This is a genomic window from Pseudomonas marginalis, assembly GCF_008692035.1.
Classification (GTDB): Bacteria; Pseudomonadota; Gammaproteobacteria; order Pseudomonadales; family Pseudomonadaceae; genus Aquipseudomonas; species Aquipseudomonas marginalis.
Map to the genome: position 1 here is coordinate 3,833,124 of NZ_VTFG01000001.1, position 55,609 is coordinate 3,888,732.

The 55,609-nt window shown below is 60.9% G+C and carries 52 protein-coding genes and 1 pseudogene (2 of these 53 only partly in view); 22 read left to right on the forward strand and 31 right to left on the reverse strand.

Annotated elements, in window-relative coordinates; translation table 11 throughout:
• Together rbbA and FX984_RS18035 are read left to right on the forward strand one after the other, a co-directional pair.
• Positions 1-1,296 carry the end of a ribosome-associated ATPase/putative transporter RbbA gene (gene rbbA, locus FX984_RS18030; RefSeq protein WP_146476991.1) on the forward strand. 1,422 nt of this gene lie to the left of the window's left edge, so only the last 1,296 of its 2,718 coding nucleotides appear in the window; its start codon lies off the left edge, out of view; it ends in the stop codon at positions 1,294-1,296.
• Positions 1,296-2,414, forward strand: coding sequence for an ABC transporter permease (locus FX984_RS18035; RefSeq protein ID WP_027608370.1), 1,119 nt, complete (start codon positions 1,296-1,298; stop codon positions 2,412-2,414). Before rbbA ends, FX984_RS18035 begins: the two co-directional genes overlap by 1 nt.
• Before the next feature lie 17 nt (positions 2,415-2,431).
• Here FX984_RS18035 and FX984_RS18040 read toward each other — a convergent pair whose 3' ends face one another.
• Entirely contained in the window at positions 2,432-2,839 is a 408-nt protein-coding gene (locus FX984_RS18040) for a flagellar basal body-associated protein FliL (protein ID WP_027608369.1), read from the reverse strand.
• A gap of 150 nt (positions 2,840-2,989) precedes the next feature.
• On the opposite strand from FX984_RS18040, the gene FX984_RS18045 reads away from it, so the two are divergent.
• Entirely contained in the window at positions 2,990-3,967 is a 978-nt protein-coding gene (locus tag FX984_RS18045; protein ID WP_092355795.1) for an NADPH:quinone oxidoreductase family protein, read from the forward strand.
• A 247-nt stretch (positions 3,968-4,214) separates the two neighbouring features.
• A complete protein-coding gene (glpT, locus tag FX984_RS18050; protein ID WP_027608367.1) occupies positions 4,215-5,552 on the forward strand; it encodes a glycerol-3-phosphate transporter in 1,338 nt (445 codons plus the stop codon).
• On the opposite strand, the gene FX984_RS18055 is transcribed toward glpT, so the two are convergent.
• Entirely contained in the window at positions 5,549-6,202 is a 654-nt protein-coding gene (locus FX984_RS18055; protein ID WP_027608366.1) for a gamma-glutamylcyclotransferase, read from the reverse strand. The two genes, glpT and FX984_RS18055, sit on opposite strands and share 4 nt — an antisense overlap.
• A 27-nt stretch (positions 6,203-6,229) precedes the next feature.
• Positions 6,230-8,617 carry a TonB-dependent receptor plug domain-containing protein gene (locus tag FX984_RS18060; protein WP_146476989.1) on the reverse strand — a complete coding sequence of 796 codons (2,388 nt, stop codon included), beginning with the start codon at positions 8,615-8,617 and terminating at the stop codon, positions 6,230-6,232.
• Positions 8,618-8,947: 330 nt separating this feature from the next.
• Between FX984_RS18060 and FX984_RS18065 the strand changes: the two genes are divergently transcribed.
• Positions 8,948-9,430 (forward strand): hypothetical protein, encoded by a 483-nt coding sequence (locus FX984_RS18065; RefSeq protein WP_027608364.1) that lies wholly within the window; start codon positions 8,948-8,950, stop codon positions 9,428-9,430.
• Between the two features lie 34 nt (positions 9,431-9,464).
• Here the strand turns inward: FX984_RS18065 and FX984_RS18070 are convergent, their stop codons facing one another.
• From FX984_RS18070 to FX984_RS18090, 5 genes are all read right to left on the reverse strand, one after another.
• Positions 9,465-10,433: a CDP-6-deoxy-delta-3,4-glucoseen reductase gene (locus tag FX984_RS18070; RefSeq protein WP_146476987.1), complete on the reverse strand. Its 969-nt coding sequence runs from the start codon at positions 10,431-10,433 to the stop codon at positions 9,465-9,467.
• Positions 10,433-11,899 carry a 4-hydroxy-3-polyprenylbenzoate decarboxylase gene (gene ubiD / locus FX984_RS18075; protein ID WP_027608362.1) on the reverse strand — a complete coding sequence of 489 codons (1,467 nt, stop codon included), beginning with the start codon at positions 11,897-11,899 and terminating at the stop codon, positions 10,433-10,435. Before ubiD ends, FX984_RS18070 begins: the two co-directional genes overlap by 1 nt.
• 157 nt (positions 11,900-12,056) lie before the next feature.
• Positions 12,057-13,316 (reverse strand): transcription termination factor Rho, encoded by a 1,260-nt coding sequence (gene rho, locus FX984_RS18080; RefSeq protein ID WP_003176825.1) that lies wholly within the window; start codon positions 13,314-13,316, stop codon positions 12,057-12,059.
• 234 nt (positions 13,317-13,550) lie between these two features.
• Positions 13,551-13,880: a thioredoxin TrxA gene (gene trxA, locus FX984_RS18085; protein WP_015886460.1), complete on the reverse strand. Its 330-nt coding sequence runs from the start codon at positions 13,878-13,880 to the stop codon at positions 13,551-13,553.
• Between the two features lie 121 nt (positions 13,881-14,001).
• A complete protein-coding gene (locus FX984_RS18090; RefSeq protein ID WP_027608361.1) occupies positions 14,002-14,697 on the reverse strand; it encodes a FadR/GntR family transcriptional regulator in 696 nt (231 codons plus the stop codon).
• A gap of 255 nt (positions 14,698-14,952) precedes the next feature.
• On the opposite strand from FX984_RS18090, the gene FX984_RS18095 reads away from it, so the two are divergent.
• Genes FX984_RS18095 through FX984_RS18110 form a run of 4 tightly spaced genes read left to right on the forward strand, consistent with a single transcriptional unit; the run spans position 14,953 to position 17,792 of the window.
• Positions 14,953-15,738 (forward strand): transporter substrate-binding domain-containing protein, encoded by a 786-nt coding sequence (locus tag FX984_RS18095; protein ID WP_092355803.1) that lies wholly within the window; start codon positions 14,953-14,955, stop codon positions 15,736-15,738.
• Positions 15,739-15,752: 14 nt separating this feature from the next.
• Positions 15,753-16,421 carry an amino acid ABC transporter permease gene (locus tag FX984_RS18100; RefSeq protein WP_017736949.1) on the forward strand — a complete coding sequence of 223 codons (669 nt, stop codon included), beginning with the start codon at positions 15,753-15,755 and terminating at the stop codon, positions 16,419-16,421.
• Positions 16,418-17,068 (forward strand): amino acid ABC transporter permease, encoded by a 651-nt coding sequence (locus tag FX984_RS18105; RefSeq protein ID WP_027608359.1) that lies wholly within the window; start codon positions 16,418-16,420, stop codon positions 17,066-17,068. The genes FX984_RS18100 and FX984_RS18105 overlap by 4 nt, the downstream gene beginning before the upstream one ends.
• Entirely contained in the window at positions 17,055-17,792 is a 738-nt protein-coding gene (locus FX984_RS18110; protein ID WP_027608358.1) for an amino acid ABC transporter ATP-binding protein, read from the forward strand. The genes FX984_RS18105 and FX984_RS18110 overlap by 14 nt, the downstream gene beginning before the upstream one ends.
• On the opposite strand, the gene FX984_RS18115 is transcribed toward FX984_RS18110, so the two are convergent.
• The 5 genes from FX984_RS18115 to FX984_RS18135 form a co-directional block, all read right to left on the reverse strand.
• Positions 17,773-18,279 (reverse strand): DUF1120 domain-containing protein, encoded by a 507-nt coding sequence (locus tag FX984_RS18115; RefSeq protein ID WP_051429423.1) that lies wholly within the window; start codon positions 18,277-18,279, stop codon positions 17,773-17,775. The two genes, FX984_RS18110 and FX984_RS18115, sit on opposite strands and share 20 nt — an antisense overlap.
• A 58-nt stretch (positions 18,280-18,337) precedes the next feature.
• Entirely contained in the window at positions 18,338-20,716 is a 2,379-nt protein-coding gene (locus tag FX984_RS18120) for a fimbria/pilus outer membrane usher protein (protein WP_146476985.1), read from the reverse strand.
• 135 nt (positions 20,717-20,851) lie between these two features.
• Positions 20,852-21,565: a fimbria/pilus chaperone family protein gene (locus tag FX984_RS18125; protein ID WP_074847951.1), complete on the reverse strand. Its 714-nt coding sequence runs from the start codon at positions 21,563-21,565 to the stop codon at positions 20,852-20,854.
• Positions 21,566-21,657: 92 nt separating this feature from the next.
• On the reverse strand, positions 21,658-22,305 hold the full coding sequence (locus FX984_RS18130; protein ID WP_186511885.1) for a DUF1120 domain-containing protein: 648 nt from the start codon (positions 22,303-22,305) through the stop codon (positions 21,658-21,660).
• An 83-nt stretch (positions 22,306-22,388) separates the two neighbouring features.
• Positions 22,389-23,048, reverse strand: coding sequence for a DUF1120 domain-containing protein (locus FX984_RS18135; protein ID WP_146476980.1), 660 nt, complete (start codon positions 23,046-23,048; stop codon positions 22,389-22,391).
• A 495-nt stretch (positions 23,049-23,543) separates the two neighbouring features.
• Here FX984_RS18135 and ppx point away from each other — a divergent pair, with 495 nt between their 5' ends.
• Entirely contained in the window at positions 23,544-25,046 is a 1,503-nt protein-coding gene (ppx, locus tag FX984_RS18140) for an exopolyphosphatase (protein WP_027608352.1), read from the forward strand.
• Positions 25,047-25,184: 138 nt separating this feature from the next.
• Here ppx and ppk1 read toward each other — a convergent pair whose 3' ends face one another.
• Complete coding sequence (gene ppk1 / locus FX984_RS18145; RefSeq protein ID WP_027608351.1) at positions 25,185-27,410, reverse strand: polyphosphate kinase 1; 2,226 nt, start codon at positions 27,408-27,410, stop codon at positions 25,185-25,187.
• Between the two features lie 18 nt (positions 27,411-27,428).
• Positions 27,429-28,442: a porphobilinogen synthase gene (gene hemB / locus FX984_RS18150; protein WP_146476978.1), complete on the reverse strand. Its 1,014-nt coding sequence runs from the start codon at positions 28,440-28,442 to the stop codon at positions 27,429-27,431.
• Positions 28,443-28,650: 208 nt separating this feature from the next.
• Here hemB and FX984_RS18155 point away from each other — a divergent pair, with 208 nt between their 5' ends.
• Positions 28,651-29,289 carry a DedA family protein gene (locus FX984_RS18155; protein WP_092355821.1) on the forward strand — a complete coding sequence of 213 codons (639 nt, stop codon included), beginning with the start codon at positions 28,651-28,653 and terminating at the stop codon, positions 29,287-29,289.
• Here FX984_RS18155 and FX984_RS18160 read toward each other — a convergent pair.
• Entirely contained in the window at positions 29,270-30,505 is a 1,236-nt protein-coding gene (locus FX984_RS18160; protein WP_027608348.1) for a sterol desaturase family protein, read from the reverse strand. The two genes, FX984_RS18155 and FX984_RS18160, sit on opposite strands and share 20 nt — an antisense overlap.
• Positions 30,506-30,621: 116 nt before the next feature.
• On the opposite strand from FX984_RS18160, the gene elbB reads away from it, so the two are divergent.
• Positions 30,622-31,287 (forward strand): isoprenoid biosynthesis glyoxalase ElbB, encoded by a 666-nt coding sequence (gene elbB, locus FX984_RS18165; protein ID WP_065926666.1) that lies wholly within the window; start codon positions 30,622-30,624, stop codon positions 31,285-31,287.
• Between the two features lie 29 nt (positions 31,288-31,316).
• Here the strand turns inward: elbB and FX984_RS18170 are convergent, their stop codons facing one another.
• Positions 31,317-31,772, reverse strand: a complete 456-nt coding sequence (locus FX984_RS18170; protein WP_027608346.1) for a YaiI/YqxD family protein — start codon at positions 31,770-31,772, stop codon at positions 31,317-31,319.
• A gap of 1 nt (position 31,773) precedes the next feature.
• The gene (locus FX984_RS18175; RefSeq protein WP_146476976.1) at positions 31,774-33,669 is read right to left on the reverse strand and encodes a cytochrome c/FTR1 family iron permease; all 1,896 of its coding nucleotides are present in this window, start codon (positions 33,667-33,669) and stop codon (positions 31,774-31,776) included.
• 268 nt (positions 33,670-33,937) lie between these two features.
• Here FX984_RS18175 and FX984_RS18180 point away from each other — a divergent pair, with 268 nt between their 5' ends.
• Genes FX984_RS18180 through FX984_RS18195 form a run of 4 tightly spaced genes read left to right on the forward strand, consistent with a single transcriptional unit; the run spans position 33,938 to position 37,081 of the window.
• The gene (locus FX984_RS18180) at positions 33,938-35,332 is read left to right on the forward strand and encodes a COG3014 family protein (protein ID WP_146476974.1); all 1,395 of its coding nucleotides are present in this window, start codon (positions 33,938-33,940) and stop codon (positions 35,330-35,332) included.
• A gap of 10 nt (positions 35,333-35,342) precedes the next feature.
• The gene (locus tag FX984_RS18185; RefSeq protein ID WP_027608343.1) at positions 35,343-35,714 is read left to right on the forward strand and encodes a YcfL family putative periplasmic lipoprotein; all 372 of its coding nucleotides are present in this window, start codon (positions 35,343-35,345) and stop codon (positions 35,712-35,714) included.
• A gap of 35 nt (positions 35,715-35,749) precedes the next feature.
• The gene (lpoB, locus tag FX984_RS18190; RefSeq protein ID WP_027608342.1) at positions 35,750-36,337 is read left to right on the forward strand and encodes a penicillin-binding protein activator LpoB; all 588 of its coding nucleotides are present in this window, start codon (positions 35,750-35,752) and stop codon (positions 36,335-36,337) included.
• A 3-nt stretch (positions 36,338-36,340) separates the two neighbouring features.
• Positions 36,341-37,081, forward strand: a complete 741-nt coding sequence (locus FX984_RS18195; RefSeq protein WP_027608341.1) for a hypothetical protein — start codon at positions 36,341-36,343, stop codon at positions 37,079-37,081.
• A gap of 136 nt (positions 37,082-37,217) precedes the next feature.
• Here the strand turns inward: FX984_RS18195 and FX984_RS18200 are convergent, their stop codons facing one another.
• The 3 genes from FX984_RS18200 to FX984_RS18210 all read right to left on the reverse strand — a co-directional run bounded on the left by FX984_RS18200 (position 37,218) and on the right by FX984_RS18210 (position 40,424).
• A complete protein-coding gene (locus FX984_RS18200) occupies positions 37,218-37,850 on the reverse strand; it encodes a LysE family transporter (RefSeq protein WP_027608340.1) in 633 nt (210 codons plus the stop codon).
• Positions 37,851-37,941: 91 nt separating this feature from the next.
• On the reverse strand, positions 37,942-38,514 hold the full coding sequence (locus tag FX984_RS18205) for a mechanosensitive ion channel family protein (RefSeq protein ID WP_027608339.1): 573 nt from the start codon (positions 38,512-38,514) through the stop codon (positions 37,942-37,944).
• On the reverse strand, positions 38,514-40,424 hold the full coding sequence (locus FX984_RS18210) for an ATP-binding cassette domain-containing protein (RefSeq protein ID WP_092355833.1): 1,911 nt from the start codon (positions 40,422-40,424) through the stop codon (positions 38,514-38,516). The genes FX984_RS18205 and FX984_RS18210 overlap by 1 nt, the downstream gene beginning before the upstream one ends.
• Positions 40,425-40,474: 50 nt before the next feature.
• Here FX984_RS18210 and FX984_RS18215 point away from each other — a divergent pair, with 50 nt between their 5' ends.
• Positions 40,475-40,939, forward strand: coding sequence for a TIGR02444 family protein (locus FX984_RS18215; RefSeq protein ID WP_027608337.1), 465 nt, complete (start codon positions 40,475-40,477; stop codon positions 40,937-40,939).
• Here the strand turns inward: FX984_RS18215 and FX984_RS18220 are convergent.
• Positions 40,936-42,108: an AlgP family protein gene (locus tag FX984_RS18220; protein ID WP_146476972.1), complete on the reverse strand. Its 1,173-nt coding sequence runs from the start codon at positions 42,106-42,108 to the stop codon at positions 40,936-40,938. The two genes, FX984_RS18215 and FX984_RS18220, sit on opposite strands and share 4 nt — an antisense overlap.
• A gap of 192 nt (positions 42,109-42,300) precedes the next feature.
• On the opposite strand from FX984_RS18220, the gene FX984_RS18225 reads away from it, so the two are divergent.
• Positions 42,301-42,978 carry an FKBP-type peptidyl-prolyl cis-trans isomerase gene (locus FX984_RS18225; protein ID WP_027608336.1) on the forward strand — a complete coding sequence of 226 codons (678 nt, stop codon included), beginning with the start codon at positions 42,301-42,303 and terminating at the stop codon, positions 42,976-42,978.
• A 52-nt stretch (positions 42,979-43,030) separates the two neighbouring features.
• Here FX984_RS18225 and FX984_RS18230 read toward each other — a convergent pair whose 3' ends face one another.
• The 8 genes and pseudogenes from FX984_RS18230 to FX984_RS33220 form a co-directional block, all read right to left on the reverse strand.
• Positions 43,031-43,489, reverse strand: coding sequence for an Rsd/AlgQ family anti-sigma factor (locus FX984_RS18230; protein WP_027608335.1), 459 nt, complete (start codon positions 43,487-43,489; stop codon positions 43,031-43,033).
• A gap of 209 nt (positions 43,490-43,698) precedes the next feature.
• On the reverse strand, positions 43,699-44,220 hold the full coding sequence (locus tag FX984_RS18235) for a disulfide bond formation protein B (RefSeq protein WP_146476970.1): 522 nt from the start codon (positions 44,218-44,220) through the stop codon (positions 43,699-43,701).
• 236 nt (positions 44,221-44,456) lie between these two features.
• Complete coding sequence (locus FX984_RS18240) at positions 44,457-45,698, reverse strand: heme biosynthesis protein HemY (RefSeq protein WP_027608333.1); 1,242 nt, start codon at positions 45,696-45,698, stop codon at positions 44,457-44,459.
• Positions 45,699-45,703: 5 nt separating this feature from the next.
• On the reverse strand, positions 45,704-46,828 hold the full coding sequence (locus tag FX984_RS32770; protein ID WP_027608332.1) for a uroporphyrinogen-III C-methyltransferase: 1,125 nt from the start codon (positions 46,826-46,828) through the stop codon (positions 45,704-45,706).
• A gap of 18 nt (positions 46,829-46,846) precedes the next feature.
• Entirely contained in the window at positions 46,847-47,605 is a 759-nt protein-coding gene (locus FX984_RS32775) for a uroporphyrinogen-III synthase (protein ID WP_027608331.1), read from the reverse strand.
• Positions 47,602-48,543: a hydroxymethylbilane synthase gene (gene hemC, locus FX984_RS18250; protein WP_027608330.1), complete on the reverse strand. Its 942-nt coding sequence runs from the start codon at positions 48,541-48,543 to the stop codon at positions 47,602-47,604. Before hemC ends, FX984_RS32775 begins: the two co-directional genes overlap by 4 nt.
• Positions 48,544-48,680: 137 nt before the next feature.
• Positions 48,681-49,427 (reverse strand): LytR/AlgR family response regulator transcription factor, encoded by a 747-nt coding sequence (locus FX984_RS18255; RefSeq protein WP_027608329.1) that lies wholly within the window; start codon positions 49,425-49,427, stop codon positions 48,681-48,683.
• Positions 49,424-49,540 (reverse strand): annotated as a pseudogene (locus FX984_RS33220) (sensor histidine kinase); the annotation flags it as partial. The pseudogene FX984_RS33220 and the gene FX984_RS18255, both read right to left, overlap by 4 nt.
• Before the next feature lie 389 nt (positions 49,541-49,929).
• Here FX984_RS33220 and argH point away from each other — a divergent pair.
• Entirely contained in the window at positions 49,930-51,324 is a 1,395-nt protein-coding gene (argH, locus tag FX984_RS18260) for an argininosuccinate lyase (protein WP_065926679.1), read from the forward strand.
• A gap of 36 nt (positions 51,325-51,360) precedes the next feature.
• On the opposite strand, the gene FX984_RS18265 is transcribed toward argH, so the two are convergent.
• A complete protein-coding gene (locus tag FX984_RS18265) occupies positions 51,361-52,020 on the reverse strand; it encodes a glutathione S-transferase family protein (RefSeq protein ID WP_027608327.1) in 660 nt (219 codons plus the stop codon).
• Positions 52,021-52,145: 125 nt separating this feature from the next.
• On the opposite strand from FX984_RS18265, the gene FX984_RS18270 reads away from it, so the two are divergent.
• The 3 genes from FX984_RS18270 to FX984_RS18280 all read left to right on the forward strand — a co-directional run.
• Entirely contained in the window at positions 52,146-52,430 is a 285-nt protein-coding gene (locus tag FX984_RS18270; protein ID WP_027608326.1) for a hypothetical protein, read from the forward strand.
• Positions 52,431-52,525: 95 nt separating this feature from the next.
• Positions 52,526-52,780 carry a TIGR02647 family protein gene (locus FX984_RS18275; RefSeq protein ID WP_027608325.1) on the forward strand — a complete coding sequence of 85 codons (255 nt, stop codon included), beginning with the start codon at positions 52,526-52,528 and terminating at the stop codon, positions 52,778-52,780.
• 168 nt (positions 52,781-52,948) lie between these two features.
• Positions 52,949-55,609, forward strand: the 5' portion of a protein-coding gene (locus FX984_RS18280; RefSeq protein WP_108573445.1) for a class I adenylate cyclase. Its footprint extends 180 nt past the window's final position; 2,661 of the gene's 2,841 nt are visible here — the first part of the coding sequence; its start codon is at positions 52,949-52,951; its stop codon lies off the right edge, out of view.

A 55,609-nucleotide genomic window follows, 5' to 3' on the forward strand; every position in this document is an offset into this window, starting at 1 on the left:
GGTAAGGTACTCGCCTGCGATACACCGGACGCACTGCAACGGCAATTCAACGGCGACACCCTGGAAGCCGCGTTCGTCACCTGCCTTGAGCAAGCCCAGGGCGATGCCGAACCTGCCACGTCGGCCAAAACCGTCAGCGAAACCCATGCGCCGCCCATCAGCAAGCGTGGTTTCAGCCTGTCTCGCCTGCTGGCCGTGGCCAGCCGCGAAGGCAAGGAACTGCTGCGCGACAAAGTACGCATGGCCTTTGCCCTGCTCGGTGCGATGTTCATGATGGTGATCTTCGGCTACGGCATTTCCCTGGATGTGGAAAACCTCGCCTTCGCCGTCTACGACCAGGACCAGACGCCACAAAGCCGCGCCTATCTGGAAGCCTTCCGCAGCTCGCGCTACTTCGCCGAGCAGGCGCCGATCCAGGACGCCCCCGAATTGCACCGACGCCTGCAACGCTCGGAAATCAAACTGGCCCTGGAGATCCCGCCCGGCTTTGGTCGCGATCTCTATGCCGGGCGCCAACCCACCGTGGCCGCGTGGCTCGATGGCGGCATGCCGTTTCGTGCGGAAACCAGCCGCAACTATGTGGAGGCGGTGCACCAAGGCAACCTGCAGCAACTGGCCGAACTGAGCAGCCTGCCGCGCAGCACCCAGGCAGCCGCCAAACTGGAAACCCGTTTTCGCTATAACCAGGACGTGGTCAGCGTGAATGCCATCGGCCCCGGCGTGATGGCACTGATCCTGGCGTTTATCCCGGCGATGCTCACCGCCCTGGGCATCGTGCGCGAGAAAGAACTGGGTTCGATCACCAACTTCTACGCCACCCCCCTGACGCGCCTGGAATTCCTGCTCGGTAAACAGGCGCCTTACCTGGCCGTGAGCCTGGTCAACCTGGCGCTGCTGGTGGCGATGAATCGCTGGCTGTTCGGCGTGCCGTTCAAGGGCAGCGGCCTGACGCTGGCGTTTGGCGGGCTGCTGTATGTGCTGGCCACCACCAGCATGGGCCTGCTGATTTCCGCGTTCACCCGCACCCAGATCGCGGCGATCCTCGGCACCATGATCATCACCAGCCTGCCAACCATCCAGTTTTCCGGGCTGATCGTGCCGCGCTCGTCCCTGGAGGGCGCCGCCGCCTTGATGGGCGCACTATTTCCGGCCGGGCACTTTTTGGATATTGCCGTGGGCACCTTCACCAAGGCCCTGGATCTGCGCCAGTTGTGGCCGCAATGCCTGGCGCTGTTCGGCTTCTTTATCGGGTTCACCGGGTTGAGCCTGGTCATGCTCAAGAAGCAGGAGGCCTGATGCACAAGCTCGCACACATCTTCCGGCTGGGCATCAAGGAACTCACCAGCCTGCGTCACGACAGCGTCTTGCTGCTGTTTCTGTTCTACGCCTTCACCGTCGCCATCTACATGCCCGCCGCCGGCTCGGTGATCGGCGTGCACAACGCCAGCGTGGCGTTTGTCGATGAAGACCACAGCGCGCTCTCCCGGCAGATGGCCGAGGCGCTGCAACCGCCCGAATTCCAACCACCGGCACCGTTGGCCTATGACCAGCTGGACAAGGTGATGGACAGCGGCCAGTACACCTTCGTGATCAACGTACCGGCCAACTTTCAGGCCGACCTGTTGGCCGGTCGCCAGCCTGGCGTGCAGGTGAACGTCGACGCCACGGCGATGAGCCAGGCGTTCATGGGCGCGGGCTATATCGGGCGGATCTTCCAGCGCGAATTGCTCAGCTACAGCGGGCAAACCGACGCCACCCGCCAGGCGCCCGCGCTGCTCACGACCCGAGCACTGTTCAACACCAACCTGGAGGGCGGCTGGTTCCTGGCCGTGATCCAGATCGTCAACAACATCACCATCCTGGCCATCGTGCTCACCGGCACCGCATTGCTGCGTGAGCGCGAGCACGGCACCCTCGACCACCTGCTGGTACTGCCGCTGACCGCACTGGAAATCATGCTGGCGAAAATCTGGAGCAATATGCTGGTGGTGGTGCTGTGCACCTGGCTATCGCTGGAGGTGGTGGTCAAAGGGCTGCTCGGCGTGCCGCTGGCCGGGTCGCTGGGGTTGTTCCTGTTTGTGACTGCCCTGTATCTGTTTGCCAGTACGGCACTCGGGATCTTCCTCGCCACCCTCGCCCGCTCCACGCCGCAGTTCGGCTTGCTGGCGATCCCGGTGATTATCCCGATGCTGCTGTTGTCAGGCGGCAGCACGCCGCTGGACAGCATGCCCGAGTGGTTGCAGTGGGTGATGCAGGGCTCGCCGTCGACGCACTTTGTGAGCCTGAGCGCAGCGATTTTGTTTCGCGATGCGGGGGTGAGTGTGGTGTGGCCGGACTTGCTGGCGCTGGCGGGGATCGGGCTGTTGTTTTTTGCGGTGGCGTTGGCGCGGTTCAGGAAGAGCCTGGCTTCCTGAACCGCAAGCCAGGCTGATTACTGAATGATCAGGTTATTGAACAGCAGGTCTTCCACCATGGGCTTGCCCGTCTCGTCGTTCATCACTTGCTGGGTTTGCTTGAGGGCTTCCTGGCGCAGCTTCTCCTTGCCGTCGACCGTGCTCATGGCCTCATTGGTCTGCTGGGTGAACAGCGCGACCAACTGGTTACGGATCAATGCGTCGTTGGCCTTGACCGCTTTGGCGGCTTCTTCGCCGGTCACGCGCAGGGCGATGTCGGCCTTGAACACTTTGAGCTTGGCTGTGCCATCCAGGCCGTAGTTACCCACGAACGGCGGGCTCAGGCTGATATAGCTGACCTTCGGCGCCTCGCCTTCTTTGGCTTCTTCGGCCTGGGCTGCCATCGGCAAGGTCAGGGCCAGCATCAATAGGATCCACGCTTTCACAGTTCATTCCTCACATTCGGTTGCCGGGTAGCATAACGCTAGCAAGGCAGAGCACAAGCTTATGGCGACTTATCAGGGCCGAGCATGCTCGTTGACCCACAGGCCTACCCTCCTACACTTATCGGCCACGACACCAAAAGGAATAGCCCGATGAAAGCTGTGCTGTGCAAAGCCTTCGGCCCCGCCGAAACCCTGGTGCTGGAAGACGTCGCAAGCCCCACGATCAAGAAGAACGAAATCCTGCTGGACGTGCATGCCGCCGGGGTCAACTTCCCCGACACCCTGATCATCGAGGGTAAATACCAGTTCAAGCCGCCCTTCCCGTTCTCGCCGGGTGGCGAGGCATCGGGGGTAGTCAGCGAAGTCGGGGAAAAGGTCAGCCACCTGAAAGTCGGCGACCGGGTCATGGCACTGACCGGCTGGGGCAGCTTTGCCGAACAGGTCGCGGTGCCAGGCTACAACGTGCTGCCGATCCCGCCGACCATGGACTTCAACACCGCCGCCGCCTTCAGCATGACCTACGGCACCTCCATGCACGCGCTGAAACAACGCGCCAACCTGCAACCCGGCGAAACCCTGCTGGTGCTCGGTGCTTCCGGTGGCGTGGGCCTGGCCGCCGTGGAAATCGGCAAGGCCATGGGCGCGCGGGTGATCGCCGCCGCGAGCAGTGCCGACAAACTCGCCGTGGCCAAGGCCGCCGGCGCCGATGAACTGATCAACTACAGCGAAGCCAGCCTAAAGGACGAAATCAAGCGCCTGACCGACGGTAACGGCGCCGATGTGATCTACGACCCGGTGGGCGGCGACCTGTTTGACCAGGCCATTCGCGCGATTGCCTGGAACGGCCGCCTGCTGGTGGTGGGTTTTGCCAGCGGGCGCATCCCGGAGCTACCGGTGAACCTGGCGCTGCTCAAGGGTGCGGCGGTGGTCGGGGTGTTCTGGGGTTCGTTTGCCCAGCGCCAGCCCCAGGACAATGCGGCGAACTTCCAGCAACTGTTCACTTGGTACGGTGAGGGCAAGCTCAAGCCGTTGGTGTCGCAGGTGTATCCGCTGGAGCAGACTGCCCAGGCGATTAATGACCTGGGCCAACGCAAGGCGGTGGGCAAGGTGGTCGTTCGAACCCGCTGACCGACCTGAAATGCAATCAAATGTGGGAGGGGGCTTGCCCCCGATGGCAGTGGGTCAGCTACAGATAAGCTGACTGACCTACCGCTATCGGGGGCAAGCCCCCTCCCACATTTGATCTTCGCTGTTCGTAAGAGAACATGCTCCTACTCTCATTTCCTGTATTTGCAGATAAGAGGCAATGCTATTTTCGGTAACGAAACTGTAACATTCGCATCCGCAGTCAAAACAAGAAATTTGGAGCTCTTGAATGTTTGCTTTCTTTCGTCCTGCCGCACACCAGGCGCCTCTGCCTGAAGAAAATATCGACAGTACCTACCGACGGCTGCGCTGGCAGATCTTCGCCGGTATTTTCTTCGGTTATGCCGGGTATTACCTGCTGCGCAAGAACTTCTCCCTGGCCATGCCCTACCTGATCGACGAGGGTTACACCCGGGGGGAGCTGGGCCTGGCGATGTCGGCCATCGCGATCGCCTATGGCCTGTCCAAGTTCCTCATGGGCCTGGTATCCGACCGCTCCAACCCGCGTTACTTCCTGCCCTTCGGCCTGCTGGTATCGGCGGGGGTGATGTTCATTTTCGGTTTCGCGCCTTGGGCGACGTCCAGCGTGACCATGATGTTCATTTTGCTGTTCATCAACGGCTGGGCCCAGGGCATGGGCTGGCCGCCCAGTGGCCGGACCATGGTGCACTGGTGGTCACAGAAAGAACGCGGCGGCGTGGTGTCGGTGTGGAACGTGGCGCACAACGTCGGCGGCGGTCTGATCGGCCCGCTGTTCCTGCTGGGCATGGCCTGGTTCAACGACTGGCATGCGGCGTTCTATGTACCGGCCACGGTGGCCTTGGCAGTGGCGGCATTTGCCTTCATTACCATGCGCGACACCCCGCAATCGGTGGGCCTGCCGCCGATCGAGCAGTACAAGAATGATTACCCGGAAGGCTACGACGCCAGCCACGAAGACGAATTCAGCGCCAAGGAAATCTTCGTCAAGTACGTGCTGCGCAACAAAATGCTCTGGTATATCGCATTCGCCAACGTGTTCGTCTACCTGCTGCGCTACGGCGTACTGGACTGGGCGCCGACCTACCTCAAGGAGGCCAAGCACTTCACGGTGGATAAATCGTCCTGGGCGTACTTCTTCTACGAGTGGGCAGGTATTCCGGGCACGCTGCTGTGCGGCTGGATGTCGGACAAGATCTTCCGTGGCAACCGTGGCCTGACCGGCATCGTGTTCATGGCGCTGGTGACCGTGGCGACCCTGGTGTACTGGCTCAACCCGCCGGGCAACCCGATGGTCGATATGATCGCGCTGATCTCGATCGGCTTTTTGATCTACGGCCCGGTGATGCTGATCGGCCTGCAGGCGCTGGAACTGGCACCGAAGAAAGCCGCCGGTACGGCTGCGGGCTTCACCGGTCTGTTCGGCTACCTGGGCGGTTCGGTGGCAGCCAGTGCGGCCATGGGCTACACCGTGGACCATTTTGGCTGGGACGGCGGTTTCGTGCTGCTGATCGGCGCGTGCGTGCTGGCCATCGCATTCCTGATCCCAACGCTGTGGCACACCAACAGCGTCAGCTCGGCGCGTTAATCGCCTGAGCAATCCTTGGCACAACGCTTGAGCCGCGCCTCCAGGTTTTTATCTGGCATGGCGTGGCTACGCAGGGCGTTGACGGTCTGCTCGACATAATCGCGAGTAGTGCCGTAACGCCCGCAAGCGCTTTGCAGCACATGGTTAAGCACGATATCGGGCAGGTTGCCGGCGTAGCTGGGCAAGTGCCGCTCCAACACAAACCCCAACGCCTGCACCTGACTGCCATCTTCAAGGCGGCAACTGAGCCAGTGCGGCCGGTAGGACGGGTAAGGCATCTCGCGCTGCCACAAGGCGTAAAGCGAAGCCTCCAGTTGATCGTCCGGCAAGCGGTAGGCAAACCCGCTGCACGAGCCTCCGCGATCCAGGCCAAAGACCAGGCCCGGCAACTCCGGCGTGCCCCGATGCTCGTGGGACCACAGGTACAGACCCCGGTGATAACCGTGGACCCGTGCCCGCACTCGCTCAGTCGACGAACATTCCGGGCGCCAGATCAGCGAACCATACGCAAATAGCCAGACCGGGCCACCCTTGTGCCGGCCCATGGTGGCCTGCATCGAGCTCATTAACTGTTCGTGAGTGAGTTGCGGCCCCAGATCGAGCCGCGGAGGGTAAGCCAATTGCAGAAGATCGGATTCAATGGCGGTCATGGCGAAAAGCGGTGCGCCTCCTGTGTGTTACCAGTTGTAAGCAACTTTACCGTAATAAAACGCGCCGCTGTAACCGTACGGCGAAAAAGTGCTATAGGCCAGGTTGCCCCCACTGCTGGCGAAGGCGTTGACCTTCTCCGGGTATTTATCGGTGACGTTGTCGCCGCCCAGGGTGAAGGTCCAATTCTTCAGCCTGTAGTCCGCCGACAGGTCCAGCACCCAGGCAGCCTTGAAGGTCTGGTCGTTGACCTTGTCCGCCTGGTAGCTGGTGAATTCACCATAGCGCACCAGGTTGCTGTGCAGGGCCCAACGGCCGTAAGTGAAGTCGTTACCCAGGCTCAGCTTGTGCTGCGGCGTGGTATCCCCCAGCAAACCGATGCGCTCGCGGCGGTCCACACGCACCAGGTTCGCGCCCAGGCTGTCGAGGATGGCCGGGTTGGCCTTCACGTCCGTCACCTTGGTGTGGTTGTAGTTGTAGCCCACGGTGCTGTTCCAGCGGATGCCGCTGTCGAACTGGTAACGATAGTTGGCGACCAGGTCGACGCCGTCGGTGCTGGTGTCGGTGGCGTTGGTGAAGTAGCGGGCGGTGGTGTAGTCGATATTGCCGACACCGTTGGCCTGCAAATAGGCGCGCGTCGCCGCATTTATGCCGAGGTTGGACGACAGGCTTATACGGTCACGGATGTCGATGCGGTACACATCCACCGTCACCGTCAGGTCATCGGCCGGCTCCAGCACCAGCCCAAGGCTGTAGTTGCGCGACTTCTCGGCCTTGAGGTCTTCGGCGCCGAGCAAACGCGCCACCTGGCTGTTGGCCGGGAACGTGCCGGCTTCCTGGATGGTGCTGCCGATCAGCTGCGATGAGGTGTAGGCAAAGTTCTGCTGGGCCAGGGACGGCGCGCGGAAACCGTTGGAAACACTGCCGCGCACGGCCACCTGCGGGGTGAAGTCATAACGGGCTGAGAGCGAGCCACTGACATTCGAGCCGAAGTCACTGTAGTCCTCGTGGCGCACCGCCGCCGAGGCACTGAGTTTTTCGGTGAAGTTGGTTTCCAGGTCCAGGTACTGGGCCCAGTTGTGGCGCGTGCTGGTGCCCGCGTCGGCATCACGGAAACCACCCAGTCCGGAACTGCCGGTCTGAAAGTAGGAGGCCGGCTCGCCCGCCTCGATTTCATAACCCTGGTGCAGGTATTCACCGCCAAACGCCACGGACACCGGGTAAGGCAGCCAGCCCACGTCGAATTCACGGGACAGGTCCAGGCTGACTTGCTTCTGGTCGTTGCTCAGGGTGCCGTTGTCGAACTTGCGCGGCGTGGCCAGGCCCAGGGAGGTGTTGATGGTTTCGGTGCTGAGTGCGTACTGGTTCTTGCCATAGTTGGCCGACAGGTCGTAATGCCAGTCGTAGGCCAGCAAACCGCGCAGGCCCACCACCAATGAGGTGTCTTCAAGGTTGCCCTTGATCAGCGGCAGGTAACCGTTGGGGTTGAGCGCCGGGATGTTGTTGGACGCATTGCTCGCCCGGTAGAACGCCGCCGTCTCGCCGCGCCGCTTGCTGTAGCCGCCGAAGGTGTAGAACTCGGCCGCATCGTTGAAGGAATATTCGGAGTTGAACTGGAATTTGCCTTCATTGGTGGCCGGCTCACCCTGGCGGAACACGCGCTGGCCATAGGTGGTAGAGCCCACGCTGCCCGTGCGGTAGTCATCCCCGGCGCGGTTGGTGTAGTCATTGTCAGCCCCTTCGGCCGACAGGTTGATAAAACCGTTGTCGCCCAGTGCCAGGCCGGTATTGCCGCTGACATTGCGCTGGATACCATCGCCCTTCTTGTATTCGCCGAACTTGGTGGAGATCGAACCGCCATGGTCGGCGTGCTTGAGGATCACGTTGATCACCCCGGCAATCGCATCCGAGCCGTAGCGGGCGGAAGCACCGTCACGCAGCACTTCGATATGGTCCACCGCCGACAGCGGGATCGCATTCAGGTCCGCCGGTGCCGACCCACGGCCCACCGCGCCGCCCAGGTTGACGAAGGCACTGGTGTGGCGGCGCTTGCCGTTGACCAGCACCAGCACCTGATCGGGTGACAGGCCGCGCAACTGCGCAGGGCGCACCAGTTCGGCACCATCCACCAGGCTTGGGCGCGGGAAGTTGATCGACGGAATCAGGCGCGCCAGCACCGCCCCCAACTCATCAGAGCCCGTGCTGCGCAGGCTATCGCCGGAAATCACATCGATCGGAGACAGCGAAGCACTGGCGGTACGCTCCTGGGCGCGGGTGCCGGTGACGATCACGGTGTCGAGTTTGGGTGCATCGGTGGCGGGCGCTTCGGCCGCCAGGATAGGATTGAAACCCACAGCGGCCAGCAAATTGGCCGACAAAATCGCTGTGTACAGCGCGTGTTGCGTGTAGCTCCCCATACCGCTCCCCTTTGAATCAAGAATCAGAACGTCAGTGTTCTGAGTTCGCAAGATCGATCCGGCTGGCGGGCGGTGGCGGTCAGTTAATGGTTATTGGAAGAAAATCGGTAGTCCGTTGCGATATAGCTTAAGGATATTTATGTAACAAATTAAATACCTTTAAAGCATAAGCGAATGCATAAGCCCGATGCCCCTTTCGTCAGGATTGCACAGGGCATTCCAGCTACTTTCAGCCCCGGTTCAGCCTGGGAGCACGCCAAGCCGTCAAACTGGCGCGCACGTCCACGACCCACCTAGCCGCCCATCAAACCGTCTATCGAGGTCGCACCCATGAAGAAATTTCGACTGCCTGGCCTGCTGTTCCTGGCCCAGGCCACCACCGCACTGGCTGGCGAAACACCGCCTGCCGAGGACGACAAAGGCTTCTGGTACGCGCAGACCAGCGTCTATACCCGGCACTTCGCGCCGGACAAAGACCACAACAACAACCAGGACCTGATCGGCCTGGAGCGCAATGAGGCATCAGGCTTTGTGTATGGCGGGGCGACGTTTCGCAACTCGTTCAGCCAGCGCTCTTACTACGCCTATGCAGGCAAGCGCTATGACATGGCCGACTCTGCGGTGTACCTGAAGGTCACAGGCGGGGCGATCCAGGGCTATCGCGGCAAATACCGCGACAAGATCCCCCTCAACCGTTTCGGTGTGGCGCCGGTGATCATCCCGTCGGTAGGCACCCATTACGGGCCGGTGGCGGCGGAACTGGTGCTGCTGGGGTTCAACGCGGCGATGGTGACGACCGGAGTACGTTTCTGAGCGTGCGCATGCCCCGTTCCACCGTTCCGTTGCGTCAGGGCCGCGGGGCGTAGGCGAATACGTCGGCGCGCATCTGGTGCGCATCCATGCCGGCATCGACCAGTGCATCCAGCGTGCCGTAGATCATCGCCGGTGAACCGCTGGCGTAGACATGCACCACCTTGAGGTCGGCAATGTCTTCGCACACCGCTTCATGCAGCAGGCCGCAGCGCCCTTCCCAACCACACAGGTCGCTGACCACCTTGTGCAGGAACAGGTTGGGCAGTTGCAACCATTGGTCCCAGTGCTCGATCTCGTAGAAATCTTCCGGGCGACGCACGCCCCAGTACAGGTGCACCGGGTGCTTGAAGCCGGACGCGCGGCAATGCTCGATCAGGCTGTGCATCTGCGCCATGCCGGTACCGGCGGCGATCAGCACCAATGGCCCGTCCGGCAGCTCGGCCAGGTGGGTATCGCCAAAGGGCAGCTCGATGCGCGCCATCTGGTTGCGCTGCAATTGTTCCAGCAAGTTGCGCGCGCTGTCCTCGCGGGCCAGTACATGCAGTTCCAGCTCGCGACCGGCGTGGGGCGCCGACGCCAGGGAAAATGCCGACTTCTCGCCATTCTCCCGCTCGATCATCAGGTATTGCCCGGCGTGGTAACGCACCGCCTTGCCGGCCGGGGCCCGCAGGCGCACGCGCCACACATCTCCGCCCACTTCCACGCACTCACTCAATTGGCACGACAACTTGCGCAACGGCAACTCTCCCGGCGCCAGCACGCCATCCCACAACACAATGCAATCTTCCAGCGGCTCGGCGATGCAGGTGTAGAACTCGCCATGGTCGCGAACCTCACCGGCTTGCTGCACCCGGCCCTCCACCAGCAGTGCGGCGCACACGTGGCACACGCCATTGCGACACGCCTGGGGGCATTCGTAGCCCAGGCGGCGCGCGCCTTCGAGGATTCGCTCGCCGGGGACCAGCTCCAGCACGGCGCCGGAAGGTTGCAGGGTTACACGCATCAATCTATTCCCAATTCTTTCCAAATCGCATCGACACGTGCCGTGACGGCCTCATCCTTGACGATCACCCGGCCCCACTCGCGGGTCGTTTCACCCGGCCATTTGTGGGTAGCGTCCAGGCCCATCTTCGAGCCCAGGCCCGACACCGGCGACGCGAAGTCGAGGTAGTCAATCGGCGTGTTGTCGATCATCACCGTGTCGCGCTTGGGGTCCATGCGCGTGGTGATGGCCCAGATCACATCGTTCCAGTCCCGGGCATTGATGTCGTCGTCGGTGACGATAACGAACTTGGTGTACATGAACTGTCGCAAAAACGACCACACACCCAGCATGACCCGCTTGGCATGGCCGGGATACGACTTCTTCATGGTCACGATGGCCATGCGATACGAGCAGCCTTCCGGCGGCAGGTAGAAGTCGGTGATTTCCGGGAATTGCTTCTGCAGGATCGGCACGAACACTTCGTTCAGCGCCACACCCAGAATCGCCGGCTCATCCGGCGGACGGCCGGTGTAGGTGCTGTGGTAGATCGGTTTGATCCGATGGGTGATGCGTTCCACGGTGAACACCGGGAAGCTGTCGACTTCGTTGTAATAGCCGGTGTGGTCGCCGTACGGGCCTTCATCGGCCATCTCGCCTGGATGAATCACGCCTTCGAGGATGATTTCAGCGGTGGCCGGCACTTGCAGGTCGTTGCCACGGCACTTCACCAGCTCGGTGCGGTTGCCACGCAACAGGCCGGCGAAGGCATATTCGGACAGGCTGTCGGGCACCGGGGTCACGGCGCCGAGGATGGTCGCAGGGTCGGCGCCCAGGGCCACGGAGACCGGGAACGGCTTGCCGGGGTGCTTCTCGCACCATTCACGGAAGTCCAAGGCACCGCCACGGTGGCTCAGCCAACGCATGATCACCTTGTTGCGGCCAATCACTTGCTGACGGTAAATACCCAGGTTCTGGCGGTCCTTGTTCGGGCCCTTGGTGACGGTCAGGCCCCAGGTGATCAGCGGGCCGACATCGCCGGGCCAGCAGGTTTGCACCGGCAGCATGGCCAGATCGACATCATCGCCTTCGATGACCACTTCCTGGCACACCGCGTCCTTGACCACCTTGGGTGCCATGGCAATGATCTTGCGGAAGATCGGCAGCTTCGACCAGGCATCCTTCAAGCCCTTGGGCGGCTCGGGTTCCTTGAGGAACGCCAGCAGCTTGCCGATCTCGCGCAATTCGCTGACCGCCTCGGCGCCCATGCCAAAGGCCACACGCTCGGGGGTACCGAACAGGTTGCCGAGCACCGGTATGTCAAAACCGGTCGGGTTCTCGAACAGCAGCGCCGGGCCCTTGTTACGCAAGGTGCGGTCGCAAATCTCAGTCATTTCCAGCACCGGTGAAATCGGCATCTGGATACGTTTCAACTCTCCGCGCTGCTCAAGTTGCTGCACGAAATCCCGAAGATCCTTGAATTTCATTAACCATGCCACCCGTAAAATAGGCGTACATCCTACCTGCTCTGAGGGCTGCTGGCAGCTTATCGAGGTGCATTTGGCCGTTGCAGGGACCGAAAAACCGACACAAAAAAAATGGCGCCCCTGGGGGCGCCATTTCTTCGGACCTGAAACGTCGTGATTACTTACGTTTCATCGACAGGAAGAACTCGTCGTTGGTCTTGGTGGTTTTCAACTTGTCGATCAGGAACTCGATGGCTGCCACTTCGTCCATCGGGTGCAGCAGCTTGCGCAGGATCCACATGCGCTGCAGTTCGTCGTCGGCGGTCAGCAACTCTTCGCGGCGGGTGCCGGAGCGGTTGATGTTGATCGCCGGGAACACGCGTTTTTCCGCGATGCGACGGTCCAGGGGCAGTTCCATGTTGCCGGTACCCTTGAACTCTTCGTAGATCACTTCGTCCATCTTCGAACCGGTTTCAACCAGTGCGGTGGCGATAATGGTCAGCGAGCCGCCTTCTTCGATGTTCCGCGCGGCGCCGAAGAAACGCTTCGGTTTCTCCAGGGCGTGGGCATCGACACCACCGGTGAGGACCTTGCCGGAGCTCGGGATCACGGTGTTGTAGGCACGGGCCAGACGGGTGATGGAGTCGAGCAGGATCACCACGTCCTTCTTGTGTTCGACCAGGCGCTTGGCCTTCTCGATCACCATTTCGGCAACCTGCACGTGGCGGGTCGGCGGCTCATCGAACGTCGAGGCAACCACTTCGCCGCGCACGGTGCGCTGCATTTCGGTGACCTCTTCCGGACGCTCATCGATCAACAATACGATCAGGTGAACTTCAGGATTGTTACGTGCGATGTTCGCTGCAATGTTCTGCAGCATGATGGTCTTACCGGCTTTCGGCGGGGCGACGATCAGGCCACGCTGGCCTTTGCCGATCGGGGCACACAGGTCGATCACGCGACCGGTCAGGTCTTCGGTGGAACCGTTACCGGCTTCCATCTTCATGCGCACGGTCGGGAACAGCGGCGTCAGGTTCTCGAAGAGAATCTTGTTTTTCGCGTTCTCGGGACGATCGAAGTTGATCGTATCGACCTTGAGCAGGGCGAAGTAACGCTCGCCTTCCTTCGGTGGGCGGATCTTGCCAACGATGGTGTCACCGGTGCGCAAGTTGAAGCGACGGATCTGGCTCGGCGAGACATAGATGTCGTCTGGGCCGGCGAGATAGGAGGCGTCTGCAGAGCGGAGGAAGCCGAAGCCGTCCTGGAGAATCTCCAGCACGCCATCACCGGAGATTTCCTCGCCGCTTTTCGCGTGCTTTTTCAGCAGGGAGAAAATCACGTCCTGCTTGCGCGAACGGGCCATATTTTCTATGCCCATTTCTTCGGCCAGTTGGAGCAGGTCGGTAATCGGCTTTTGCTTGAGTTCAGTCAGATTCATATAGGAATGACGTAATCATTTATGGAGGGGGGGAAATTAAGCTTTTGGCTTAATGAGGCCGCGCCGCGGAGAAGGCGACAGGATCGCGTACTAATCGAAAAGGAATGCGTCGGCGACGGCTTGCAGGGGGCAGTGGAGAAACCAGTGCGGGGCCGAATGTACCACCTGAGTTTCGGAGCGTCTAGCCCTGTTTCACGAAAAAGCCCCGCTATTTGCGGGGCTTTTTGACGACGCTTAGATGTTGGCGTCGAGGAAAGCTTGCAGCTGGGACTTCGACAGCGCGCCCACCTTGGTGGCTTCGACGTTGCCGTTCTTGAACAGCATCAGCGTAGGAATACCGCGCACGCCATGCTTGGCCGGGGTTTCCTGGTTGTCGTCGATGTTCAGCTTGGCAATGGTCAGCTTGCCTTCGTAGGTGGTTGCAATGTCGTCCAGGACCGGAGCGATCATTTTGCAAGGGCCACACCATTCAGCCCAGTAGTCAACCAGCACCGGGCCAGCAGCCTTGAGTACTTCGGCCTCAAAGGTCGCGTCGGTGACGTGCTTGATAAGATCGTTGCTCATGGATGTCTCCGGATTGTAAGCAAAAAAAACGTTGCCCATCATAGCCGCCCTTCCCCCGTTCAGGAAGTCGCCTCTGATTGAGTCTTCCTATGATGGCGCATGAGTTTGCGCATAGCCCAACTCAGGGCGCAACAGGAGTCACGAAGGCAATCCCCGTGCGCAACGCCGCGTTGCGTACGTGTTCCTGCATGGTTTTCTGCGCCGACGCACTGGCCCGCCGGGCCAGGGCGCGCAGGATCTTGCGATGTTCCTGCCAGGTTTCCATGGCCCGCTCCGGCCGGATGAACGGTAGTTTCTGGCTTTCCAGAAACACCTCGGCACGGGCACTCAGGATGCTCACCATTGCCTGGTTGCCACTGGCCAACAGGATGCGCTGGTGGAACTCGAAGTCCAGCCGCGCGGCTGCTTCGAAGTCACCGGCCTTGAGCACCTTGCGCATCGCTTCGACGTTGTCTTCCAGGCTGTCCAGCTCATCGATCGTCAGCGTGACCGCCGCCAAACCCGCCGCAAACCCTTCCAGCGCATAGCGCAACTGGAAGATATCGAGCGGCGTGGCCTGGGCTGCAAAAGGCCAGGCAAAGCCCGGCGCATCCTCAACCGCCTGTACGAACACACCTTTGCCCGGCTGCACACTGACCACACCCAAGGCGCTCAAGGACGACAGCGCCTCGCGCAGCGACGCCCGGCTGACGCCCAACTGCACCGCCAGGTCGCGCTGGGACGGCAGTGCATCGCCCGGCCCGAAGCCTTGCTCCTTGATCAGTTTGCGGATGGCCTGCAGGGCCGCTTCCGGTACGGCTTGGGCGATGGAATTCATAAAAAACTCAAGATTTGCGTCAACAGAGCGGCTAGTTGTAAAGCTATTCAGGAGCCACGGCAAGCCACGCCCCAAAGGGGCTCGCGCAGTTTTACCGACGCTCGAAAAGGGTGCGAAAACCCGCACAGCTGTTCAGACCAGTAAGACCACCAAAGCTCAACAAACTCGCGCCTCGCAGACGGTCCGCGCAGTACTGGCATGGGCTGTGCACTGAGCAAATCCAGAAAATTCCTTCGCCCTTCTCGGAGAGTTGCCATGACCAAGCGCTACAGCGCCCTGCTCACTGCCCTGTTTGCCAGCCTGATGCTGAGCCAGGCACCCGCCCAGGCCAACGGTCTGGACGATATCGTCGCCCGTGGCACCCTCAAGGTCGCCGTGCCCCAGGACTTCCCACCGTTCGGCTCGGTCGGCCCCGACATGAAACCCCGCGGCCTGGACATCGACACCGCCAAACTGCTGGCCGACCAACTCAAGGTCAAGCTGGAGCTGACCCCGGTCAACAGCACCAACCGCATCCCGTTCCTCACCACCGGCAAGGTCGACCTGGTGATCTCCAGCCTGGGCAAGAACCCCGAGCGCGAAAAGGTCATCGACTTCTCCAAGGCCTACGCACCGTTCTACCTGGCCGTGTTCGGCCCGCCTGATGCCGCCATCAGCAGCACCGACGACCTCAAGGGCAAGACCATCAGCGTGACCCGTGGCGCCATCGAAGACATCGAGCTGACCGCCGTAGCACCGAAGGAAGCCATCATCAAGCGCTTCGAAGACAACAACTCCACCATCGCGGCCTACCTGGCCGGCCAGGTCGACCTGATCGCCAGCGGCAACGTGGTCATGGTGGCGATCAGCGAGCGCAGCCCGAAACGCGTGCCGGCGCTGAAAGTGAAGCTCAAGGACTCGCCGGTGTACGTGGGCGTGAACAAGAACGAGCCGGCGCTTCTGGAGAAGGTCAACCAGATCCTGGTCGCGGCCAAGGCTGATGGCAGCCTGGAAAAGAACGCGATGCAGTGGCTCAAAGAGCCATTGCCTGCTGATCTCTGAAGCGGAGCTGATTGATGGCCTATCAATTCGACTTTGTGCCGGTGCTGGCCAATACCGATCTGCTGTTGCGCGGCGCGCTGTTCACCCTTGAGCTGACGGCCATCGGCGCAATCCTGGGCGTCGCCCTGGGCACTGTCGGCGCCGTGGTGCGGGCGTGGAAGATCCAGCCCTTTGCCTGGTTCTTCGGGGTGTATGTCGAGTTGATCCGCAACACGCCGTTCCTGGTGCAGTTGTTCTTCATCTTCTTCGGCCTGCCCTCCCTGGGATTGAAAATCACCGAGTGGCAAGCAGCCGTATTGGCGATGGTGATCAACCTGGGGGCCTACTCCACGGAGATCATCCGCGCCGGCATCCAGGCCATCCCGCGCGGGCAACTGGAAGCCGCCGCCGCGCTGGCGATGACGCGTTTCGAAGCGTTTCGCCATGTGGTGCTGCTGCCGGCGCTGGGCAAGGTGTGGCCTGCCTTGAGCAGCCAGATCATCATCGTGATGCTCGGTTCGGCGGTGTGTTCGCAGATCGCCACCGAGGAGCTGAGCTTTGCCGCCAACTTTATCCAGTCACGCAATTTCCGCGCGTTCGAAACCTATGCCCTGACCACCCTGGTGTACCTGTGCATGGCGTTGATGATTCGCCAGTTGCTCAACTGGATCGGCCGCCGCTTTGTGATGAGGAACAGCCGATGAGTGATTTTTCCTTCTGGGACATCGTGCGCAACCTGCTTACGGGCCTGCAGTGGACGCTGTTGCTGTCGCTCGTGGCGTTTATCGGCGGCGGCCTGATCGGCTTGCTGGTGATGACCCTGCGCATCAGCCGCAAGGCATTCGCGCGCAATCTTGCACGTACCTATATCGAGCTGTTCCAGGGCACGCCGCTGCTGATGCAGCTGTTCCTGGTGTTCTTCGGCATCGCCCTGCTGGGGGTGGATATTTCACCCTGGCTGGCAGCGGCGATTGCCTTGACGTTGTTTACCAGCGCCTACCTCGCCGAAATCTGGCGCGGCTGCGTCGACTCCATCGCCCATGGCCAGTGGGAAGCATCGGCCAGCCTGGCGCTGAACCCGCTTGAACAACTGCGCTACGTGATCCTGCCACAAGCCCTGCGCATTGCCGTGGCGCCCACCGTTGGGTTCTCGGTGCAAGTGGTCAAAGGCACCGCCGTCACTTCAATTATCGGCTTTACCGAACTGACCAAGACCGGCGGCATGCTCGCCAACGCCACCTTCGAGCCCTTCATGGTCTACGGCCTGGTGGCCCTCGGTTACTTCCTGCTCTGCTACCCCTTGTCCCTCAGTGCGCGCTACCTGGAAAGGAGACTGCATGCCTCTGCTTAGAATTTCCGCCCTGCATAAGTATTACGGCGATCACCACGTCCTCAAGGGCATCGACCTGACCGTTGAAGAAGGCCAGGTCGTGGCAATCATCGGCCGCAGCGGCTCGGGCAAGTCCACCTTGCTGCGGACCCTCAATGGCCTGGAATCGATCAACGACGGCGTGATCGAGGTGGATGGCGAATACCTCGACGCCGCCCGTGCCGACCTGCGCAGCCTGCGGCAGAAAGTCGGCATGGTGTTCCAGCAGTTCAACCTGTTCCCGCACCTGACCGTGGGCGAAAACGTCATGCTCGCACCGCAAGTGGTGCAGAAAGTGCCCAAGGCCAAGGCCGCCCAATTGGCCAGGCAAATGCTGGAACGCGTGGGCCTGGGCGAGAAATTCGACGCGTTCCCCGATCGCCTGTCCGGCGGCCAGCAGCAACGTGTTGCCATCGCCCGCGCCCTGGCCATGTCGCCCAAGGTGCTGCTGTGCGATGAAATCACCTCGGCCCTGGACCCGGAACTGGTCAATGAAGTACTCAGCGTGGTGCGCCAACTGGCCAAGGACGGCATGACCTTGATCATGGTGACGCACGAAATGCGCTTCGCCCGGGAAGTGGGCGACAAGCTGGTGTTCATGCACCAAGGCAAAGTGCATGAAGTCGGCGATCCGAAGGTGCTGTTTGCCAACCCGCAGACTGCTGAGTTGGCGAACTTCATCGGCACTACCGAAGCGCACGCCTGACCGCCCAGCCATCGGGCACCATTTCGAAACGGCCTCCCCCCTCCAGCAGGGTTTTATCGCGCACGGCGGGGTGGGTGCCCGCTAGATAGGTATCGACCTGCACCTGAGCCGAAAAGACTCGACCGGCGATTGGCTGCCCGACCCTCAGTGGCACCAGCACACCGCCGGGGCGCAGCTGCCCGTCTCGTTCAGTGCGGTTGTGCATCGACACCAGTTCGACGGCCTGGCCATCCACCAATGCCTGTCGAAGGCTCAGATCAAAGCGCCCGTGATGGCCAAAACTGAAACCCTGCGCATCGGCTGGCGCACCGCGGAAACGCAGCGCAATCACCGCCGCCTCAGGGCAAACCACGCTGAGGTGCACCGTGCGTCTACCGATGGAAATACCGTGGGGTCCGGGCTGTGTGTCGACGCGCAACGGCCCGTAGTCGATCTGCGGCCGGCTCAATGACAGGTGGCATTCCGACGCCGAAACGTCAGCAATCATCAAGAGACCCACCAGTAATCCCACCCCGCCTGGAAAGCGTCCCGAGGCAAGGGCAGCCTTAACGACAGACCGCTGAGGAGGTTTCATACAGTTGGCCGTCATAGCTGTGCTCCGCCAGATCGAGTTGCAGTTTGCAGGGAGTCGCATTCGGCGACGACAAGGTCAGTACCTGGGAATGCTCAATATTGTTGAGGAAGATCATTCCGTCCCCCACCACCGTGGTCAGGAACGTGTTATCGGCGGCAAGCACCGACGTCCCCTTGGGCAACGGCTGCCCGCTTGGGTCGCTGACACGCACCAGCATCCGGCGAACCTTCGAGACCTCAAACTCGACCGTACTGAACGAGCCTCGCCCGACCTCCAGCATTTTCGTGCCATTATTGAGATCAACCTGGCGTGGCAAGCTTTTACCGTCCACCTCGACAAGGCTGCCCTGATAAGCGGGTAAGCCGGGAATCACGGCCATTCCCCAGCGGTCGGTCCAGACGGGCCCCTGAGGGGTACTGATGCGAGCCCCCGGAATATTCCCCACCGACGCCACACCGAAAGTGTCCTCGACACGGTAGGGAGACAGTGTGAGGCCTCGCTCGTGAGCAACCACGGCGCCTTGTAGCTGCCCGCTATAGATCGTGCTGGACGAGTCTCGATTGAGCCCCAGGCCGAGCTGGGTATAACGAGACGTCGCGTTGAGCGTTCCACCCACCGACTGATCGCTGGTACCTCTCAGGTCGCGCTCGCCCCTTAACTCGTAGTTCAGGGTGTCATTCACGCGCTCGCTGTAGGCTGTACCGATACCGGCATGACGCCCTTGGCGTCGAACCGTCGAGGTCACGGAGCGGTCACTGCCCAGTGGAACAGTGATCTGCAAGCGCATGCCCAAGCCATCATTTTTGTCTCTGGAGTCGCCTGACGCACCTACCTGGGAGTCAATGCTCACGGCAACATTGGCGTGCCTGAAGTTTTTGTTCCACGCGCCGTAGATATGCTGGGAAGTACGATTGTCGAAATGAGCCGAACGGGAATAACCGACAGCGAAGCCACCCAATTGAGGGTCTGACCAACTGAAGCCTGCCGTGTACTGGTGCCTGGCGCGCGCCCCCTGTACCTCGCCAGGCTCGCCGCCAACAGCTTCGAGCACATCCCGGTAACCCGAGGTCTGGCGAGTGGCGCTCAAGTTCATCTGGACGTTGCCCGGCAGCGTACTGCCAAACGAAACGCCGCTACGCGAACCGCGTACCTTTTGCTTACGGTCATGGGAAAGGTTATTGCGCAATCCCAGTGAAAACCGCTGGTCAAAGCTGCTGTCCAACGCCAGGCCCACCGAGTGGTAGTTGTCCGTGCCCTGAACTCCCGAACTGAGGGCCGCGTCCTCCCCTAACGCCCACGTTCCGCTGGCCATCGCCAACAGAGGCTCGGCGGCGCCCCTTCGATCCACATCACGCACCTTCCCTATTGCAGCGGTATATCCCGATTTAATCGGAACCGATCCACGGAACGAGGCGGCCGGCACGATAAAACTGTGTTGCCCCCCCTTGATTTCGATAACCCTGACGTCGAGGTCGCTGGTGCCATTGAGCAGTGGCAAATTGCGCAAGGTGAACGGTCCTTCCGGGACGAGAGTGGTATAAATCAATGCGCCGGACTGCCGGACTTCCACCCGCGACTGACTCCGCGCCCGCCCTTCAACCAAAACGCCATTGCTGCTGGTGCGGTTTTCCATTCCGTCAGGAAACAGCTGTGCACCGATCAGTTGAACACCACCGAACACGGGGCTATCAGCCGATATCTGGCCTGCCTGAAATGTCGAAGCCAAGGGAGCGATATCGCGCTGCGCGTATGCATACAGATGCTCAGTCGCCGAACGCTCATCGTTGGAGAGATAGAGCTGACGACTGCGGACGATCCAATCGCCCACGTTGAAACCCATTTCCGTTGAAGCGGATAAAAAGCGCCCTCGATCCCCCCGCGAGTGGGCATTGACGCCTTGGACATCGTAGTTGACCAGCGCCGCTGCACCTCCCCGGGCGTAATGACCAGTGCTTTGTTGCATGTCGCGCAGCGCCTGGGTCGGGACGACCAGCACAACCTCCTCACGCCCTGGGCGCAAGGTCACTACCGTTTTCGGATACTCGGCAATAAAGTCATGACAGGCCTGGGCGGCAGAGACTTGCTTATCGATCACCGTGGCGGGAATCTGCAGTCCCGCCCGATCCAATAGCCCACGGTTGAAACACAGCGCGCCTTCATGGTTAAACCGCGCGTCAGTCAACCCGATGGGATTACCGTTGACCGTCAAATCGACGACGCGCGTGCCCTCGCTGAACCGAGGGGCTTGCTGAAAGTAGCGCGCAACTGAAGGGTCGATACCACGCGCCTGCAAGGTGGCAAGGTCAAATCCGAGCACCGCCGCCGGCGCGGCGTAAACGTCAGCGGCCATTCCCGACACCACCGCCGCCCAAACCGAAAGGCTGATTCCGCTTCGCCTGAAAGTCTCCTCAGGTTTTATTGGCGCCCGGGATGGCTGCCCACGTACGGCGCTACAAAACCTGCTGGCTTTTTTTCCCATGGCAGGTCACGGCTGATTCGCTACGAGCAAAGCCTCGTAGCTATCGACGGAAAACCCATAGAGCGTGGCCGGCATAAGGGTGACCGACGTGGCGGCAGAACGTTTTTCCACGGCAACGCTGAGGGTTTCGCCCGGCAAGATATAGGTACGCGGCAAAAGCGCATTCACCTTCTGCGGGTTCAAGACCACCTCAGCCGCCAGGCGCACCACATAGGGGCTGTTGTTGCGTGCGCTCAAGGTATTGCCGTGAAGGCTCCAGGTCAGCAGCTCCCACGGTGCATGATGTTGAGGTAAACCTTTGGGGTGGAGAATGAGCGGCAGGTTTTGCCGTAGGCTGATACCAATTGTCGCGCCCGAGCCGGGTTGGGCCTGGGGAATACCTTCAAACGTAATGCGCTTCAAACGTTGGGTTTTGAGAGGCTCCTTATTGATTGCCATAACCCTGACCATTTGCCGCTCACCGCTATCGACACGCGCAACGGGCTGAGTAATGACGGCTAAAGGCTCCGGGTCTTCCGGTATATCTTCGATAACTGAATGAAGCAAGGCAGGACTTGGGTCCGTATTGGTGACATTGATGCTGACTTCACCATCCGCCTCATTGAGAATGACAACTGTTGTTTCCGGCTCCATGCCGTCTGCATACGCGGCACGGCAGAAAACAAAACCCAGACACAAACAACCGGCCAGAATAGATTTTTTTCTTGTAGAAACAAGCATCAACACTTCCTTCACAGCAATAACGAAACACGCCGAATCAGGTTGGCTGCCGCCAAAGAGACTGCAAGCCGACCTGAATCGCCTGGAAGCTTTTAGAGATAGACCAATTCCAGGGTTGTATGGCCATCAAGTTTTATTTCGTTATTCATGCTCAGCGCAGATGTTTTATTGATCACTGGCTGGACATTCAAATTCCCCGAGACGACGGTTATTTTAATCGGCGAATAGCTGGCGCTCGTACGCCAACTTCCAACCTTGGCTGACTGCCCCAAGACAGGATCGGTGATCCCCCAACTCGCGCCATTATTATTAGACCGCGCAACCAGTACAGCTTTACCATCGGCAATGTTGTTTTCCATGAAAACCACGTAGCCGCCGATTTTTTCATTCTTCGAGGTAAACCCAAGACCATAATTGAAATCATCGTTATAAGTAATATTATACTGACTCACCATCATGCCGCGCACCTTGCTGGACGCGCGGTTATCCTGTGTCTTAATACCAACAAACGTGGGCGATGCACACCTGACGGTGTAAGGCGTCCCCTTTTTAGCCAGTTTGGTGTAGTTAGTAGCACTCAGTGACCTAGGATCAATCCGACCGTAATCTATCGTTGAATTAACAATAGTAAAACTGCAACTGGCAGGCGCAATGGAGCCTCTCACTCGTAAGTCCGCGGCTTGCGCACTCAAACCCAACATAGCGAGAAACATGCCTGATAACGAAATAATCTTCTTCATAGCAATCATCGACAATAGCCAAAGAGACACGTGCTGATTGACACTTCATAGTCAGCACGCCATGGATACCTATGTGGAGAAATCTAGAGGTAGCGCAACTCCAGGGTGAAATGGCCGTCCAGGTTGATCTGGTTGCTCATATCAAGTTCGGACGTCTTGTTGATGACGGCTTGAACTTCAACATTGCCGGAAACAGAATTAACCAATATAGGCGCATACACATTCCCCGCACGCCAACTGGCTATATTGGCAGTGTGGCCTACTGCCTGGGTACTGTTTGGTTCCCATCGTACGCCGTTATTTTCCGAGCTAACAATCCCTACCGATTTGCCGTCAGCTACAGAATTTCGAAGGTGCACTACATAACCTCCGATTTTTTGCCCCCTGGAAGTGGCCCCCAGACCAAAATTGTAGAGATCCTTGTAGTTCCCGCCAAACTGCCCCAGCATCATGCCTGGTATTCTCGAGCCAGCTCGATTATCAACGCTCCTGATACCCACTTTTATTTTAGACTGACCACTGCACCTCACCGTATAGGGAACACTCTTCTTATCCAGCTTGGTATAACTTGTCGGACTCAGGCTGCTCGGGTGAATAGTTCCATAGTCAATGACCGAGCGGGTGAGTGTAAAACTGCAACTGGCTGGAGCGATCGCGCCTTTTACACGTACATCGGCAGCCTGGACAGTCAGGCTCGCAACGACGAGGCATAGACCCGCCACTACTGGGTAATTCTTCTTCATCTAACGTTCATCCATAGTAATGACCATAGGCTGGCCAGTTATTGAATGATCAGAACACCTCCCCTGCGTCACGCCTGGTGCGCATATGAATATCTCGTCCTTGAAGCTCCGACCTATAAACACCACCCGGGACAGGTGCCGAACGTGAGTATTCATATTCCAAGAGAATAATAAAACCGGAAAAAATGACACCTCATGTAAGAGTGATCCCTATCTCCACTCTAAAAAACAACCCCATGTATACGAACAGGGAAACAGCAAGTTAGGACAAACATAAAACGGCGTAAGACTTATCGACAAACTCAATAAAACCAAGAATAGCCAGTACAAAACCCAGTGCTTTCTGGCTTTGTAATACATCATTTGTGGGCCGGTCCTACGCGCCACGCAGAAAGCACTTATAGGTATACGAGGAAAAATCCTCTGTTACTACGCGTTGGCTCCAGCGATCGATCGTGGCACGATGGCAAGGTTATCGACCGAGACCCCCAAACCATGCCGCAATCCCAAGCCAAGAATCTGTCCCTGATCGCCGCCATCGACCTGGGCTCCAACAGCTTTCACATGGTCGTGGCCAAGGCCCAGAACGGCGAAATCCGCATCCTTGAGCGGCTCGGAGAGAAAGTGCAACTGGCTGCCGGGATCGACGATGAGCGCCAGCTCAATGAAGAATCCATGCAACGCGGGCTCGACTGCCTCAAGCGTTTTGCACAGCTGATCAACGGCATGCCCCTGGGCGCCGTGCGAATCGTCGGCACCAACGCCCTGCGCGAAGCCCGTAACCGGGGCGAATTCATCCGTCGCGCCGAGGAAATCCTCGGCCACCCCGTAGAAGTCATCTCCGGCCGCGAAGAAGCACGCCTGATCTACCTCGGCGTGTCCCATACACTCGCAGATACCCCCGGCAAGCGCCTGGTGGCGGACATCGGCGGTGGCAGTACCGAGTTCATCATCGGCCAGCGCTTCGAACCGCTGCTGCGTGAAAGCCTGCAGATGGGCTGTGTCAGCTATACCCAACGCTATTTCAAGGACGGCAAGATCACACCGGCGCGCTACGCCCAGGCCTATACGGCAGCGCGTTTGGAGATCATGAGCATCGAGCACGCCTTGCACCGCCTGACCTGGGATGAAGCCATCGGCTCGTCCGGCACCATCCGTGCCATCGGCCTGGCGCTCAAGGCCGGCGGCCATGGCACCGGCGAGGTCAACGCCGAAGGCCTGGCGTGGCTCAAGCGCAAGCTGTTCAAGCTGGGGGATGCCGAGAAGATCGACTTCGACGGCATCAAGCCGGACCGTCGCACCATCTTCCCGGCCGGCCTGGCGATTCTCGAGGCGATCTTCGACGCCCTCGAACTGCAACGCATGGACCACTGTGACGGCGCCCTGCGCGAAGGTGTGCTGTATGACCTGCTGGGCCGCCATCACCACGAGGACGTGCGTGAACGCACGCTCACCTCGCTGATGGAGCGTTATCACGTCGACCAGGAGCAGGCAGCCCGCGTAGAGCGTAAAGCACTGCATGCGTTCGATCAGGTCGCCGAGGACTGGGACCTGGAAGACGGCGTATGGCGCGAACTGCTCGGCTGGGCGGCCAAGGTGCATGAAGTGGGCCTGGATATCGCCCACTACCACTACCACAAGCACGGCGCCTACCTGATCGAGCACTCCGACCTGGCGGGTTTCTCCCGGGAAGACCAGCAGATGCTCGCACTGCTGGTGCGCGGCCATCGTCGCAATATTCCCAAGGACAAGTTTGCCGAGTTCGGCGATGAAGGCATCAAGCTGATCCGCCTGTGCGTGCTGCTGCGCTTCGCGATCCTGTTCCACCACATTCGTGGCACCCAGCAGATGCCCCAGGTGACCCTGCGCGCCAATGGCGACAGCCTGGATGTCGTGTTCCCCAAAGGCTGGCTGGATGAGAACCAGCTGACCCAGGCGGACTTCGCCCAGGAAGCGGAGTGGCTGACGCGGGTGGGGTTCAGCCTGAACCTGCGCTAACCCGATCTCATGAACACTGCAAAAACAAATGTGGGACGGGGCTTGCTCCCGATTACGGTGTGTCAGTCGCGAATACTTTGACTGAACCACCGCAATCGGGAGCAAGCCCCCTCCCACATTTTCAGAGCGTGTTGTCTATTAGTTCACCGACAGAATCGGGCTACCCAACTTCTCCAGCAACGTCGCCTGGGCACTGCGCGGGTTCTGGTTGCCGGTCGGCGTGTTACGCACGTAACGGCCATCCGACTGCAGGCTCCAGCTGTGGGTGTTATCGGTGAGGTAGCTTTCCAGCTCCTTCTTGACCCGCATGATCAGCTTCTTGCCCTCGACCGGGAAGCAGGTCTCCACACGCTTGTCGAGGTTGCGCTCCATCCAGTCGGCACTGGAGAGGAACATCTGCTCCTCGCCGCCGTTAAGGAAGTAGAACACCCGCGTGTGTTCCAGGAAGCGGCCGATGATCGAGCGCACATGGATGTTATGCGACACGCCGACAATGCCCGGACGCAGGCAGCACATGCCGCGCACCACCAGGTCGATACGCACGCCGGACTGGCTGGCCTTGTACAGCGCGCGAATGATCTTCGGATCGGTCAGAGAGTTGAACTTGGCGATGATGTGCGCCGGTTTGCCCTCGAGGGCGAACTGGGTCTCGCGGGCAATCATGTCGAGCATGCCCTTCTTGAGGGTGAACGGCGCGTGCAGCAGCTTCTTCATGCGCAAGGTCTTGCCCATGCCGATCAATTGGCTGAACAACTTGCCGACGTCTTCACACAAGGCGTCGTCGGAAGTCAGCAAGCTGTAGTCGGTATAGAGCTTGGCGTTGCCGGCGTGGTAGTTGCCGGTACCCAGGTGGGCGTAACGCACGATCTCACCGGCTTCGCGGCGCAGGATCAGCATCATCTTGGCGTGGGTCTTGAAGCCAACCACGCCGTAGATCACTACCGCGCCGGCCGCTTGCAGGCGGCTGGCCAGTTGCAGGTTGGACTCTTCGTCAAAGCGTGCGCGCAACTCGATCACCGCAGTGACTTCCTTGCCGTTGCGCGCAGCGTCTACCAGCGCGTCGACGATTTCCGAGTTGGCACCGGAACGGTACAGGGTCTGGCGCACGGCCAATACGTGCGGGTCCTTGGCGGCCTGGCGCAGCAGATCGACCACCGGGGTGAAGGACTCGAACGGGTGCAGCAGCAGGATGTCCTGCTTGCTCACCACGCTGAAGATGTTCTCGCTGTTTTGCAGCAGTTTCGGGATCTGCGGGGTGAACGGGGTGTATTGCAGCTCCGGATGGCTGTCCAGGCCGGTGATGCTGAACAGGCGCGTGAGGTTCACCGGGCCATTGACCTGGTACAGCTCGGTCTCGCCCAGGTTGAACTGCTTGAGCAGGTAGTCCGACAGATGTTTCGGGCAGGTGTCGGCCACTTCCAGGCGCACCGCATCCCCGTAGCGCCGCGAGAACAGCTCGCCGCGCAGGGCACGGGCCAAGTCTTCGACGTCTTCGGAATCCAGCGCCAGGTCGGCGTTACGGGTCAGGCGGAACTGGTAGCAGCCCTTGACCTTCATGCCTTGGAACAGGTCATCGGCGTGGGCATGGATCATCGACGACAGGAATACATAGTTGTCGCCAGCGCCCCCCACCTCTTCGGGTACCTTGATAATCCGTGGCAGCAAGCGTGGCGCCGGGATGATCGCCAGGCCCGAATCGCGACCGAAGGCGTCGATCCCTTCCAGCTCGACGATGAAGTTCAGGCTCTTGTTCACCAGCAGCGGGAACGGGTGCGTCGGGTCCAGGCCGATCGGCGTGATGATCGGCGCGATTTCGTCGCGGAAGTAGCGGCGCACCCAGGTCTTGATCTTGGTAGTCCAGTGGCGGCGACGGATGAAGCGAACCTGATGTTTTTCCAGCTCCGGCAGCAGGATGTCATTGAGGATCGCGTACTGGCGATCCACATGACCGTGCACCAGCTCGCTGATGCGCGCCAGCGCCTGGTGCGGCTGCAGGCCGTCCGCGCCAGCTTGTTCACGGGCGAAGGTGATCTGTTTCTTGAGGCCGGCGACGCGGATCTCGAAGAACTCATCCAGGTTGCTGGAGAAAATCAGCAGGAATTTCAGGCGTTCCAGCAACGGGTAGGACTCATCCAGTGCCTGTTCAAGCACGCGGATGTTGAATTGCAGTTGTGACAGCTCGCGGTGGATGTACAGGCTGCTGTCATCCAGGTTGGTCACCACGGCGGCCACCGGGGCCGGGGCTGGCGCTTCGGCTACCACCACAGGCGCGGCCGGCTCGTGCTCCGGCGGGGTCTCGGTGACTTGTTCCACCACCGGGTGAGCGTCTTTTACGGCAACTTCGGAAAGTCCTTCGGTATTCATCGAATGTTCCTGTGAGGGCTATTGTTGCTCTCTAAGCAATTGGGCGGCGCGGGCGGCGAAATAGGTCAGGATGCCATCAGCCCCGGCACGTTTAAAGGCCGTCAAGGATTCTAGGATTACCCCTTCACTCAACCAGCCATTTTGGATTGCAGCCAAGTGCATGGCGTATTCGCCACTGACCTGATACACAAAGGTCGGCACTTTGAATTCCTCTTTGACCCGGTAAAGGATGTCCAGGTACGGCATCCCCGGCTTGACCATCACCATGTCGGCGCCTTCGGCCAAATCCGCCGCCACTTCGTGCAAGGCTTCATGGCTGTTGGCCGGGTCCATCTGGTACGAAGCCTTGTTGGCCTTGCCCAGGTTCAGCGCCGAGCCCACCGCATCGCGAAACGGGCCGTAGTAGGCGCTGGCGTACTTGGCCGAGTAGGCCATGATCCGTACATTGACGTGGCCGGCCAGTTCCAGGGCTTCGCGAATCGCCTGGATGCGGCCGTCCATCATGTCCGACGGCGCAACCACCTGAGCGCCTGCTGCCGCATGGGACAACGCCTGCTTGACCAGCGCATCGACGGTAATGTCGTTCTGAACATAGCCGTCTTCGTCAAGAATGCCATCCTGCCCGTGGGTAGTGAACGGGTCCAACGCCACGTCGGTGATCACCCCCAGCTCCGGGAAACGCTCGCGCAGGGCGCGGGTGGCGCGCTGGGCGATACCGTCCGGGTTCCAGGCTTCGGCAGCATCAAGGGACTTGAGTTCAGACGGCGTGACCGGAAACAACGCCAACGCCGGAATCCCCAGGTCGACCCAGCCCGCCGCCTCTTCAAGCAGCAGATCAATGGTCAGACGCTCTACACCCGGCATCGACGATACCGCTTCCCGGCGATTTTCACCGTCGAGTAAAAACACCGGCAGGATCAGATCATCCGTCGTCAGTACGTTTTCACGAACCAGGCGGCGAGAAAAATCATCACGGCGATTACGGCGCAGGCGGGTAGCAGGGAACAGGCGATTGGCAGGGGTAAAGCTCACGACAGACTCCTGAGCCCGGGTTCACGGGCGAGCGTTGCAGTTATAAGCGGGCATTATGACGAAGGTATGACAGTTGTGCTTAACGATGCGACCTGTAGTCGCATTCGTCGGTTAATGTAGGAATTGTTCACTTCGTGACACATCTCGATACTTTCATGAATGTTCACGAAGGCGTAGGCTGCGCGTTCATTTCGCCAGCACCCAGACCATGCTTCAACAATTTCTGCATGACTTCGGCTACTTTGCCCTCTTCCTAGGCACGTTCTTCGAAGGCGAAACCATCCTGGTTCTCGCAGGCTTCCTGGCGTTCCGTGGGTACATGGATATCAACCTGGTGGTGGTCGTTGCCTTCTTCGGCAGCTACGCCGGCGACCAGCTTTGGTATTACATGGGGCGCAAGCACGGCCGCAAACTGTTGGCGCGCAAGCCGCGCTGGCAATTGATGGGCGACAAGGCCCTGGAACATATCCGCAGGCACCCGGATATCTGGGTGCTGAGCTTCCGCTTTGTCTACGGCTTACGCACGGTAATGCCCGTTGCGATCGGCCTGTCAGGCTACCCGCCACTGCGCTACCTGATCCTCAACGGTATTGGTGCTGCAATCTGGGCGGCGGCCCTGGGCGCGGCGGCCTATCACTTCGGCGCGGTGCTGGAAGGCATGCTGGGCAGCGTCAAGAAATACGAGCTGTGGGTGCTGGGCGCCTTGCTGCTGCTGGGCTTTGGCCTGTGGCTGCGCCGCCGCTTCAAGAATGCCCGTATCGCCCGCCAGGCCTGTGCCGATGCCAAGGCGCGGCTCGCCGCCGCCGAGCCCGTCCCGGTAGAAGCGCCTAAGACACCAGTCGAGTAAGCCGGCCCCTGCAACAGTAGAGGCCAATCACGCTGAGCAGGCTGTAGCTCACCAGGCCCAGCCAGCCCAGGTTGCTGGCCGGCCACAGCCCGACCACCGGCGCCAGCCACACCAACGGCACATTCAGCGCCAGGCGTGTCAGCTCTGCCTTTAACGCCCACGGGCGATTCTCCAGGGCCACCCCCAGGGTAAACAATCCAAGCGCCATCGCCCCCCAGCCGACAACCAGCGCTGCACTGGGCAGGCCCTCGCCGACATTCATCAAATAGCTGCCAAACCCCACATACGCCGCGAACTGCAGGGCAATGTAGACCTGTTGGCGCGCGTCCAGCGGCACGTCGAATTTGCGGAACTGGCTCAAATCCGTCTTGGCCACGGGGTATTTGGCCTTCACGTCCGCCGGGCGCCAACCGGTGCGCATGAACCAGATGCGCAGCTTGTCCCACTTACTTTCGGTACGCCGCGCATCACGCCAAAGCTGTGCATAAAACTGCAGGTTGGCCCATAACGGATTCCAGCTGGCCAAGGGTGTGGTCACGCCGAAGATCACCGGCTCGTTGTCGTCTTCTTCCTGGAAGGTGCCGAACAGCCGGTCCCAAAGAATGAACACACCGCCATAGTTGCGATCCATGTAGAGAGCGTTCTGTGCATGATGGGCCCGATGATTGGAGGGCGTGACGAAAAACCACTCGAACCAGCCAAGCTTGGGCACGTGCCGGGTATGCACCCAGAATTGATACAGGAGGTTGAGGGACGCCACGCTGATAAACACCACCAGCGGCACGCCAAGCACGGCCAGGGGCAGGTAGAAGATCCAGCTCAGCAGGAAGCCGGTGCTGGTCTGGCGCAGGGCGGTGCTGAGGTTGTAGTCCTCGCTCTGGTGATGCACCGAGTGCGCGGCCCACAGGATGTTGCGCTCGTGCCCCATCCGGTGCAGCCAGTAGTAGCAGAAGTCGTAGAACACAAAGGCGAACACCCAGGTCCAGGCGCTGTGGGCAGGCAGTTCGATCAACGCCAGGTGCTTGAGGGCGAACGCGTAGGTCAGCAGCCCCACCCCCTTGGTCAACAGCCCGGTGGTGGTGGACAGCACGCCGGTGCTGAGGCTGTTGATGGCGTCCGCCACCCGGTAGTTACGCTGGCCACGCCAGCGGTCGGCGAGCAGCTCCACCACAATCAAGGCAATGAAAAACGGTACCGCGTAAGGCACGAAGTCCATGGTCTGGTCCGGTCTATTTTTGTTACATCAAGATTAGGTGCAGCGGCGCGAGATCCCATTGGCAACAGGTGACAAATTAGTAGACATTTAACGCCAAGACTCCAGGAGAAATGCCCATGAGCAAAAAGATTGCAGTGATCCTTTCCGGCTGCGGCGTGTACGACGGCGCAGAGATCCACGAAAGCGTGATCACCCTGCTGCGCCTGGATCAGCGCGGTGCTCAGGTCCAGTGTTTTGCACCCGATATCGCCCAGTTGCATGTGATCAACCACCTGACCGGCGAGGAGATGCCCGAGTCGCGCAATGTGCTGGTGGAGTCGGCCCGCATTGCCCGGGGCGAGATCAAGGATATTCGAGACGCCAACGCCGACGAGTTCGATGCGCTGATCGTACCCGGTGGGTTCGGTGCGGCGAAGAACCTGTCGAACTTTGCCGTCGAGGGCGCGGGTTGCAGCGTCAACCCGCAAGTGCTGGAACTGGCCGAAGCCTTTGCCGAAGCGGGCAAGCCGGTGGGGCTGATCTGCATCTCGCCGGCCCTGGCCGCGAAGATCTACGGCCCGGGCGTGACCTGCACCATCGGCAATGACACCGACACTGCCGCAGCCCTGGACAAGATGGGCGCCACCCACCAGGAATGCAGCGTGGAAGACATTGTCGAGGACACCGCACGCAAGTTGGTCAGTACGCCCGCCTATATGCTCGGCAAGAGCATCAGTGAAGTGGCCTCAGGCATCAACAAGCTGGTGGACCGGGTGCTGGAGCTGACCCACGAGAACGATTAGTGGGGATGCCGGGCTCCCTCTCCAACGGATCAGGACTGGCGCATTAACCGCGTCAGTATCCTGTCGAGTGAGTTGGCAAACGCCTGCTTGTCCTTCTCCCCATGGGGCGGCGGTCCACCGCCCATCTGGCCCTGCTCGCGCAGGTCGGCAAACAGGTTGCGCACCGCCAATCGCTCACTCATGTTCGCCGGGCTGAACTCCTTGCCCCGAGGGTCGAGGGCCGTGACGCCCTTCTTCACCAGGCGGTCGGCCAGGGGCACATCGCTGCAGATCACCAGTTCGCCGGGCACTGCGTGCTCCACCAGATAGTCATCTGCTGCGTCCGGACCGCTGGGCACCACGATCAACTTCACGCACGAGAAGCTCGGCTTGATCTGGCTTTGGCCGGCCACCAGGACGACCTCGAACTGGCGCTTGAGGGCGAACTTCACCACCTGGTCCTTGGCGGCCCGGGGGCAGGCGTCTGCATCGATCCATACGCGCATGTTATGCCGCCACTCGCTGCTTTTCTGCCAGCCGGCTGCGGCCGTAGAGCACCACAATGGCCAGGATCGCCACGGCCTGTGCGCTCAACGAGTACGCATCGGCGTGGATGCCCAGCCAGTCGAAGTCAAAGAACGCCACCGGCCGCGTGCCGAAGATGCCGGCTTCCTGCAACGCCTTGACGCCATGCCCGGCGAACACCACCGACAACGCGCACAGCAGCCCCGCATTGATGCCGAAAAACAGCGCCAGCGGCAGTTTCGCCGAACCGCGCAGGATCACCCAGGCCAGGCCCACCAGCAGCACCAACGCCGTGGCACCACCCGCCAGCACCGCGTTGTGCCCGGCCGGGCCCGCTTGCAGCCACAGGGTTTCGTAGAACAGGATCACTTCGAACAGCTCGCGGTAGACCGAGAAGAACGCCAATATCGCAAAACCGAAACGCCCACCGCCGCCCACCAGGCTGCTCTTGATGTAGTCCTGCCACGCTGCGGCATGGCGGCGGTCGTGCATCCATACGCCAAGCCACAGCACCATCACACTGGCGAACAGCGCCGTGCAGCCTTCGAGCAATTCGCGCTGGGCGCCGCTGACGTCAATCACATACGCCGCCAACGCCCAGGTGGCCAAGCCGGCCAAGAGCGCCAGGCCCCAGCCGACGTTGACGCTGCGCACCGCCGATTGCTGGCCGGTGTTGCGCAGGAATGCCAGGATCGCCGCCAGCACCAGGATCGCTTCCAGGCCTTCACGCAGCAGGATCAGCAGACCGGAAATGTAGCTCAACGACCAGCTCAAGCCATCGCTGCCCAGCAAGCCTGCGGACTCCGTGAGCTTGCCCTTGGCCACGTCCAGGCGCTGCTGCACCTGCTCGATCGGCAGACCGTCCTGTAACGACTGCCGGTAAGCCATCAGGGCCTTCTCGGTGTCCTTACGCACGTTGGCATCGACGTTATCCAGTGAGCTTTCCACCAGCTCAAAGCCTTCCAGGTACGCCGCCACCGACAAGTCATAGGCTTGCTCGTGGTCACCGCTACGGAACGCCGCGAGGCTCTTGTCCAGGGTGCTCGCGGTGTAATTGAGCAACTGCGCCGGGCCACGCTTGACCTGCGGCGGTTGCGCACGCTGGGCGCGGAAGGTCGCGGCAGCGGTTGGGCCGTTTGCGGCCAGCACTTCATTAGGCGTCTGGCGGGCCAGGTCGGCGAGGTTGAAGGGCTGCTCGCTTTTCGCCGCAGCCGGGTCGGCGGTGAAGCCGGCGATGTAGGTGGCCAGGTCCCAACGCTGGCGGTCGTCCAGTTGGTCGGCGAAGGACGGCATGTCAGTGCCTTCGACACCCAGGCCCAGGGTGTTGTAGATCGCGTAGAGGCTCAGGCGATCCAGGCGCGCAGCATCCGTCAAGTTGGCCGGAGGCGGCGTCATCCCCACGCCGGCCGGACCATCGCCGGCACCGGCAGTGCCGTGGCACACCGAACAGTGCTGGGCGTAGAGCGGTGCGCCGCGCGTCGGGTCGGGCGTGATGGCCGGGGCTTGGCTGACTTCATACGCGACTGCCAGCTTGGCGCCCAACTGGCGGGCCTGGCGAGCGACGGTCGCGCCGTCTGCATGAGCGGTGACAGCCGCCAGCAGTTCCTCGACCCCCTTTACCAGTTCCGCGCGCTCGGGCTTTTGCGGCAAATCCGCCACCAACCCCTGCAAGACCCCAAGAAACTCCACCTGCTCGCGGTATTCCGAATCATCCACCACCTTGCCCGCCTCTACCGTCGGTGGGTAGTCGGCGCCAATGTAGTCCAGCAGATGCAGGGCTTGTGGAGCGCCCTCGGCAGTCGCGGCCAGCAGGTTGAAGCTGCACGACATCAATGCCGGCAACAGCAGCCAGGCGAGAAAACGGAAGGGCGCAATCATGAATGAATCTCAAGTGGAAATACGAAGTAACACATTGTTAAGCGTTAAAGGGTTTGACTCAAGGCGTTAGTGATTTGTCGTGTGGGCGGACGGGGCATTTTGGAGATGGGTTACTGGCATCGCTGTCAGCTCAATCGAGGCAAAAAGCCATTGTTTTGCCAGTAACGATGCTTATAATGCCGCGCCCTGTTAGTGCGAAAGGGAATTTCGTTCCTCGGTTTTATGAGGAATAACCATATTGGTTGACTACTTTCAGGGAAGAAGTGACATGGTTTTTCGCGCCTTACCTCCGCTCGCGCTCGCGGCAGTCACTTTGCTCAGCGGCTGTTCAATGTTCCGCAGCTACGACGCCGAGCTGCAAGCCACCAACCAGCAACTCGCCACCGGCAATGTCGACGCCGCCCTGACCCTGCTGGAAAAGAACAACACCGGCGAAGACAAAGACCTGCTGTATTTCTTCGAAAAGGGCGAGTTGCTGCGGGCCAAGGGCGACCTGACCGGCAGCCAGACCGCCTGGCGCAGCGCCGACCTGCAAGTCTACAAGTGGGAAGAGTCGGTCAAGTTCGACAGCGCAAAATACCTGTCCCAGTTCGGCAGCTTCCTGGCCAATGACAAGGTGCGTCGCTACGAAGGCTATGACTACGAAAAAGTCATGCTGACCACGCAGATGGCCCTGAACCTGCTGGCCTTGAACGACTTCGACGGCGCACGCACCGAAATCAAGAAGACCCACGAACGCGAAGCGGTGATCGCCGACCTGCGCGACAAGGAATACCTCAAGCGCGAAGACGAAGCCGAGCAACAGGGCGTGACCACCCAGATCAAGGACCTGCACGGCTACCCGGTGCAAGCCCTCGACGCGCCGGAGGTGGTCGGCCTGAAGAACAGCTACCAGAGTGCGTTCAGCCATTACCTGGCCGGCTTCGTCTACGAAGCCCTGGGCGAAAAAGACCTGGCCGCCCCCGGTTATCGCAAGGCCATCGAGCTGCGCCCTAACACGCCACTGCTGGAAAAAGCGCTGCTCGACCTGGACAAATCCAAGGTCGGCAGCGATGAAACCGACGTGCTGATCGTGGTGCAGAGCGGCCTCGCACCCGCCCGCGACTCGATCCGCCTGCCGCTGCCGATCCCGATCAATGGCAACCTGGTGATCACCCCGCTGTCGTTCCCGGTGATCAAGGCCGACACCTCCACGGCGACCGTTGCCCAGATCGGTGTCGACGGCCAGCAACAGAACCTCACGGCGCTCAACAGCACCACGGCCATGTCCCGCCGCGCCCTGCGTGATGACATGCCAGGCATCATCCTGCGCACTACCGTGCGTGCGGTAAGCCGTGGTGTGGCGCAGAACAACCTGAACAAGACCAACCCCATGGCAGGCCTGGTACTGGGTATCGCCTCGGCCGTGACCGAAGGCGCCGACACCCGCACCTGGCGCACCCTGCCGGACATGACCCAAGTCACGCGCCTGCGCCTCAAGCGTGGTGAACACCAGGTCAGCCTGCCCAACGCCCTGGGTGGCACGCTGGTAACGATCAAGACCGACCAGCGCTACCAGGTGATCACCCTGCGCGTGGTCGGCAACCAAGTGTTCGCCGGTGGCCTCGCCGCCCATGTGCTGCCCGGCACGACAACCCAGGCCATCGCCCTCAAACAACCTTAAGGAGCACCCTATGCGTCACTTTATCCTCGGCGCACTGGCGCTGGTCCTGCTTGCCGGCTGCGCCACCCCGCCACCACCGGAACCTGGCAGCGCCGCGAGCAAGATCGTGGTGATGGGCAAGTTCAAGGGCATCGCGGTCGGCGCCATTCGTGTGGCCCGCGAGAACGGCTTCCTCACCACCAAGGTGCAATTGAGCAACATCACCAGCAGTAACCAGATGATGTATTACCGCTTCGCCTGGCTGGGCGCCGATGGTTTCCCGGTGGGCGATGAAGAGACCTGGAAAGTGCTGAACCTGTACGCCAACCAGGCGACCTTCCTGCCCGCCATTGCCAATGTGCCCCAGGCTGCGGACTTCCGCCTTGAAGTCAAAACCCCTTGAACCGTTCATTCATTTTGCTGCCGAGAGATTTCCCCATGCTTGCACGCTTCTCGATTCTCGCCGTGGTTGCCGTCCTGGCCAGCGGCTGCGCGAATACCTCCCCGGTACTGGGTGGTAAAAACATCAGCTACGGCGACACCAAGGCCGTGGAGCTGGTGACCAACGAGTTCGGCTCCACCGACCTGCAGATGATCGCCGAAAGCATGACCCGCTCCCTCGCCCAGTCCGGCATCCTGCAAGGCCGCCCGGTGGTGCAGGTGTATGACGTGAAGAACAAGACCAGCGAGTACATCGACACCCGTGAGATCACCACGTCGATCAAGACCCAGCTGATGAAGACCGGCACCGCACGCTTCGCCAGTGACAACACCGACATGCAAAGCCAGGTCGACCAGCTCAAGCTGCAGAACCAGAGCGGCTTGTACAAGAAGTCCAGCGTCAGCAAGACCGGCAACATGGTCGCGGCCAAGTACCGCCTGGAAGGCTCCATCAGTTCCATCGTCAAGCGCAGCTCGGACTACAAGGACGTGTTCTACAAGTTCAGCCTGCAACTGATCGACGTCGAGAGCGGCCTGGCCGAATGGATGGACGAAAAAGAAATCCGCAAGACCACGGAGCGCTAGGCAATGCGTGCATGGATTGGTTTGATCGGCCTGTTGTGCGCCTTTGGCGCCTCGGCTGCACCCAAGATCGCGGTGACCGACCTGGCCTACCAGGCGCAGGTCGAGGAGTACATCCACCAGGTTTCGGCCAGCAACAACTTCCAGGCAAGCAGCTACAACGCCAGCGGTGCATCGAACTACAGCGAGTACGAGAGCCGTAGCAGCTACATCGAACAAACCGAACTGCGCAAGTTCAGCGGTGATATCAAGGGGGAGATTCTCAAGTCCCGCCAGTTCCAGCTGGTGCAGGGCACGCCCTACACCGCCGATGCCAAGGGTGACGTCTATGACGTGATCAAGCGCATCAAGGCCGGTCACTTCAAGGGCGCGGACTATGTGCTGTTCGGTACGCTGTCAGACATCGACTTCACCCAGGACATCAACGCCCTGGACCACACCAACAGCTACTCGGCGGTGCTGGGCCTGACGCTGGTGGCGGATTTCAGCCTGATCAATACGCGCACCTACGAAATCACCTCGGCGTTTACCGCCATGGGCGAAGGCCAGGACACCAAGCTGGTGAACAGCCGCGACATACGCGTGAGCCTGAACCGGCCGCGGGTGGTGAAGGAAGTGTCGAAGGCGCTGGGTGAGGACGTCGCCAGGCAGTTGGCGGAACAGTTGGGCGGTGGGTATCAGGACCCGGGCCAGCCGGTGCCGCGCAACCACCTGCCACGGGATGAAGCGCCGAAGATCTTGCACTGAACGGTAATCCTCAAGGCAACACAAAACCAATGTGGGAGGGGGCTTGCCCCCGATAGCAGGGTGTCAGTCAGCCTAGCTGTAGCTGAGACACCGCCATCGGGGGCAAGCCCCCTCCCACACGTTCAAGTACCGAGGTTTACGCCGTTGCGCGATGCAAGCTGGCCAGGAAACCCGCAGCCCCCACGAACAACCCGGCAAACGTCCGGTTCACGCGCTTCTGCTGCTTGGGCGTGCGCAACAGGCGCAGCACTTTGGACGCCAACCCCGTATACCCCGCCATCACGATCATATCGACGCTGATCATCGTCGCACCGATGATCAGGTACTGCACCAGCAACGGCGCCTGGGGATTCACGAACTGCGGCAGCACCGCCAGCATGAACACCAGGGCCTTGGGGTTGCTGGCGTTGACCAGGAAACCACGGAACATCATCGCCATCGGCTTGCCGAGCGGGCGTATCGCCGCGTCATCGGCCATGTCCATGGGCAAGGCACGCCATTGCTTGACGGCCAGGTACACCAGGTACGCCACGCCAAACCACTTGATCGCATAGAACGCGGTCGACGACGCCGCCAGAATGGCACCCAAGCCGCCCGCTACCACGGCAATCTGCATGGCCAGGCCCAGTTGCAGGCCAATGGCGTTCCAGTAACCGCGCAGGAAGCCGTATTGCAGGCCACTGGACATCGAAGCGATGGCGCCGGCGCCAGGGGAAAGGGAGATGATCCAACTGGCCAGGAAAAAGGCCAGCCACGTGTCGAGTGCCATAGCACACCTCGGGGAAGAGTCAGCGATTGTCGGGCCTTAAGCTAACTCCGCCGAGCAGAGGCTGGCTATAGATTTTTACACGCGGTAAATGCTAGCGGTCGCCCGGGAACACATGGGTGCCGGGCCAACGCCGCACCGAGCGCTGGAAGAACAGGCTGTTAGGCACCTGTACGATGGCGCTGTCGGTGCCTGCCGCTTCCACTTCGATCAGTGTGGTGTAGAGCAAGTTGATCGCCACTACCCTGCCCTTCACGCCGGGCTTGTCGACGGTATCCACCAACTCGACGATGTCACCGAGGCGAAACGGCCCCACCGTGAAGATCAGGATCGCGCACAGCAGGTTGGACAACACCGACCACATGGCGAAGAACGCCACTGCCGCCACCGCGACAAACCCCGACAGCGCCGTCCACAGCACCGTAGCGGACACGCCCAGGCGCTCCAGCACAAAGATCAGCGCACTGCCCATGATCAACCAGCGCAGACCACCGCGCAGCGGCATCAGCAGTTGCGGCGGGAACGGGTAGCGCTCACCCAGGCGGGTCAGGCCTTTGGCGACGAATCGCTGGGCAACGTAACCGGCCAACAGGATCAGCAGGATTTGCACGCCGATCCACACAGGCTCGATCCATTGCGCCGGCAGCGGCAATTGCAACGCTTCCATCAGGACAGCGCCTCCAGCTCCGCTTGCAGGGTTTCCAGCAGTTCGAGGGCTTCCATCCAGGTTTCCTCCAATTGCCCTTCGCGCACCTTGAGCCTGGCCTGTTCGGCCAGCAGGTCGCGCAGCTCATCCTTGCGCGCAGCCTCGTACACGGCGCTGTCGCCCAGGCTGGTTTCGATCTTGGCCAGGCGCTCGTGGACCTTGCCCAACTCGGCCTCAAGCTTGTCGGCTTCGCGCTTGTGTGGCGCCAACTGCTGGCGCAGGGCGGCAGCGGCCTGGCGCTGGGCTTTCTTGTCGGTCTTGTCCGGGTTGACCGGGGTGTTGCTGACCGGCGCATTGCGCAGGCGGTAGTCCGTGAGCCAGCGTGCGTAGTCGTCCAGGTCACCGTCGAACTCTTCGACCTTGCCATCCGCTACCAGCAGGAAGTTGTCGGTGGTGCTCTTGAGCAAGTGGCGATCGTGAGACACCACCAGGACCGCACCGCTGAACTCCTGCAAGGCCATGGTCAGCGCCAGGCGCATTTCCAGGTCGAGGTGGTTGGTCGGTTCGTCGAGCAGCAGCAGGTTCGGGCGGTCCCAGGCGATCAACGCCAGGGCCAGGCGGGCTTTTTCGCCACCGGAGAAGTTCAGCACCGGCTCATCGATGCGCGCGCCACGGAAGTCAAAGCCACCGAGGAAGTCGCGCAGGGTTTGCTCGCGCTCGGTCGGCGCCAGGCGCTGCAGGTGCAGCAGCGGGCTGGCCTTGGCGTCGAGGGAGTCCAACTGATGCTGGGCGAAGTAGCCCACCACCAGGTTCTCGCCACGGGTCAAACGACCGGCCAGGGGTTGCAGCTCGCCCGAGAGGTTCTTGATCAGCGTCGACTTGCCCGCGCCGTTCGGGCCGAGCAAACCGATGCGCGCACCTGGGGTGAGCTGCAGCTTGACCTTCTCCAGGATGGTTTTCTCGCCATACCCCAGGCGTGCATCCGAGAGGTCCAGCAACGGGCTGGAGATTTTCACTGATTCGCGGAACACAAAGTCGAACGGCGAATCGACGTGGGCCGCCGACAGTTCTTCCATGCGCTCCAGGGCCTTGATCCGGCTCTGGGCCTGGCGGGCCTTGGTGGCCTGGGCCTTGAACCGGGCGATGTAGCTTTCCATGTGCGCACGCTGCGCCTGCTGCTTCTCGAACGCCTGCTGCTGTTGGGCCAGGCGCTCGGCACGCGCACGTTCGAACGCGGTGTAGCCGCCACGGTAGAGGGTGATCTTCTTCTGTTCGACGTGGGCGATGTTGTCGACCACGGCGTCGAGGAAGTCCCGGTCGTGGGAAATCAGCAGCAAAGTGCCCTGATAGCTCTTGAGGAAGTCCTCCAGCCACAGGATCGCATCGAGGTCCAAGTGGTTGGTCGGTTCGTCGAGCAGCAGCAGGTCCGAGGGGCACATCAGCGCCTGGGCCAGATTAAGGCGCATGCGCCAGCCACCGGAGAAATCGGCGACCGGACGATCCATCTGTTCGTTGGTGAAGCCAAGGCCGGCTAGCATCTTGCGGGCGCGGGCGTCGGCGGTGTAGCCGTCGGCGCTGTCGAGTTCCGCGTGCAGACGGGCCTGGGCGGCGCCGTCCTGGGCTTTCTCGGCCTCAGCCAGGTCGTGTTGCACCTGGCGCAGACGCAGGTCGCCATCGAGCACGTAGTCGATCGCGATGCGGTCCAGGGTGTCGATCTCCTGGCGCATATGGGCGATACGCCAGTCGGCCGGCAGCAAGCAGTCCCCGGAATCCGGGGTCAGCTCACCCAGCAACAGGGCGAACAACGTGGATTTGCCGGCGCCGTTGGCACCGATCAGGCCGGCTTTGTGACCGGCGTGCAGGGTCAGCTCGGCGTCTTCGAGAAGACGTTGCGGGCCACGCTGTAATGTTAGGCTTTGAAGTCGGATCATAATGGCGGCGGAGTCTACCAGCTTCGTTGGCCGCTGGCTTGGGTGTGAATATGAACGCTGACCTGTGGAGCTTTGCTCTCTCGACTTACGCCCGCCCGGGCGTCGAAGCCGCCTGCCTGCGCTTGCAGGAGCAAGGGGCGGACGTGTGCCTGTTGCTCTGCGGCGCGTGGCTGGAACAGCGGGGCGTGGCACTTGAGCCGGAGCGTATGCGCACCCTGCAACAGCTGGCCCGACCGTGGCAGGCGCAGGTGATCGAACCCTTGCGGCAGCTGCGTGTGCAATGGCGTGCCAAGGCGCAGCAGGATGAGCAACTGGCGACGCTGCGCGAACGGGTCAAAGCCCTGGAACTGGATGCCGAACGGCAATTGCTGACGCGCCTGGAAGCGTTGACGCAGGCATGGCCGAAAGTGGAGATGACTCAACCGCGGTGGCTGGAAGGACTGGCGGCTGAGGATGCCGCCAACCTTGACCATGACGCGCTGCAGCAGCTGCGCGTCATGATCACCGGCACTTAGGAAGCGCTGGTTGGGGTGGTGCTTGGCGCTACCGGTGCAGGGGTGCTGCTGGCCGATGCGGTCGGAGCGGTGGTCGCTGCCGGGGTAGCAGCAGGTGCTGCTGGCTTGGCCGGTGCTGGTTTCGCAGCAGCAGGCTTTGCGGCGGGCTTGGCGGCTGGCTTTGCAGCAGCAGGCTTTGCAGCTGGCTTGGCGGCTGGCTTTGCAGCAGCAGGTTTCGCAGCCGGTTTTGCAGCAGTAGGTTTGGCGGCTGGTTTGGCGGCAGTGGTTTTAGCAGCTGGCTTCGCGGCCGGTTTTGCAGCAGCGGTTTTAGCAACTGGCTTCGCGGCCGGCTTTGCAGCAGCGGTTTTAGCAACTGGCTTCGCGGCTGGTTTTGCAGCAGCAGTTTTAGCAGTTGGCTTGGCAGCTGGTTTTGCAGCAGCGGTTTTAGCAACTGGCTTCGCGGCTGGTTTTGCAGCAGCAGTTTTGGCAGCTGGCTTGGCGGCTGGTTTTGCAGCAGCGGTTTTAGCAACTGGCTTCGCGGCTGGTTTTGCAGCAGCAGTTTTAGCAGCTGGCTTGGCGGCTGGTTTTGCAGCAGCGGTTTTAGCAACTGGCTTGGCGGCTGGTTTTGCAGCAGCAGTTTTAGCAGCTGGCTTGGCGGCTGGTTTTGCAGCAGCGGTTTTAGCAACTGGCTTGGCGGCTGGTTTTGCAGCAGCGGTTTTAGCAACTGGCTTCGCGGCTGGTTTTACAGCAGCGGTTTTGGCAGCTGGCTTGGCCGGTGCTTTAGCAGGTGCACGAGCACCCAGCACTTTCGCTACAGCTTCCTTAACACGACCAACACCCTGGGCCAATTTCAGGCTTTCTTGGGCGTCTTTTTTCAGTTGGGAAATGTAGGTGCGGGTTTCAGCTTGACGATCCTTGAGAGCATCCAGCAGGTCTTCGAGTTCTTTTACCGCGTCTTTGGCTTTGGCTTGTGCCTTGGCCTTGCCGGCAGTGGCGGCGTCTTGCAGTTTGGTGCGGGATTTGTGCAGCTTTTCTTGCGCTTTACCGCGTTGTTTTTCCAGCTTGGCGAGCAGTTTTTCTGCATCGGCCAACGCTTGGGAACATGCGCTTTCCAGATGCTCGAGCAAGCTGCCCGACAATTGTTGGAGTAAATGCAACGGGGTATTTACAGGCTTCTGTTTGGCCGACATGGTTTACCTCCTGGCTGACGTGGGTGCGGCTCATACTAGCCCTCTGCTCTTACCGCCGCTAGGGCATGTTGACAGTATCGTTTGCGTTGCGTTGCAACGTGCGAAAATTCTTATCGATATAACGAAAACACGCGGCACTTTTTACGCACTCGCACTGGCATAATCCGTCGCACTTTCGGCAGGAGAATGCCCATGTCGCGTTACCTTTTCCTTGTGCTGGGCCTGGCGATTTCCGCGGCCAATGCGAGCGAGCAATCACCGTCAAAAACCACGCCCCAAGACCAGCACGACCTCGCCTACAGCCTGGGCGCCAGCCTCGGTGAGCGCCTGCGCCAGGAAGTCCCGGACCTGCAGATCCAGGCCTTGATCGACGGCCTCAAGCAAGCCTATCAAGGCAAGCCGCTGGCGTTGGATAACACGCGCATCGAACAGATTCTTGCCGAGCACGAAGCGCAGGCCGAAGCCGACGCCCAAGCGCCTAAAAGTGAAAAGGCGCTCGCCGCCGAGCAGCAGTTTTTAACCAAGGAAAAAGCCGTGAAAGGGGTGCGCGAGTTGGCCGATGGCATCCTGCTCACGGAACTGACACCCGGCACGGGTAACAAGCCTGGCGCGAATGATCAGGTCCAGGTGAACTACGTTGGACGATTGCCCGATGGCACGGTCTTCGATCAGAGCACACAACCCCAGTGGTTTCGCCTGGACAGTGTGATCAGCGGTTGGAGCAGCGCGTTGCAGCAGATGCCGGTCGGGGCCAAATGGCGCCTGGTGATCCCGTCGGCCCAAGCTTATGGAGGTGACGGTGCCGGCGAGCTGATCCCGCCGTATACGCCACTGGTATTCGAGATCGAATTACTCGGCACCCGTCATTGAGCCAATAAAAAACGGTGCGCCATGCGCACCGTTCTTATCTCGCCCGCAAGGGTCAGGCCTGGGGGACAGCTTCTTCCTTATGGGCGTTGTGGAGCACTTCGATCAGGCAATCTTCCAGTTCGAAACGCTCATGGAGCAGGCCACCCAACTCCTTGAATTTCTCAGCAACGCACTGGCCGGCATCACACAGGTCGGTGAACGCCAGCAGTTTCTCAGTGATGACATCGATACGCGGGTAAAGGGTCTCGGCCAGTTCCAGGCCACGCTTATCATCGAAGGCTTCCGCCTCTTTGGTCAGCTGCTCGTAGACACCGAAATGGCCAGCAGACACATAGTCCACCAACACTTCACAGAACTCCTGCAACGGCTTGCGATTCTCAGCCAGGGCCTCGGGCTTGGCGCCGAGAGCATCAAAGGCCCGAACCAGTTCGTGACGTGCCTTCAACCAGCTGTCGATCAGCTTGTGCACCCCACCCCAGCGTTCCTGAGCATTCTGACAACTTTCCAGCATGATGATCTCTCTTCCCTATAGGGGCGCTGCCGCCTGATGCCCGCGCAACACTTCAAGGATAAAACAGCAGCGGGACAAGGCCGCGTCTGACAAACGGTTTCAATAACGCGTGCGGGCCAGATTATGCCCCCATGACTATGGCTTCAAGGTACGCAGGAGAGAAAGTTCATACAAGTGTTTAATCACGTCCTACAAACTGCGGCCTCCGATCAGCGCCTCGCTGAGCGCAACGGACGGCTCAAGAACAGTCGGGAAAATTGCATGACACCGAGGATCAACATGCCCAGGAAGAACAACAGGCTCCACTCGGGAAGGCTCAGGTCAAATAGCGTCCAGCTTATTTCCATACAGTCGACCGTGCCTTCGACCGTCAATTGCAACGCCTGCCACAGCGACAGGTTCTCGAGCATGTGACTGAGGCTGGGCCAGCAATCGGCGGCCTGATCCGCTGCGGCATTTTGCAGCAGCACCTGGCGTACGGCGGTGATGGCACCCAGCAACGCACAGACCATGCTCGTAAACCCGTACAAGTAAAAAGTGGAACGCCTGGGGTTGTGGATAGCGGCGACCAGATTGATCAGCGTGAAGGCAGCCAGAAAGGCCCGTTGCATCTGGCACAGGAAACAAGGACGTAACGAGGCACCGAACTCAAGATAGAAGGACGCACCCAACGTCAGCGCACCCGCCATGAACGCAAGGAAAAACAAGGAGCGTGAAGGGGCCAAAGACATGCTTTATCCGCATCGCGAGAGATAGGTCGTTACGTTAGAGGAAAGGCCTGACCCCTTTCAATACGCGCCAGAGCAGACGATTCCGTGAGAACGTAGGGACATCCCGTCAGAGAATGGAAGACTTGAAACGCATGAACGTAGGAGTTTGCTTCAAAGCCCCTCAGGGCCGGCATATGCGCAGCATTGAAGGGCTGGTTATCAGAAATATCTGAGCCAACCCTAGACTTCTTCCTGCATCAAACTCGGGCAGAAACTGGCAGCGGAGACGCCAGCAAGCGGTTATCCAATAAGCCCAGGCCTTCCTGGAACAGCTGGTTGCTGCGCTCGGTGTCGCCCAACTGCGCCAACAGCCGCGCCAGTTCGGCACAGGCCTCGGGATTACGTTGCACCTGCAGGCTGCTTTCCAGGTAATCACGCGCCTTGCCCCACAGGCTGTTTTGCAGGCACAGACGACCCAATGTCAACAACAGGCTGGCATCGCCCGGGTGGTCCTTTAGCCAGCCTTCGGCAAACTTCAATTGCCGGGCAGGGTCACTGCCGCGCAGCAGGCCGTAGAGACGAATCAGGTGGCTGTCGTAGCCGCGCTTGATGGCACCGCGCAACGCCTCCTCCGCCTTGGCATCGGCGCCCAATTGACGCAGTTGCTCGGCATAGGCCAGGACCAGTTGCGGCTCCTGGCGCTGGGCGGAAGTGAGCTGTTGCCAGGCCCGCTCAAGAGACTGCAGGCCGGCTTCGCCCTGCTCTTCGCGCTGGGCCGCCAGGCTCAGGTTCTCGCCCCAGGCACGCCGTTCCAATTCTGCCAATTCGCCGGCGGGCAGCACCTTGTCCTTGCGCAGCTCCGGCAACAGGCGGATCACCGCCGACCAGTCGCCACGCTGCTGGTGCAGACGCTGTAATTGGCGCAGCACCTGCCCGTTGTGGGGATGACGCTCGTGCATGGCCTGCAAGGTGGTAAGGGCGCCATCAGTGTCGCCACGGTCCAATTGCAACTGCGCATGGCTCAAGGCAACCGCCAGCTCGGCCTGGGGCTGACGCTCCAGGGCGCGCTCGAGCAAACCGTCCGACTCTTCATAACGGCCCTGCTCATTCGCCGCCCGGGCCGCGCCCAGGTAGTACAGCAATGGCTGGCGCTCGGCTTCGGCGGCACGGTGCAGGTGACGTTCGGCACTGGCCCAACGGCCTTCGGCGAGGTCCATCTGGCCCTGTTCGATGGCGATCTGCACGCGGCGGCTGCGGTTACGTCGCGACCACGGGTTGACCACGCCACCCGAGGTGGTGACCAGGCTCAGCAATACGCGGATCAAGTAGATGGCCAGGCCGAAGACAAACACCGCCACCACGGTAGCCCATAGGCTCGACTCGTAGTGCAGCACATGAGGATAGGTAATCAACACATAGCCGGTGTGTTTCGAAATGCCCACGGCCAGTGCCAGGGCGATTGCAATCGCCAGCACCAGGATCACATAGAAACGCTTCATCGGCTCTACTCCTGCTTCGCCGACGTGGCCGCCGGCGTGGCAGCCGCCTTGGCTTCGTCGGCAGACAGATGACGACGCTCGAGGTACGCCTGTACCGCAGCCAGGCTCGCCGCCAGGTCCGGTGTCACCACCGAGACAGCCTTGGGCTCAAGCTCGGCGATACGCGCCAGCATCGCCTTGCTCTGCGGGTTGTCCTGGTTGAAGTTGTCCTGCAACACGCTGCGTGCCTCACCCAGGGAGCGGCTGTACACCGCCGATTCACCATTGAGCGCCGCCCATTGCGCTTGCTCCAGAGCCAGGCTGAGGGCCAGGCGTACCTGGTTCAGGCCTTGACCGGCGAGCAGTGGACGAATGTTGTCGTCGGGGTTGAAGTCGATGCGAAAGTACCGGGAAATCTGCTCCCACCACTGGCTCCAGCGGCTGTCCGTATCGGTGCTTGGACGCCCCTGGGATGCGGGCTCGGTCAGTTGGTACTCAGGGGCGATGGCCGCCAGTTGCACGACCTGATCACGCAAGGCCGCCAATTGCAGATACAGCCCGGTGCGATCCGGCTGCTCAGTACTGCGCAACGCGGCAAGGCTCTTGGCCAACTGCTCGCGTGCGGCGTAGGAGCCTGGATCGCTTTGCTCGCGAAGAATCTCGTCGGCGCCCTGGACCAGGGCCTGGGCGCTGTTGATGTCCTGCAAGGCAGACAAGCGCAAACTCGCCAGGCGAATCAGGTGCTCGGCCTCAGCCAGGCGCCAATCCTTGCGGCTGGCACCCAGCACGGTTTCCAGGCGCTGGCTCAGGCGCTGCTGGTCACCCTGCAACTGGGCCACCAGCCGACGGCGCTCCTCAAGCTCATCCGCACCCGGCAGTTGCGCCAGGCGTGCAGCCAGTTGTTGCTGGCTTTGCTTGAGGGCCTGGGATTGGTCATCCAGGGTCTGCACTTGACCCAGTTGGTGCTGGCTGCTGGCTTGCAGGGCACGAACCTGCCAGAGACCCCAACCGCCGGCGGCAACACCCGCAGCGCCAAGCAGCAGGGCGACAACTGCCAGGCCATTGCCGCGGCGCGGCGCGGTGACCGGTGACTCAACCGGCGCATCAAGTGCGGGTTGGGTTTCATCTTTAGGCAAGGCTGTTTCGCTCACGTATCCGTCCTTTGCGTATCAGAGAGTGGGAACGGCATGACTCCGTAACGCCACTAACAAAGCCGCGGCACTCGCGCCGCGACAATCCACAACTTTTTCTGCGCCAGCGGCCCGCGCCATCTCGGCGACTCGCGGGCTGGGCACGAACAACGGCAGCTGCGCCACCTGTGGCCAATCGGATCCGGCCAGGGCCTGCAGGTGCAAAAAACCCTGCCCACTGCTGACCACCAGGCCGTTCAAGCGTTCCAACTGGATGCACCGGGTCAGTACACCAGTGTCGTAGGCCGGAAGGAAACGACGATACAACTCCAGGTAGTCGACACTAGCACCTTGCTCGCGCAAACGCTCAGCCAGCAGCTCCCGCCCCCCCTCGCCGCGCAGGATCAACACCCGCGCACCGGGCCGTGCGATAGCCTCGCGCAACGCAGGCAATTGAAGCAAGGCCTCGCTGTCGTCGCCGGTTTGGGGATAGTGAACGGGAAGGCCATGATCAACCAGGACCTGCGCGGTGGCCGCACCGACGCTGAACCACGGCAGTTGCGGCCAGGCTTGATCCAACTGCTGCACGGCAAGCCGCGCGGCCGGCTTGCTCACCACGATCACCGCACAGTAGCGGCCAAGATCATCGAAGACGGCCTGTTGTTCGGGGGTAACGGGTAACGGCTCGATGTCCAGCAAAGGCAAGCTGCTGCTGAAGATACCGGTTTCGGACAACGCCGCCGCCAGGGCCGCCGACTCCTCGGCAGGCCGTGTCAGCAGCACGCGCCAATCGGTCACTGCGGGCCGGCCTCGCCGTAGACCTTTTGCAGGATAGCGCCTGCGCCCTTTTCCAGCAGCTCTTCAGCCACCTGGACACCCAGGGCGATGGCGTCACGTTGCGGGCCACGGACTTCGGCAGTCAGCAGAGTGCCCCCATCCGGATCCCCAACCAGGCCACGCAGCCACAGGTTTTCACCTTCGAGCACGGCGTAGCAGGCGATCGGCACCTGGCAGCCACCGTTGAGGTGCTTGTTCAGGGCGCGTTCGGCCGTGACACGCACTTCGGTCTCATGGTGATCCAGGGGTTTGAGCAGCGCGTGGATTTCACTATCGGCGGTACGGCATTCAATGCCCACGGCGCCTTGCCCGCCAGCAGGCAGGCTGTCTTCGACGCTGATGGCCGAGGTGATGCGGTTTTCGAAGCCCAAACGGATCAGGCCGGCCGCGGCGAGGATGATCGCGTCATACTCACCGGCATCCAGCTTGGCCAGGCGGGTGTTGACGTTGCCGCGCAGGAAACGAATCTGCAGGTCCGGACGACGGGTCAACAGCTGTGCCTGGCGACGCAGGCTGGAGGTGCCGACAATGCTGCCCAGAGGCAAGTCATCCAAAGACGCGAAGGTATTGGAAACGAAGGCGTCACGCGGGTCTTCACGTTCACAGATGCAAAACAGGCCCAGGCCTTCGGGGAAATCCATGGGCACGTCTTTCATGGAGTGCACAGCGATATCGGCTTCGTTTTCCAGCAGCGCGGTTTCCAGTTCCTTGACGAACAGGCCCTTGCCACCGATCTTCGACAGCGGCGAGTCGAGCAGCTTGTCGCCGCGACTGACCATGGGCACCAGGGTCACCTTGAGGCCGGGATGGGCCTGCTCAAGGCGTGCTTTGACGTATTCGGCCTGCCACAAGGCCAGGGCGCTTTTACGGGTGGCGATGCGGATTTCGCGAGAGGACATGGATCAATCCGTACTGAATAGATACGGCAGATAATAACAGCTCAGGCAAATACGCTTTGATTTGAATCAGCAAGTGCGGGGCCTCCCTGGCCACGTCGCACCGGGATAATGAATGCAGGCTTGCCAAAACCCTCGGGCTAAAGCTGCTGCATCATCTTGCGCACGCCAGCGACATGGCGTCGGCTGACGATCAACGCATCCCCATTAAGCCCTTTGAGGAATAACTGAAAGTGCCCGAGGGGCGTGCGCTGCAGGCGCTCGATTCGCTCACGGGCCACCAGCGCGTTCCGGTGGATTCGCACGAAGCGGTCACCGAATTCATCCTCAAGGGCCTTGAGCGGCTCATCGAGCAACACTTCGCCAGCCTCATGCCGCAGGGTCACGTACTTGTGATCGGCAATGAAGTAGACCACCTGGTCCAAGGGGATCAACTCGATGCCTTTGCGTGTGCGGGCGCTGATATGGCTGCGCGGCCCGTTGCCGCTCTGGGCGGCCGGCTGGGTCAGGGCAGCGAGTTGGGCGCGGTTGGGACGTTCGGCTTTCTTCAAGGCCCTGAGCAAGGCCTCGGCAGTCACTGGCTTGACTACGAAGCTGACACCACTGGCTTCCAGTGCCTGCGCGGCAAACTCTTCTTGAGCGGCGCACAGCACCACGGCGGGTGGCGATTCGCGCTCACTCAGGCGAGCAGCAACTTGCAGGCCATCGAGGCCCGGCATGCGGATATCGAGCAACACCACGTCCGGCTTGAGGCTGTCGATCAACGTCAACGCCTCCTCGCCGCTGGTGGCACTCGGCTCAAGGACTGTATAACCCTCGAGTTCACTGACCAAACGGCTCAGTCGCTCGCGGGCTTGGGGTTCGTCATCAACGATCAGGACATTCATATAGCGCTGGATTCCTGCGTGAGTCTCGCACAAGGATAGCGTAGACAGGTGCGGTGACTTGCGTCACAGCGATCCACGCTAAGACTAGCGCGAGCGGCAAAAAGTGCCCTGACAGCGGCACCCATATTTACCCGGACCTGTTCAATAGCGCCCAAGACCTGCTGCCTTCGGGCATCGTCGTAGGGTTTGCTGATACACAATCCGAATACCCCCCTTTTAAATGGATAGTCAGGCTCTGACCGCATTACCCGACTTTGGTGCATTCACACACTATCAGTCCAACTGTAGACGCTCGCCGAGACGATATTGCTCAATCGTCAAATATCGTATCAATAAGCAGCTGCCTCCAGTCTCGTCCCGGACGCGGTCGGCGGCAAGGCACTTAGCCATCCTTTGCACAAATAAAAATGCCGACGACCCGCAGCACCGCCTCCAAGGGCAACCCTGTTATTATCGCCGCCACACTTTCATGCCTCTTAATAAGCAGACCACGAGCGAACCCATGAGCACCGACAAGACCAACCAGTCCTGGGGCGGCCGCTTCAGTGAACCCGTCGACGCCTTCGTCGCCCGCTTCACCGCCTCCGTCACCTTTGACCAGCGCCTGTACCGCCACGACATCATGGGCTCCATTGCCCACGCGACGATGCTGGCCAAGGTCGGCGTGCTGACCGACGCCGAGCGCGACAGCATCATCGATGGCCTGACCACCATCCGTGGTGAAATCGAAGCTGGTACGTTCGACTGGCGTGTCGACCTGGAAGACGTGCACATGAACATCGAGGCCCGTCTCACCGACCGTATCGGTGTGACCGGCAAGAAACTGCACACCGGTCGTAGCCGTAACGACCAGGTGGCCACCGACATCCGCCTGTGGCTGCGCGATGAAATCGACCTGATCCTGGCCGAAATCACCCGCTTGCAGAAAGGCTTGCTGGAGCAGGCCGAGCGTGAGGCGGACACCATCATGCCCGGCTTCACCCACCTGCAAACCGCACAACCCGTCACCTTCGGCCACCACCTGCTGGCCTGGTTCGAGATGCTCAGCCGCGACTACGAGCGCCTGGTGGATTGCCGCAAGCGCGCCAACCGCATGCCGCTCGGCAGCGCAGCCCTGGCCGGCACCACCTACCCGATCGACCGCGAGTACACCGCACAACTGCTGGGTTTCGACGCCGTCGGCGGCAATTCCCTGGACGGCGTGTCCGACCGCGACTTCGCCATCGAATTCTGCGCCGCCGCCAGCATCGCGATGATGCACCTGTCGCGTTTCTCCGAAGAGCTGGTGCTGTGGACCAGTGCGCAATTCCAGTTCATCGACCTGCCGGACCGTTTCTGCACCGGCAGCTCGATCATGCCGCAAAAGAAAAACCCCGACGTGCCCGAACTGGTGCGTGGCAAGAGCGGCCGTGTATTCGGCGCACTGATGGGCCTGCTGACCCTGATGAAAGGCCAGCCTTTGGCCTACAACAAGGACAACCAGGAAGACAAGGAACCGTTGTTCGACGCCGCCGACACCCTGCGTGACTCGCTGCGCGCGTTTGCCGACATGATCCCGGCGATCAAGCCCAAGCACGCGATCATGCGTGAAGCGGCCCTGCGCGGTTTCTCCACGGCGACTGACCTGGCGGACTACCTGGTGCGCCGTGGCCTGCCGTTCCGCGACTGTCACGAGATCGTTGGCCATGCGGTGAAATACGGCGTCGACACCGGCAAGGACCTGGCGGAAATGAGCCTGGAAGAGCTGCGCCAGTTCAGTGACCAGATCGAACAGGACGTGTTTGCCGTACTGACCCTGGAAGGTTCGGTGAATGCCCGTAACCACGTGGGCGGTACCGCGCCGGCGCAGGTGAAGGCTGCGGTCGCTCGCGGCCAGGCCCTGCTCGCCAGCCGCTGAAAAAGGTGGGAGGGGGCAACCCCCTCCCACATTTGTTCATTTTTTGGCCGCAACCATCGCCATGAACGCCGGCATCGCGGCCTCCCTGTCCGCCGCCACCTTCTGCGCATTAGGCATGGCATGCAGTCGCTCCAGCAACGCTCTGGCCGCCGGCAATTCAGCCAACAGGTCCAGGCCAAACAGCTTCTCGCCCACCGCACAGGCGAGGTTCACGCTGTACATGAAATACAGATCCGCAATCGTAAAGCCCTCCCCCGCCACATAAGGCGCGAACCTGCCGTGACGGCCTAAAGAGCCGATCCCCAGCAGCAACTCAGCCCTGGATTTCGCCTTGATCGCCTCCGGCACCGGCATACCGAAAAACGCCTCGGCAAAACACGCACGGGCGGGTAATTCGATATACAGCTCGATTTCCCTGCACAACGCCAGCACCTGGGCACGCTGGAACGGGTCGGCCGGCAACAGCGACGGGCCTTCCTGGGAGTGCTCGATGTATTCGAGGATCACACTGGTTTCGTTGATAAACCCCTGCTTCACGCCCAGCACCGGCACCTTGCCACGCGGGCTGACCGCCAGGGCCTCAGGGGTTTGCCCGGCATAAAAGGGCACCTCCTCAAAAGCCAGGCCTTTCTCCAGCAGTGCCAGTTTCACCATGTTGTAGTAGTTGCTGACCGAGAATCCGTAAAGCTTGAGCATCGCAAAGCCTCCAGGCCGTGTGCGGGGTTGGCTGCAGGAGTTATAGATCCCCGGGGCCAGCCTGACCAGCAGCATCACCTGCCTGAATGGGGGTAGACTGGCGCCCTTTCCTTGAGGAGCCTGCCATGAGCGAGCCGACCGATATCGACAGCGACGAAGAAGCGTTCACCGAAAACACCTTGATCGAAGCGATCGAAAACCAGATCGAAAGCGACAACCCGCCTGCCGCCAAGGCCACGTTCAATAAACTGACCCTGGTGGGCTATGAACGTGAAGAGATCCTGAATCTCATGGCTCACGTGTTGGCTTTCGAGATCGACGCGATGCTGGATGAGGACCGCGCCTTCAATACCGAATGGTATGAAACAGCGCTGCGGGCACTGCCTGAGCTGCCGCCCGAAAAGGAATAATCCCGGCACACCGCAACACGCTGGACAGTTCGGCAAAGTGCGTTCACCTTATGGCCTGCTAGCCTCTAATAAATTTTAGAAAGTCTGGAGTCCTTATGTCGTATACCCCTGAGTTGGTTGCCGAACTGGAAATCCTTGTACTCTTCCCCTTGGACAGCACCAAGGAAGGTCTGAAAGTCCATCAGACCGCCGCTCCCTCTGCCATCGCCGCTGCCAAGCGTCTCCATGCGAAAGGGCTTATCGACCAACCGGACGGAGGCTACCTGACCAGCCTTGGCCGGGACGCCGCAGAGCAGGCCCAAACCCTGCTGACCATTCTGAGCACCGCCAACACCAAAGAAGCTGCCTGATACCGTATCCCGCCCATGGAGTCCGCCTCTCGCGGATTCCGAGGGCGCTGCTGTGGAATGGCCCGATTTTTGACGCCAAAAACCATTTCCCTCTAAACCTCCTACGCGACTGGCTGTAAACTCCTACATGGCCGCCCGCGTCGGGCCCTGCGAGCCACCGAGTTCGACATGACCCGCACCCATGAAATCCGCCCTGACCTGGACGAAGGCATCGACCGCAAGGTGCTGGCCCAATTGCGTGCGCGCTTCATGGCCCTGAATGAAGGTCGCATGGCTCGTGCCGTCGAAGGGCTGACGCCGCGCCAGCAAAGCGTGCTGACCCTGCTGCCGCTGTTTTTTCACGTCAATCATCCGCTGTTGCCGGGTTATGTATCGGGCAGTACGCCAGCCGGGCTGTCGAATTTCGAGCCCGACGCCCAGGCACTCACGGAAGCCCAGCGTCTGACCCGCTCGTTCTCTTACAAGCCGCGTCCGGTCAATCAACCCAAACCGATCCACGGCCTGTTCCTGATGGGCAGCCTCGGCACCCTCGCCCAGGCCGACCAGAGTGACATGGATGTGTGGGTGTGCCATGCACCCGACCTGGGCGAAAACGAGCTCGCGGAGCTGCGTAAAAAATGCCAACTGCTGGAAGCCTGGGCCCTGGGCATGGGCGCAGAAGCGCACTTCTTCCTGATTGAGCCGACGCGCTTTGTACTCGGCGAGCGCGACACCCAACTCAGCTCCGACGACTGCGGCACGACCCAGCATTACCTGTTGCTGGACGAGTTTTACCGCACAGCCATCTGGCTGGCCGGGCGTACGCCGATCTGGTGGCTGGTGCCGGTGTATGAAGAGGCCCGCTATGCGGAATTCACCCACACGCTGATCTCCAAGCGTTTTATCCGCGCCGATGAAACCCTCGACCTGGGCCACCTGGCGCGCATCCCTCCCGGTGAATTCATCGGTGCCGGGCTGTGGCAACTGTTCAAGGGCATCGAGTCGCCCTACAAGTCGGTGCTCAAGCTGCTATTGACCGAGGTCTACGCCAGCGAGCACCCGAACGTGCACTGCCTGAGCCTGCGCTTCAAGCGCGCGGTGTTCGCCAACCAGATGGACCTGGATGAGCTGGATCCGTACATCGTGGTGTACCGCCGTATCGAGGAATACCTCAAGGCCCGCAACGAACCGGAGCGCCTGGAGCTGGTGCGTCGCGCCCTGTACCTGAAGGTCAATCGCAAGCTCAGCGCCGGTCAGCGCAGCACCAGTTGGCAGCGGCTGTTGCTGGAGCGCCTGGCCCACGAGTGGGGCTGGGACCAACGCCAACTGGCGCTGCTGGACAGCCGCAGCCAGTGGAAAGTGCGTCAGGTGGCCTCCGAGCGCCGTGCCCTGGTCAGCGAGCTGAACTACAGCTATCGCTTCCTGACCCAGTTCGCCCGGACCGAACAGACGGTCAGCCTGATCAACAAGCGCGACCTCAATGTGCTGGGACGGCGCCTGTATGCCGCCTTTGAACGCAAGGCCGGCAAGGTTGAATTCATCAACCCCGGCATCGCCCCGGACCTGGCCGAAGACACCCTGACCCTGGTGCAATCGCCCAACCGCAAGGAGCCCGGCCAGCACCACTGGGGCCTGTACAACGGTAACCTCACGGCCCTGGAATGGGAGCACTTCGCGCCGATCAAGCGCAGTCGCGACCTGTTGGAGATGCTCACCTGGTGCCACCGCAACGGCGTCATCGACAGCAGCACGCGCCTGGCGCTGCACCCCGGCACCAGCGACATGACCGAATTCGAGCTGTTCAACCTGCTGGGCAGCCTGCAGCAGGCTATCGCCCTGCCCCTGGCCAGCGTTGATGAAGCGCGCCTGCTGCGCTCGGCGGTACCCGAGGAAGTGTTGCTGCTGATCAACGTCGGCGTCGACCCGCTCAAGCATCATCGCGACCTGAATATCCTGATGACCACCGAGCGCACCGACTCCCTGAGCTATGCCGGTGTGCGCGACAACCTCGTACTGACCCTGGACCAGGTCACGCTCAACAGCTGGAACGAGGTGATGGTCAGCCGCTACGACGGCCCCCATGCGCTGCTCGACTGCCTGCGCGACTACCTCAACCAATTGCCGTCGGATCATCTGCCTCGGCTGCGGGTGCGCTGCTTCTGTCACAACCGCGCGCAGTTCATTGCCCAGCGAGTGGAAGAAATCTTCGACACCGCACAGAACCTGCTGCTGGGTCAGGGCAATCACCGCTACTTGCTCCAGGTACAGCAGCACTATCACGTGATGGAGTTGATGCCCGGCCAAGCCATCCACGTATCACTGGCGACCCAGGATGCGCTGGTCGCCTACCTCAGCGAAGAATTGGCCAGCTACAGCCCGCTGCACCTGGATGCCATGGCCCTGGAAGACCACGACCTGGCGCTGTTGCTGCCCATGGGCATGGCCGATTGCGTGCAGGTGTTCTACCGGGTCAACGAAGGCTTCGCCGAGCTGTATGTGCTGGATGAATTCAACGCGCTCTGGCAGCAACGCTTGCCGTTTCATGATGAACAGAGCCTGTTGGCGCCGCTGCAGCGCTTTTTGCAGTCGATCATCTACCGCCGGGAAGCGCTATCGCCCCTGGACACGCAACAACCGTTGGGTGAGGTGCAAATCTTGTACTACCAACTGCTGCCGTCGGGCACCACGCGCGCGCGCAGTGTCGAGCCGCGGCCGGCCCCACAGAACCCCGCGAACAAACCGTTTTATGACGTGCAGGCGATTATCGGCAAGGCGGCACCGGGCAAGGTGGGCATTACCCTGTATTGCAATCAGCGGGAGTTTTCCGAGCTGGAGTTTGGCGACCAACTG

Bases quoted from the DNA above. Each gene is read 5' to 3' on its own strand.
- FX984_RS18200 (WP_027608340.1), bottom strand. From the start codon at position 37,850: ATGGCACTCGACACGTGGCTGGCCTTTTTCCTGGCCAGTTGGATCATC.
- hemC (WP_027608330.1), bottom strand. From the start codon at position 48,543: ATGTCCTCTCGCGAAATCCGCATCGCCACCCGTAAAAGCGCCCTGGCC.
- ubiD (WP_027608362.1), bottom strand. From the start codon at position 11,899: ATGAAATTCAAGGATCTTCGGGATTTCGTGCAGCAACTTGAGCAGCGC.
- FX984_RS18225 (WP_027608336.1), top strand. From the start codon at position 42,301: ATGTCGCGTTACCTTTTCCTTGTGCTGGGCCTGGCGATTTCCGCGGCC.
- FX984_RS18180 (WP_146476974.1), top strand. From the start codon at position 33,938: ATGGTTTTTCGCGCCTTACCTCCGCTCGCGCTCGCGGCAGTCACTTTG.
- FX984_RS18105 (WP_027608359.1), top strand. From the start codon at position 16,418: ATGAGTGATTTTTCCTTCTGGGACATCGTGCGCAACCTGCTTACGGGC.
- FX984_RS18120 (WP_146476985.1), bottom strand. From the start codon at position 20,716: ATGGCCGCTGACGTTTACGCCGCGCCGGCGGCGGTGCTCGGATTTGAC.
- FX984_RS18230 (WP_027608335.1), bottom strand. From the start codon at position 43,489: ATGCTGGAAAGTTGTCAGAATGCTCAGGAACGCTGGGGTGGGGTGCAC.
- FX984_RS18045 (WP_092355795.1), top strand. From the start codon at position 2,990: ATGAAAGCTGTGCTGTGCAAAGCCTTCGGCCCCGCCGAAACCCTGGTG.
- FX984_RS18095 (WP_092355803.1), top strand. From the start codon at position 14,953: ATGACCAAGCGCTACAGCGCCCTGCTCACTGCCCTGTTTGCCAGCCTG.
- FX984_RS18060 (WP_146476989.1), bottom strand. From the start codon at position 8,617: ATGGGGAGCTACACGCAACACGCGCTGTACACAGCGATTTTGTCGGCC.
- FX984_RS18090 (WP_027608361.1), bottom strand. From the start codon at position 14,697: ATGAATTCCATCGCCCAAGCCGTACCGGAAGCGGCCCTGCAGGCCATC.
- elbB (WP_065926666.1), top strand. From the start codon at position 30,622: ATGAGCAAAAAGATTGCAGTGATCCTTTCCGGCTGCGGCGTGTACGAC.
- lpoB (WP_027608342.1), top strand. From the start codon at position 35,750: ATGCTTGCACGCTTCTCGATTCTCGCCGTGGTTGCCGTCCTGGCCAGC.
- FX984_RS18055 (WP_027608366.1), bottom strand. From the start codon at position 6,202: ATGACCGCCATTGAATCCGATCTTCTGCAATTGGCTTACCCTCCGCGG.
- FX984_RS18220 (WP_146476972.1), bottom strand. From the start codon at position 42,108: ATGTCGGCCAAACAGAAGCCTGTAAATACCCCGTTGCATTTACTCCAA.
- FX984_RS18265 (WP_027608327.1), bottom strand. From the start codon at position 52,020: ATGCTCAAGCTTTACGGATTCTCGGTCAGCAACTACTACAACATGGTG.
- argH (WP_065926679.1), top strand. From the start codon at position 49,930: ATGAGCACCGACAAGACCAACCAGTCCTGGGGCGGCCGCTTCAGTGAA.
- FX984_RS18115 (WP_051429423.1), bottom strand. From the start codon at position 18,279: ATGATTGCTGACGTTTCGGCGTCGGAATGCCACCTGTCATTGAGCCGG.
- FX984_RS18065 (WP_027608364.1), top strand. From the start codon at position 8,948: ATGAAGAAATTTCGACTGCCTGGCCTGCTGTTCCTGGCCCAGGCCACC.
- FX984_RS18195 (WP_027608341.1), top strand. From the start codon at position 36,341: ATGCGTGCATGGATTGGTTTGATCGGCCTGTTGTGCGCCTTTGGCGCC.
- FX984_RS18130 (WP_186511885.1), bottom strand. From the start codon at position 22,305: ATGAAGAAGATTATTTCGTTATCAGGCATGTTTCTCGCTATGTTGGGT.
- FX984_RS18175 (WP_146476976.1), bottom strand. From the start codon at position 33,669: ATGATTGCGCCCTTCCGTTTTCTCGCCTGGCTGCTGTTGCCGGCATTG.
- FX984_RS18270 (WP_027608326.1), top strand. From the start codon at position 52,146: ATGAGCGAGCCGACCGATATCGACAGCGACGAAGAAGCGTTCACCGAA.
- FX984_RS18170 (WP_027608346.1), bottom strand. From the start codon at position 31,772: ATGCGCGTATGGATCGATGCAGACGCCTGCCCCCGGGCCGCCAAGGAC.
- FX984_RS18255 (WP_027608329.1), bottom strand. From the start codon at position 49,427: ATGAATGTCCTGATCGTTGATGACGAACCCCAAGCCCGCGAGCGACTG.
- FX984_RS18035 (WP_027608370.1), top strand. From the start codon at position 1,296: ATGCACAAGCTCGCACACATCTTCCGGCTGGGCATCAAGGAACTCACC.
- FX984_RS18215 (WP_027608337.1), top strand. From the start codon at position 40,475: ATGAACGCTGACCTGTGGAGCTTTGCTCTCTCGACTTACGCCCGCCCG.
- FX984_RS18070 (WP_146476987.1), bottom strand. From the start codon at position 10,433: ATGCGTGTAACCCTGCAACCTTCCGGCGCCGTGCTGGAGCTGGTCCCC.
- trxA (WP_015886460.1), bottom strand. From the start codon at position 13,880: ATGAGCAACGATCTTATCAAGCACGTCACCGACGCGACCTTTGAGGCC.
- FX984_RS18240 (WP_027608333.1), bottom strand. From the start codon at position 45,698: ATGAAGCGTTTCTATGTGATCCTGGTGCTGGCGATTGCAATCGCCCTG.
- FX984_RS18135 (WP_146476980.1), bottom strand. From the start codon at position 23,048: ATGAAGAAGAATTACCCAGTAGTGGCGGGTCTATGCCTCGTCGTTGCG.
- FX984_RS18100 (WP_017736949.1), top strand. From the start codon at position 15,753: ATGGCCTATCAATTCGACTTTGTGCCGGTGCTGGCCAATACCGATCTG.
- FX984_RS18235 (WP_146476970.1), bottom strand. From the start codon at position 44,220: ATGTCTTTGGCCCCTTCACGCTCCTTGTTTTTCCTTGCGTTCATGGCG.
- FX984_RS18110 (WP_027608358.1), top strand. From the start codon at position 17,055: ATGCCTCTGCTTAGAATTTCCGCCCTGCATAAGTATTACGGCGATCAC.
- glpT (WP_027608367.1), top strand. From the start codon at position 4,215: ATGTTTGCTTTCTTTCGTCCTGCCGCACACCAGGCGCCTCTGCCTGAA.
- FX984_RS18125 (WP_074847951.1), bottom strand. From the start codon at position 21,565: ATGCTTGTTTCTACAAGAAAAAAATCTATTCTGGCCGGTTGTTTGTGT.
- FX984_RS18155 (WP_092355821.1), top strand. From the start codon at position 28,651: ATGCTTCAACAATTTCTGCATGACTTCGGCTACTTTGCCCTCTTCCTA.
- FX984_RS18205 (WP_027608339.1), bottom strand. From the start codon at position 38,514: ATGGAAGCGTTGCAATTGCCGCTGCCGGCGCAATGGATCGAGCCTGTG.
- rho (WP_003176825.1), bottom strand. From the start codon at position 13,316: ATGAATCTGACTGAACTCAAGCAAAAGCCGATTACCGACCTGCTCCAA.
- FX984_RS18160 (WP_027608348.1), bottom strand. From the start codon at position 30,505: ATGGACTTCGTGCCTTACGCGGTACCGTTTTTCATTGCCTTGATTGTG.
- FX984_RS18185 (WP_027608343.1), top strand. From the start codon at position 35,343: ATGCGTCACTTTATCCTCGGCGCACTGGCGCTGGTCCTGCTTGCCGGC.
- FX984_RS18275 (WP_027608325.1), top strand. From the start codon at position 52,526: ATGTCGTATACCCCTGAGTTGGTTGCCGAACTGGAAATCCTTGTACTC.
- ppk1 (WP_027608351.1), bottom strand. From the start codon at position 27,410: ATGAATACCGAAGGACTTTCCGAAGTTGCCGTAAAAGACGCTCACCCG.
- FX984_RS18210 (WP_092355833.1), bottom strand. From the start codon at position 40,424: ATGATCCGACTTCAAAGCCTAACATTACAGCGTGGCCCGCAACGTCTT.
- ppx (WP_027608352.1), top strand. From the start codon at position 23,544: ATGCCGCAATCCCAAGCCAAGAATCTGTCCCTGATCGCCGCCATCGAC.